We start from the raw sequence: 57,671 nt of genomic DNA, 5'->3' as shown, positions 1-57,671 counted from the left end.
CCCACTTAAAAGTGGGCCCGCAATGGATTATATTAATACTTTATAAATATTCATATCTGTACTTTCTCGTCTTTTCCTAAGTTCTGGCACAATTCTCCGAACGTGTTCACTATTATCGTGCTGTCTCAAAGCCTCTTCATCTTCCCATTCCTCGATTGTTGCGAAAATGGTCGGGTCGTTAATATCACCATGAAGCGTATACATGAAGCAGCCTTTTTCTTTTCTCGATTCGGTAATCACTTCACTCGCCAATTTAAGATATTCCTCAACATTTACGTCCGGTTTTAATTTAGATTTGCAGACAACTCTTATCATGTAATTAGCTCCCTTTTTTAAAAATTCTCACTAATTTTAGGCTTCTATTTGATTTTAGCATTTTTTAATAATAAAAGTTATCTACTTCTTTTGGGTTCAGTTGTAATTATTTTAGGTCAAAAATGATCATGACTGAAAACTAATCGCCTGTTTACCCATCTGAATCCATGACTCTGGGTTTGTGTTGCTTGCTGCGTTTGAGTTTCCAGTTGGGGCTCAGTTGCTGCCTGGACTTCATTTTCCTGAGATTCAACCGAGCTGGTTTCAGTTAAACCGGAAATTTTTTGATCCTCTTCGTTTGTTGCTTTCGTTTCAGTACTATTTTCTGTTGTATTTGATGTTAGGTCGTCTTTTTGTGCTTCCGCATAGCTAACACTTGCGAGTATCCCCAATATAAAAATTACGGCAAAAATTTTAATCTTCAAATTTGATTGACCCCCGATTTCTCTCTATTTCCTATTGGATGGCCTAATTATGATGGGAATTCCTTAATTTTTTCTTAATAAAATGATGCATAAGAACCGTCCCCATGCATCATTTCTTTCTTATTTTTATTAGTTGATTTTCTAATAATGTGTCCGTGTCTAGTAGGTTTAGAGTTTTTAATTCTTCAATAGAAACAGCAAATTCTTTAGATATTTTGTATAAGGTGTCTCCTTTTTGGACTTTGTAGGTTTCGTATCCATTAAAGGAATGAAAGAATGATATTTCTCCTTTCTCTTTTGCTTCATGTGCCCTATTTTTTGCGAGGATGCCGTTTTCCATTAATGTGTTGATGATTTGATGTGCCCTAAAGGTATAGGAGTGTGCTTCAACTGATTTTTGGGCCTGTCTTTGGATTTCAACCCGTTGTTCTGATTGATTCAGGTAGAATTTCACTTTCTGAATCGTTTCTTCCGGAGTAAGAGAGACTTCTAAATCTTTCCCTGGTACGAAATTTCGCCTGACTCCTGGCGTATCCATGGTCAGCAGAAAGCCGCCCGACCCTAATATTTCGTAGGTCCGCTGGGTCAATAAATCAGGATAATTTTGCAAACCTAAGATAATTTTCGAGGAACTGTATACTTTATTTGCCTCCTTATAGTTTAGAAAGCCGTGAATCCAGTCCTTCGGAATTTTTACGCCTAAATAATCATCCATCCTGTCCCAATTTGCTCCCCAAAAATCAATCCGAACATTCGCCTTAAGAAGCGGCTTAATTAAAATTTCTAACGACTGATGGCGAAAATGATCTGGATACTTTTCTAAAATATCTGGATACGCATTCGCAACGATTGCAATCTCTGCTTCAAACTCTGGATGGCAGCTAATTGGATGGTGAAGGCTCTCCTCAAAGCCAAAATCTAAATACTCCGAAGGAATACCTAATTGTTTATACGTGTTTACCTTGTCAGGGCTTAATGTAAAAACAAAGTCAGGCTGAATCGTTTTTACTAATGGAATGGACCAAACGTCGGTATAAGCGGGGTCTTCCACTGCCCAATAGATTAATGGAAGGTTATACTTTGCCATCTGTTCACGAATGGTGATTTGTTTATCCTTTGTATGTTCCTCTCCCCAACCAATGGTAATGGCGAAATCGGGCAGAAAACTTTCAATCATATTAGATAGACCTTCCCTATTGATTGGACCCGAAATAAGAATGTCATGTCCGTGGGCTGTAAACCCCTTTGTTAGATTATTACTCCAGATTTCCCCGCTTTCTATAAAAAGAATTCGCACCTTTTTCACCTATTTCTTTTTAATTTTTAAAAAATCATTCACGTTGATGATATCTGATTGGAGGCCATTTAATTTCTTGATTTCTTCCACACTAACGCCGAATTTTCTTGAGATGCTCCATAATGTATCCTTTGGCTGGATGGTATATATTTCATAGTTTTCCTTTAATGTATCCACATAGTGGATGAATTTCCCTGCGCCCGAACTTTCCGAGTCTTTTGGAAGAATGCCTGCCCCGATAAGTGTTTCGATGATACATTCAGCCCGATGCTTGTACGAGTATTTTTCAACCGCTTTCATTCCAGCAGCTTTAACTTTCTTTACTTCTTCAGGATGACTTAAATAGTATTTTACAAGATCAATGGTTTCTTTAGCTGAATTGCTGACTAACAAATCTTGGCCGGGAGTAAATAGCCTCCTAATCTCAGATGTATCATTTGTAAGCAAAAGACCGCCCGAACCAAGCACTTCATACGTCCGCTGGGTTACCTGGGTATCATGATTCTGGACACCTAGAATGATGTTTGCCGAACTGTACACCTTATTCGCTTCTGTATAGGGTAGAAACCCATGAATCCATTCATCGGGTATCTTCTTGCCAAGGATATGGTCCATTTGATCCCAATAACGTCCCCAAAAGTCAATTCTGATATTTTCTTCTAAAAATGGAGCAAGAAGATCCTTAAGCGCTTTAAAACGGTAGTGGTCCGGCCTTTTTTCATAGAGCATTGGATAACCATTTGCCACAACGGCAATGGACACTTGATACGTATCATCTGAATTGTCGGGATAATGAACATCTGAATGATAGCCGAAATCCAAGTGCTCTGACGGAATCTTTAAGTCCCTGTAAAACGCCACTCTTGGGGGACAAATGGTAAATACAAAATCTGGTTCAATCGTCTTAACGAGAGGAAGTGAAAAAGTCAGCGTATAGCCAGGGTCTTCTGTTGCCCAATACACATGAGGAATGTTTGTGGGAGTGACATGCTTTCTAATCCACAATTGTTTTTCCTCTGTATGCTCGGCGGTATGCCCCATTGTAAATATTAAATCGGGTTGAAAGGTTGAGAGCATGTCAGGAATACTTGCCTCAGTCAACGGACCGGAGACCATGACAGTATGCCCAGCATCACGAAAGCCGTTCGGCAGACCATAAATCCACATTGGATTACTTTCTAAAAACAATATTCGCATTCTCAAACCCTCCCTTTTAAAAATTTTAGTCCCATAGCATGTCACTTACTTTTACTAATTGATAGCCTTGTTTTTTGAGTTCCGGTATCACAAGCTCCATCGCCTCTGCTGTTGGTTTTCCATTTAAATGCGCTAAGACAATGTCATTACCCGTAAGATTTGAAAAAATTCGTTGATAAATAAACTCTGCCGTTGGTTCCTTCCAATCGAGAGTATCGATGCTCCAATAGATGGTATATGGAAGGTCCATTTCACCTGCTGCTTCCAGAAGGTTTTTATTCCAATAGCCAAATGGCGGCCGCAATAATGGGCACCCTTTAGTTCCAAGAACTTTTTCAAAACTAGCGGAAGTGGACTGTAATTCTGCTTGAATCTCATGTTTCGATTGTTTTGTTAAATCTGGGTGGCTATACGAATGATTGGCTATTTCATGTCCGTCTGAAATCATTCTTTTAGCGAGCTGCGGGTATTTTTCTATCCATGCACCCGTTAAAAACATCGTTGATTTTACATTGTATTTTTTTAAAACATTTAGGATGTTCTCAGTATTTTCGGCACTGTCACCTGCATCAAATGTTAAAGCAATCATGTTATCATCTTTTAAACCTTTCGATATAAAAACCGAAGGCATTTTGTGGGAGTTGGTATAATCCTTTTCAATCTTTAACGATTGGCCGGCATAAATAAAATCTGAAGTTAATTGGTTATCCTGTTTGAGCTTTTCTAGTGAAATGCCAAACTCCTTGGAAATCTTAGCTAATGTTTCTCCATGGCAGATTGTATATAGGTCATATTTTTCATAATCGAGATTCTTTCGTACTCTAATTTTTAGAGGCAGGCCGGTATCGATGATATCGGTGGTCAGGCTATTTAATTCCTTTAACCTAGCAATGGGCACTCCAAACTCTCTTGAAATAAGGGACAAGGTATCCCCATTTTGAACTTTATAGATTTCAAATTCGCCCTGTTGAAAAGTTGTCCTATTTTCCATTTTAAGAGTGTAAGTACTTTTCCCTTTGTTGAAGATTCCTTCTTTCTCCAAAACCTCTACCATAAATTTAGCTCTTTCTTTATAGGAATGTTTACGGACAGCTTCAAGGCCGGCTTGGCGAATTCTCTCTCTTTCTTCAGGGTGCTGAAGAAGATGGGTCACGATTTCGAGTGTTTCTTCAGGTGATGATGATGTCAGTAACTCCCTTCCTGACTTGAAAAGCCGATTAATTTCCGGTGTGTTATTCGTAATAAATAGGCCACCTGACCCTAGGACTTCATACGTTCGCTGCGTTAATTGTGTTTGCAGGTTTTGCAGCCCAATGGTGATATCAGAGGCACTATACACTGTATTTGCATTTGTGTAATCAATATAGCCACGGATCCATTCCTTAGGGATCTCCACTCCCAAATGGGGACCCATGCTTTCCCAATTGTTCCCGTAGAAATTAATTTGAATATTGTTTTCAAGTAATGGTGTAATCAAGCTTTTCATCGACTGATGCCGAAAATGACTTGGAAAATAGGATAGCTTTTTTGGGTATCCATTGGCTACGATTGAAACTGGCGCATAATAGTTTGGGTCGACATCCACGGGGTGATGTACTTTAGGATGGTAGCCGAAATCCAGATGTTCGGCAGGAATTCCTAGTCCCCGGTAGTAAGGAACCCGTTCCCGGCAAATAGTGAAAACAAAGTCCGGATGGGTTCTCCGAATATAAGGAATAGTAAAGATTTGTGTCGATGTCGGGTCTTCTGTAGCCCAGTACACATGAGGAATATTGCTATTTATGGTGCTTTCGTAAATTTTCTTCTGCTTTTCCACAGCGGTGTTTTCTGGCCCCCACCCCATCGTGATGATTAAGTTAGGCTGAAATTCGGAAATACGTTTGCCAATATCGAGATTGTTGATTGGACCGGAAATTTTCACTTCGTGCCCTGCATCTATAAAGCCATTCGGTAATCCGTGAATCCACATGGGATGACTTTCTAAGAATAAAACGCGCATTTTTTTCCTCCCACTCCCCTTTTGTTGCTGTTTGTCCATCATTTTTTTAAACAGATTTATAAATAAACAAACAAATCCAATATTTGTAGAATCTAAAAGCATAGTATGCATTTTTTTGAAAAATGCATAGAAAGATTGCCCAATACGGGAAGAAATGAAATATTTTTTCAGAAAAGCAAGTTGGTTAGGAAGCCACCAATCTATTCATATCATGACATTAATACATGCGTTTTTTATTATTTCAACATATATTAAATAATGATTAAATAAGCAAAGGAGACCACCATGGAGGATAATAAAAACTCGTTTCCCCTATATCATGGCAGCGAATCAATTCCTAAGATTTCTTTTATGGTAAATGTGGCATGGGGAAATAAATATTTAATAGACTTATTGGAATTGTTGAAGGAAAAAAATATTAGCCTTACTTTTTTTCTTGAGGGGAGATGGGTTGAAAATTTTCCTAAATTGGCACTCATGGTTAGAAATGCGAAACATGAGATTGGCAACCACGCCTATTCTCATCAGGATATGAGTACTATATCAACAGAAGAAATTCAAATGGAGATTACGAAAACCAATGAAATCATCAATAGAATACTAGGGGTTAGTCCTAAATATTTTACTCCGCCTTATGGGTCTTTTGATCAAAGAACGATTGACCATGCAGCGCAGCATAATATGACAACCATCATGTGGTCATTAGATACGATCGATTGGCGATTTGAAAATCCTAATGAGATTGTTGAGAACATAGCCCCTAACCTTAAGAATGGCGATATCATTTTAATGCACCCAACTAACTCCTCTTTAAAAGCACTTCCAGTTTTGATAGAAAAAGCTGCAGAAAAGAATCTCCAAATTGTTAATATTTCCGAGTTGCTGAAGACGAAGTGAATTTTTTTAAATTTGGTAGAAAGGAGCCTGATTTTAATTAGATGAAAGATAAGGAGAATAAAAAATACCAATTATATATAGTGAACCCTTCAGACACACTTTGGGGAATATCGAAAAAATTCGGTGTTACCATAGGACAGCTAATGAAATTAAATAATCTAACTTCCGAAGAAATATATTATGATCATGTCCTAAAAATCCAAGAGATTGTCGAAGACGATGTGCTTTTGAACAAAACGATGAATGAGGTAATCCCTGATCAAATTCCCGGCGGGAACCAGTCCAAAAGGTGGGCTAAAGCTATCTTGGAATCGGCTCAAAAGCACCAAGTTCCTTTTCAGATTCTTTACAGCATCATGGTCACGGAAAGCCGAGGAAATCCCAATCTAGTATCTAATCGGGGAGCAATTGGATTAATGCAATTGCAAATTGAAACTGCGAATTTCCTTGGGGTTAACCCCTGTATTCCTGAGGAGTCCATTGATGGCGCTGCACGTTATTTAAAATCCCTCTTTGCAGAGTTCCATGATTGGCCCTTTGCCATTGCAGCCTATAATTGTGGTCCTGATCGAGTAAAAAAATACAAAGGAGTCCCGCCAATAGAAGAAACACAGAATTATGTAAAAAGTGTCCTTTCGTATTGCAGCGCTATTAATTGGGATGATTATTAGAAAGCTTGTTAAATAAAATGAGGGGTGAATAGCCCCTCTAATCTATTAGGCTCCCAATTTTAGCATGACAAGCATGTAAACTGATGAAAGAATAGTTATGATGGCGATGACCATTTTTAATTGGTGAAGCGGTACCTTCGTGGCGAAGCGTGCGCCAGTTACAATCCCGACAATTGTCCCTATCAGACTAGCGATAATTAACGAGGATGTATTTATCATACTTGCATGGGCGAAATATCCAAAAATAGACGGAATGGCAATGACGACGGAGTTTAGGAGACTGACCCCTACTGCTACCCTGATGTTGATTCCGAGACTTGCCAGTAACGGCACTAGTAAAATAGGACCGCCCGCTCCTGTCAATGAGCAAATGGCAGATGTAAGGAAACCGAGCAAAACAACCATTAATGAATGATCGAGAATTTTCGAATGGTTATTGCCATTTAATGAATTTGTGTTTTCTTTATTTTTCTTTAATAAAATGGATAATCCCGCTAACAAGACAAAAACATAAAGAAGTAGTTTTGCCAGGAAATCCGGTATCATCACATTAATTTGCACACCCAAAAAAGCGCCGGGCAGACTGCCAATACTCAAGTAAAGTGCTAGTTTTAAATCCATATTTTTAGATTTCCAGTAGGAATAGGCACCGATGATGCCTGAGACTGAAAAGGATAAGAAACTAAGTGCAAGGGAATCATGCACGGGCATTTTTAAAACACCTACATAAATCAAAGGCAGGAGGAAACCAGAAATCCCCGACAACCCTAATAAAATTCCGATGATTAAATTGGAACCAATAACAAAACTCAATAGAAATAAATTAGTGAACATATTTACGACCTCAAATCCGCCAATATTCCATTTGGCGAAAAATTAATATTTGCCCTTATGGCAAGTTCCTTTAGAGCTGCTTGCTTTCATATTTTATTTTCCTTCATCTTGAGTAAGAACTTTTCTGTTTCCATTAATATTTTACCATTAAACAAAACAAAGGACGGTTCTCGTGCATCAAATCGATGCATGGGAACCGTCCCCGTGCCTCAATATACTCTTTTAGCACCTACTGCCCGGCCGGGGTCAAAAGTGGACCTATCTGTTTCAGATGGGGCTTTAGGCAATACCATCACAACAACTGCTGTTGCGAATGCCAACGGCGAATTTATTGCTAATGTGGATGTAACTGCCCTGAGGGATGGTGCCCTCATCATTTCGGCTGTGCAAACAAGTCCAACGGGAATCAAAAGCCCTGCTGGAAAAATGACTGTTGCCAAAGATACAAGTGCTCCCCTTGCACCAATTTTAAATAATAACAATTTTATTAATCAGGAAAACAAGAGCTCATTTTTGCTAAACGGAACTGGCGAACCAAATGCACAGGTGAACATCAAAGCCTTCGATGGTACAGGCAAGAGCGTTGAGTCAATCGGACAGGTGAATGAAACTGGCGGATACACCATTTATGCAGACCTGTCCAGCTTAAATGATGGCGATATCCGATTCGAAATCACCCAAGTCGACCAAGCCGGAAATAGGAGCCCATTTGCCGTCAAGACGCTGAACAAAGATACACTTGGTCCTGCTCGTATCCAATTTAGCCAGCCTCCAAGTATTTATAGCGGAAACGTCAACACCTATAAACTAAGTGGTACTGTTGAACCGCTGATCACACTGGACTTGACCATTTCTGATGTTTTAACCAGCATGGTTAAAACCACTGTAACAGATTCGCAAGGCAATTTTTCTTTGCCCATTGATGTTAGCGGCCTGAAGGATGGGGATATTACAGTAGGCGTTCTGGCCACTGACGCTGCCGGGAACAGGAGCCAGCTTCAGCCTTTGACCATAACAAAGGATACAACTGCACCGGAAGTGCCAGTAGCAACCGTGGCACCATATGTTAATCTGTTAAATCAGAATCAATTTTCTGTGAGTGGTTCTTCTGTGGAAGAAGGTGCTTCGGTTAAGATTACCGTTAGCGATGGGACCACCAATATAGCCAAAACCGCCATGATTTCAAACGGCAAATTTAATCTTAACTTTGATGTAGCCAGTTTGAAAGATGGAACCTTAACGCTGGAAATCATGCTGACAGACAAAGCAGGAAATGCAAGTATCGTTCAAACTTCAACGGTTATAAAAGATACCGTTGTTCCAAATCCAGTCGTATCCAAAAACGGCTTTGGGTTTGAAAATAAACGTCCGATCTATACGATGCTTGGCTCAGCAGAACCCTATTCTATCGTTTATGCAACCATTCGCAACACAAATGGTGCAGAGTTAATGAGCACGTCTGGGACAGCGGACGCGGAAGGTTTTTATACTTTAAAATTCTATCTTGACCAAACAGATATGACCGGCGCTGCGGCGGCTTCTGTATATCAAACGGACTTTGCAGGAAATATCAGCACCTTAGCCACGGTTCCACTATACAGCCATACCGCTGCAGCTGGCGAAAGCCTATTTATGATTGCGAAACGCTATAACACCACCGTTGACGCGTTAATGGCACTAAATCAGCTTACCAATAATGCCATACAGCCGAATCAGTTGTTACGATTACCTGTAACAGCGAGTGAAGTGGTCAATCTCGGCTATATGTATTTTGGCAATACCCAGGATTACGTTTCGATGGTGAACCAAACAGCCAGCTCCGTTAATACCGTGTCGCCGAGTTATTTTGATATCAATGCGAATGGTACCTTGAAATTGACCTATAGCTTGGACCCAGCCTTTATTTCAGCAATGCATTTGCAAGGAATCCGCGTGGTCCCATTTTTAAGCAATCATTGGGATCGAAACATCGGCCGGGCCATGCTCGCCAATAAAGAGCTGGCTGCCCAGCAGATTGCCGATGCCATTGCCCGCTATAACTTGGACGGTGTCAATGTGGATATCGAAAATGTCACGGAAGTGGACCGGGCCAACTATACGGAATTTGTTCGGTTACTGCGGGAAAAGATTCCAGCTTGGAAGGAAGTTTCAGTGGCAGTTGCGGCAAATCCAAATGGCTGGACAACAGGCTGGCACGGCTCGTATGACTATAACAGCTTAGCAAAATATGCCGACTACTTAATGATCATGAGTTACGACGAAAGCTACCCCGGTGGAGCAGCAGGTCCTGTAGCCAGCAACCCTTGGGTAGAAAGGTCGGTTCAATATGCCTTCAATCAAAATGTCGCAGCTGATAAAATTGTCCTCGGCATCGCCCAATACGGACGATATTGGATTCAGGGGCAAACCTATGGAGGCTTTGGAATTTCAAATTGGCAGGTAGAACAATTAATAAAACAATATAACGGAACGGTTATTTTTGATGAAGTAAGCAAAACGCCAAAAGCGATTGTTACCATCAGAGAAGGAGATCCTAAGCCGGTTGTTGGGGGAACTACTTTGACTGCCGGTACCTATACCATCTGGTACGAAAACGAGGAATCGATTCGTCAAAAATTACTGCTGATTAGTAAATATAATTTGCGCGGTGTTGGAAACTGGAGTATCGGACAGGAGAACAAAGAGGTTTGGAATAGTTATGCGACTACCCTTCCGACAACCGTGGCAGTAACTCAGGCTCCTCCACCTATAGAAGCGGCCGCTCCGCCTGCTCCAGCGTATATATCGTATACAGTTGTTGCGGGCGATAATTTATATTCACTTGCCCTTCGATACAATACAACTGTCAGCCAAATTAAAGAAATCAACAATTTGACTACCGACACTCTTTATATTGGCCAGACATTAACATTACCGAACACAACCGGCACGAATACAACACCCGCACCTACGCCGGCGCCTGCTGCAACCACCACTACTGTAACCTATACGGTAGCGGCGGGCGATTCTTTATCCGTCATTGCAAATCGGTATAATACGACGGTGGCAGCCATTAAAGAAGAAAACCAGTTAACAACTGATACGATTTACGTAGGACAAACCTTAAAAATCACGACAACAAACACTACACAAGTGAATGCAACAGTCATAACGTACAAAGTGGTATCCGGTGATTCCTTATCCGCCATTGCGATGCGGTATAACACCACTGTCATCGCTATTAAAGAACTAAACGGCTTAACAACAGATACCATTTATGTGGGACAAACTTTAAAAATCCCAGGATGAGACTTAGGGACGGTTCTTGTGCATCGCAGGCATGATGCACGAGAACCGTCCCCATGTTTCACTGCCTTCATGAGCTTTGCACAAAAAAAACCTATAGAGTGACTTTTTTCAAAATGTCCACTCTACAGGTTCCTTGTTACTACTTCAGGTCCTTGCTGTATTCCCTCATCTGCACGCCGTTTTTATCGTCGTAGGCAATTAATACTAAGCCTAATTCATGTTCAAGCTGCTTTATCTTTTCCTTCTCATTTTCTGTGATATCGGCTATTTGATACATTATCCCACTCCTTGTTTAAAAGAATCATGGGATTATTATCACCTGATCTATTGGGATTATACGATACAAACAGTTAACATAAAGTTATAATCAATTAGTATTTTCGCTATTCTTTACGTTTAACTCGATAATATTTACCAGCTCCTCAATAATATCGTTTAACCTCATCATGCTTGTGTCTTTATTAAGGATTTGAGAAGTTTTATAAAGCAAAATTTCCTCTTGATCACTCATAAAAAAAGCCTCCATTCGATGTTAGTTCCCTAACGCCATTCCCTACTTATATATGTAATTTACACCTATTATACATCAGACCACCTTTATATGTAAATTACATATATAAAATATTCCTGAAACACAGGGACGGTTCTTGTGTCTCATTTTCTGACACACGAGAACCGTCCCCGTGTTTCACCCCTGTTTCAAAAAGGAACCTGTGTCTAAGACTCAAGTTCCCTCTACGATCTTATTTGCAGCTTTTCTCGCTCTCAAAAATCGGACTAGGTTTAAAACAATTACTTTTGAAACAGCGTAGGTTGGGACAGCCAAGACCATTCCAAGTACTCCGGCCAGATTGCCTGCAGCCAATAGAATAATGATGATCGTGGCCGGGTGTGTATCCAATGACTTGCCTAGGATCATCGGGGATAGGAAGTTCCCTTCTATTTGCTGAGCGACAAGGATGACGACGATAACCAATAAAGCTTTCGTTGGTGACTCAAACAAAGCAACAAGAACAGCGGGGGCACCGCCAATAATTGGGCCTACATAAGGAATAATGTTGGTAAAGGCAACAATTATCGCCAAGATTAACGCATACGGCAAGTCAATAATTAAATAACCGATAAAAGACAAGGTTCCCACTGCCAGGGCGACCATAACCTGCCCCTGGATGTAGGCAGACAATGTCTCCCCTGTTTCTTTTAAAATCTTTAGGCCTTCATCTCTGTAACCTGCCGGAAAAAATTTTGAAACGGCTTTTGGAAAATTATGACCATCCTTAAACATGTAAAATAATAGAAATGGTACTGTAACAAGAATAATAGCTAGATTAGTGACCATTCCAAACAAACCCAATAGTGCGTTCGTCAGTGTTTTAGGCAATGTATTTGCATATTCCATTAACCGTTGCTGGACTGTATCAATAATTTCACTTTGGGTATCCCGAAAGCTTTTAAACTCTGAAGACTTAACCATATTTTTTAAAAACTCAGTAGTCTCATGAGCAAAGACCGGCAAATTATTGGCAAGGTCCGTCGCTTGTTTAGACACAATCGGAACCAAGCTGCTAATCGCCAACACAATTAGGCCAATAAACCCGACATATATGATAAGGATTGAGGCTATTCTTGGCAGCTTTTTACGTTCGAGAAAATTCACTAACGGATTTAAAAGGAAATAAAGAAATCCAGTGATCAAAATTGGAAAGAAAACCGTTGAGAAAAAGACTCCTATTGGCTTAAACATAAAGGTGATTTTTGTTGAAACGAAAATAATCGATAAAATAAGCAAAATTTGAATGAGCCAGAATTGTAATTTTGATTTTGACACGGTTTGTACCCCTTGCCTCTATATTTGGGTTAAAGTATATCAAAGTATTGGAATAATATACAGTATATTCATATTGATTTTAATAGTTTTTCTATGTTCTTTTTAAAAATTATTGCTGATATAGGATCGACGACTCTACTTATCGCAGGAACTGCTCATAAATTTACAAATATGAAACCCTTCTTAATGAGCATTGGCTGGCTTCCTGCTGCAACTGGGGCGCATAGTGACTCAATTTTTTAATATAATAGCAGGTTTCTGGAAAATGATGGATTAAAAATCGTAACGTTTCCTTATTTAATAGCTTATTTCCTTTATATTTCATTGTCATCGCATAGATATACTTCTAACCAAAATACATGTTCTTCCCATAATGAAATCATATCTCCCGCCCCTTCCTTAGTTGCCCCTCACAGTAAATGTTATTGCTGGGCCGATAAGAAATGAACCATAGGGTTTAGAAAAATTCATTATTCCACCACATAAACAGCCACAAAAAGGAAAAAATAGAAATATCAATATTTTTAAGGGAGAATATTTTCTTGAAAAAAGCAGATAAAACACTGATAATTTTCATGGCCATTTTACCCTGGCTTAGCATTTCGTTATTGGGCAGGAAAACACTTAAAAGGTTTCTGCCAGGCGGCATTTTTATGAGCTTATATCTGATTGCAGAAGGAAGATTTGCGGAAAAGAAAAAATGGTGGTGGTTCCCTTATTCAGTCAAACCCAATGTTTTAGCAGAATTACCGTTAATATTGGGACCTTTCTTGGTTGGCTCCCTATGGATTTTAAAATTCACCTATGGAAAGTTTAATCTATACCTTTTGGTTAATATCATTATTGACTCCATTTTTACTTTCATAGGGTTGAATTGGTTAAAGAAAATAGGATATGTCTCATTAGTAAGACTAAATAAATTCCAACTATCCCTCGTATTTCTAATAAAATCATTCGTACTGTATGGATTTCAAATTGTCTATGAAAAATGCTTCCCTCAAAATGAAACATAGGACCGGTCCGAGATCACTGTGAAATGCCCCCTGTCCCGGGTTATTAAAGACAAAATGACCTTTGAAAATGGCTAAAATGTCTTTAACAAGGCTTATTATAGACAAAATTATATAAATTTTTCAACCTGAACATATCCTGACCCTACATAATAAAAAGGCCTGACACCTATTTTGCGCCAGGCCTTCACTTTATTCTTATTTTTCAAAAATGGCATTGGATAATAGTCGGAACAAGTAATCTGTATGATCACGGAAGCCGGCTTCTAATCCAATCAACGTTACGTCTTTATCCTGCTCTTTCACAATAACAGCCTGGCCCTTTGCTTCCGCTTTTTTATTAATCCAATGGCCAGCCATAAAGAAATCATCTTCGCTTCCTAAACTAGCAATTACTTCATCATTCCCTGTACCAGTATACCAAACGGGACGGTAAACAAAACCAAGATCATCCTTGCCGTACCCGGCAGATACCCCAGTTCCCGAATAATTTACCTTTACGATTCCGTTACTGTTAGAGCCCGCGGCATTAATGGTATCATCAGTAAGTCCTAGGGTTTTGGTTGCGCTCGATGCCCCTGCACCGACCGCAATATACTTTCCACCTTTACTTACAAAATCAGAAACATTGTTTTTAAAAGAATCAAACTGGCTGGCTGCCTGGAAGCCAAATTCTTTATTGGCAGCAGATAATCTTTCAGGTAAGTAGATGAGACTTTCTGTTCCGCTATAGACAAATACATCAAATCCACTTAAACCATTTTCAGCAACTTCTACAGGCGTCACTTCTGTTACAGCAAAACCAAGTCGTTTAAGGGCCAGCTTTGTACCGCTGTGGGACTGTTGTTTTCCCATGCCGCCGTCCTTTAAGATTGCGACTTTTATGCTCGATAGTTTAGCGCCATTTGTTGGTACCTTTTCAGTGCTTCCCACTTGGATGCCAGATGCCTTGACCGCTGCAGCAATTTGATTAGCTGCTGCCTCTACATAAAAGTCACCTTTTTCATCACGCTTCACAGATACGCCTTGCTGAAGTAGTGTATTTACTAGATTAACAGCTTTTATAGAAGTATTCGGTATAACAAAAGGTCCTTTTCCGGTAACCGCACCTTGATCTGTAACCTGATTAACCTTAGTTGTAACTACATTCACATCATTTTCCGTTGAAATAGCATCAAAGCCCCAAAGCTCTGGTAAGCTCCATGCCGAAATATCATACATTGCTGGTGTATCGTTTAAGATATCCTCTCCATCCCATAGCATCGTGTTAGCTAAACCGGCCTTGGCCTGATCCATTTTTACAATATAGGTTCCTTTTGGATAGTTTTTTCCATCAGTAGTAAAATCTTTTGCTGCCTGAACCACTTCAATATCGTTTTTCAGCAAATGATTAACGGCTTTATCCGTTACAGTCGGATCCTGTTCATTAACCGGCAGGATATAAGCTTTTGGGAAGAAGCCGTCCTTATGGAACGGATGGTCAAAGTTGATACCACGTTTAAACATTTCAATTTGATCGGTAATCATCGCTTGCTTATTCTCCGTAGCAAATTTCAGTGCACCCATAATGGCATCATACTGCCAGCGAACACCATCCCAATCGTTGGTTGGTGCTTCTAATGTATGACCATAAGCACCATGGTACATCGCATACATCGGAGTAAAAATTGGCGGATAGTCATCCCAACCTGCAGCATCATCGCGCTGTGGAACATAAACACCTTCCATGCTCTGATAAAGTGTCCCTTTAAAACTAGCTTTATCACCCATGATGTTGGCTTCCATTGCTTCAGCCTGCTGATAGGCCCATTTGTTATACAAATCATATTCATAGTTTGGATTATGCGGTGGTGTACAAGGTTCGATTAAGCCTTGATGGTTTGGAGCATAATTTTTCACATAACCATGTGTGTCAAGGAATACCATCGGATTCCATTCTTTAATCAACTCAACCGTTTCCTGCGTTTCCGGCTGTGATTGCGTGATAAAATCACGGTTTAAATCAATTCCTTCACCGTTAAAACGGGTAGCATTAACACGACCATCCGGATTTTGGACAACATTAAAAATTAGTATATTGTTAGCTAAAATTTCTTTTGTCTCTTGATCATCCTGTGTCGCAAAGCGTTCAATTAACTGAAGAACTGCATCGCTTCCTACAAACTCTGTTCCATGTATTGAACCATTGATCATAATCGGAACTTTAAAATCCGGGTTGGCGGCAATCCAGTCTTGAGCCTTGCTTGGATTTTTAAACATTTGTTTCCGTAATGCTTGTATTTTACCAAATTTTCCTTGTGTGGTTGGGTCTGCAATGGTGACAACATAAAGAGGATTCCCGTCTGCTGATGTTCCACGGACTTCAACCTTCACACGGTTGGATTGTTTCTCAATATCTTTTAGCTTCGTGCCGATTTGCGAGAACTTAACAAAATCATAGTTCTCACTATTAAACTTGCTTCCATCTTGTTCTTCATATGTATTAACGTTTGTCCACTTTTGCCCCTCAGCATAACCAGCTGAAAATGGAACAGTAGACACTAGACTAATAATCAACAAGCTTGCTGCGGCTTTTTTCTTTTTTTTCTTTTTCATTGATTTACCCCCTAATTATGTATATTTACTATCTTTATTGCATTTTTATTCTATTATCAATAAATAAAAATAACATCCTACTATTTTCCTGAATTGTAAGTGGATGGAGTGGGATTTAGTATCTATTATTATGAAACAGGCGTTTCCGCTGCTTAGCACCGCTAATGTTTGAGCAAGGAGGGGGTAATTTCATAATTAACCACTAAGAAAAAAAGAAGCCTGAGTCTAAGACTCAAGCTCCATCTACTGTATTATTCGCCGCTTTTCTTGCTCTATGCGCCAATACAACTTATTTAATGATAAAAATAGTAAATCCTCGAGTGATCTAAAAACATACCAACAATACTTCTGACGGTTATATTTTCTCTGACACCTTTAATCCCTGGACGCAGGCAGCAAATTCCTCACAATTAAATCAGGCCTTGAACACTGGATTCCTGTCTCAAATATCAATCATTCAAACCAATCATTATTGTGAAAATAATCCATCCCCTTGTAATCATCGCCATGCATAATAGGTAAGTTAATATATAGAAGAGTATAAATAATCGTAGTTAAATAGATAGATAAAAAGATAGTTTCCATTCCAAACACCTCATTAGTCATTAAAAATTATAGATCAATCAGGATTAAAAAACAGTCAAAAAAAGCTTGGTCTAGGAACTCCTAAACCAAGACTTTTTTGAGTTTATTCATTTTATTGTGCAATAGCCAATGGAATTAATTGTTTAATGCGCTCTTCCGCTTTATATTCAAATGGTTTCGGAAGTGTTTTTACAAACTTAACAGTTGCCTGAAGATCTTCTGGGCCAACTTCTAAATCTGTTGCAAGATCTTTAATACCATATTTGACATTACCGTACATATAGTTGTTAACAACCACTGTATATTCTTTATTTTTGTCAATCCTTGAACCATCCGGCAAGAAGATATCTGCGACTTTACCTGTATTTCCATCCCATGTGTACTTAAAACCGGCAACATGAAAATCTAATCTGTATGTTTGTGTCCCATCTGTCTCAGTAAACGGAGTAATTTGGTTATTTAGAACCGTTTCCAAATCTGAACCGCTAAGCTTTACTTTATTTAACACATTGCCGAAAGGCTGGATTGAGAAAAGGTCGCCAAACGTTACTGTCCCCGCATCAAGATTTGCCCGGACACCGCCGCCATTCATTAAAGCAAAATCCGCATTCATTTCGGCCTTCATTCCATCCGCAATCATATTTCCAAGTGCAAAATCGCCTGTTACTGCACTAGGATAAGCTTTATCTAAAGTTGTTTTAGACTCCCCAACTTCTTCTGCTTTAATTGGAGCAATCTTTTCCTCATACTTCTGCATGATCGCAGATACCTCTGGGTCCGGTTGGTAATCTTTTTGGAGTACCGTTACAATCTCTGCTTTCTTGTCCACAATGTCCCCGCTTACTGGGTCAAGTTCAAGATCGACATCGGAAAAAGCAGAACCATATGAATAAGCCTGTACGATAAGCTTGTTATCTACTACTTTATTAACCCCGACATGGTTATGCGCAGCAAAAATAACGTCTACCTCATCATCGATATTTTCAGCAATTTTTGAAGCATCATAGGAATCTGAATTACCTGTTTGGGTTGTTGGATTATGCGCGAGCACCACAATCGCTTTGATACCTTGCTTCTCTAATTCAGCCGCATATTTGTTTATGGCTTCTGCTTCATCAGTGATTTGAAGATTTTCGTTTCCTTTAGAAACAATCATATTAGGTGTTTCTTGTGTCACAACACCGATAAATCCAATCTTTTTGCCGCCAATTTCTTTTATTGCATAAGGTTCGGTAATTAATTTTCCGGTTGAATTATCATACACGTTCGCTGCTACTACTGGGAAATCCATCCCTTTATAGCCAGGACTACCTTTTGGATGGTCGCCGCCATGGATCATGCGCTGTAATTCTGCGATTCCTTCATCAAATTCATGGTTCCCTAATGTACCAACATCAAATTGCATGGCATTCATCACTTCAACAGTTGGCTCATCTTGGAAAAGTGCGGAGATGAGCGGGCTACCGCCAATCATATCACCAGCATGAACTAAAAGAGTATTAGGGTTTGTTGCTTTACGAAGTTTCATCGCCGCTGCTGTGTACTTCATATTACCTGCTAGCTCTGTTCCAACTTTTGTACTTGTATCAAGCTGCCCATGTAAATCGTTTAAGCCTAGTAATTGTACTTTTATCGGACTTAGATTTAACTTGAAGATTCCAAAACCCTTGTCATCTGTTTTGTTTGTATAAGTGATATTGCTGCCTTGGTTAATATAGCCTTCTGCATTAGGAGATGTAGTAAACGTAACATTAACATCGCCATCGATTGGAGCAATCGACCAATTGTTATCAGCAGTAGGCATAATCTCTTTCATTTCAGAGATATAATCCATTAAGATTTGACGGTTCTCATCAGCAGAGTCGACTACTAGTTCACTTCCTTTTAGACCCGGGAAGTTACCGCCGCCACCAGCACGGTAGTTGTTTGTCACAACAATAAAGTCTTGATTTGGATCCACCGGTTGGCCGTTATAAGTCAAGTTAATAACACGGTTTGCATCTGGATTAATCAGTTTCCCAGTTGAATCGTACTTTGCAGGTTTTGTTATATCGATTTGATAGTGTACACCGTCAATGACATCAAAGTTATAACCAGGGAACGTCGGGTTTAATAGGGGCTGCTCGTCCGTTTTTGCCGGATCAATCTGATTGAATTTCCCGGCAGACATTTCAATCCATTCTTTAACCACTGAGCCTTTTACCTTTATCGCCTTTAACGTGTTGTCATAAAGGTATAAATCGCTAGCGCTTCGGATGGTCAAATCCCCTTTTTTAATTTCGGTATATTCTGCAGGCCCATTCCCGCCGGCCTTGAATGGGGCTCCCGCAGAAAGGATTGGCACATCTTTATATTCTGGTTTACTTTGAGCGATGTACTTTTCGGCATACCATTTTTGAGCATTCGTTACAACTTGAATAGAAGGATCATCCTGAACTAATGAAAAGTAACTGTGGATATCATCAGTTGTTTTACCGATTGGTGTATTTACATAGTTAACGGTTGCCTCGTGATCGGCTTTTAACAGATCGGAAATAGTTGGATCAGGCTTAACAGTGCTCTCTGTTTTCGTCTTACCGGTAGCAGAATCCTTTACATCCTTATAGGTCTCACGGGTGGAGGATTGCGAATTAACCACAGACCATTTGCCTTTTTCTTTCTTCAGCTGAAGATCGATTAGTCCTAAGGAACCGCCGCCGTAACCCGCTTGTACTGCAGGAACACCATTAATGGTACCCTTTGCGTTATCCACTCCTGGTAAAGGTTTTTTGTCAGCACCTAAAAACGAACTATCGAGAGCTGCTTCCGACTTAGCAGGGAACAACTTATGAGTATGAGAAAAAGTAATGGCGTCTATGCCAGGTACTTCACTTAATGAGTAAATCACATTTTCCGTACTTGCCTTATCACTGTTAAATCCAGAATGCGTCAAAGCGATGACGATATCAGCCCCTTGTTCTCTCATCTGTGGGACGAATTTTTTTGCCGTTTCAACAATATTTTTGGCAATGACATTACCGTCTAAATTGGATTGATCCCAGTCACTAATTTGTGGAGGAACGAATCCGATATAACCAATTTTAATCACATGCGTTTTACCCCTCTCATCGATTACCTTTTTATTGATAATGCGAAATGGAGTATATTTATTAATATCATTTTCTGGATTTTGATCATGATCATCCATATATACATTTGCATTTATAACGGGAAAGTTGGCATCATCATATACTTCATCTAGAAAGTCCAAGCCGTAATTGAATTCATGGTTTCCGAGTGTAGCCATATCGTAACCCATTTTGTTCATGGCTTTAATGGTAGGATGTAGTTCACCCTCTTTTATTGGTTCAATTTTTGCTTTGTAAGTTCCTAGAGGAGTACCTTGGATTAAGTCTCCATTGTCTACTAAAATACTATTTTTCACTTCTTGTCTTGCTTGTTTTACGAGTGTGGCAGTCTTGGATAAACCTACCTTCTCATAAGGGGCATCCTTAAAATAATCATAAGCTAATAGATTTGTATGAATATCAGTCGTTTCCATGAGACGCAAATTTACAAGGTCTTTATTGGATTGCTTTGCTAGAACGTTTACTGGTATGTTTTTATTTTGTAATTCTGCTGCATTCACTTGTGAGGAAAGCAGCGGCACTGCCATAATGGTCAAGGCTAAAGAAACTGAAAGTATTCTTTTCGGCCCAAATGTTTTTCTTTTTTTCATTCTAAATCACCTTTCTTGTGAAAGTAGTTTTTGAACAGATTTTACTAGACTTACAGTTAGTAGTTTAACAAGCTAATATTTATTTCTTGTATTTATTGTGTTAATTAAGTGTAAATCTGCGCTCTTTACAAAAATTTTACATAGGATTTATAGGGTTTTATTCATTTTTGGCAAATTCTATACATAAGAAACCTAAAAGGGGGAATTCGTTCATGAAACGTAAAAGAACCTATTTTATGATTGAAGATTTGGTGTTTGAAGTTGAGAAACCGGAAATTCCGGTAAAACATATAAAAAAAACACAGATTAAAATTGAAAATGAGGAATATAAAGAATTACGAAAAGAATTCAATGAAGATGTTTATCATATTGTAAAGACACCTGATGGGTGGGTAATTTCAGAAAAAGAGTAACATAAGTTATTTTTTTCCACACACAAAAAAACCTAGATAATTCATCATTATCTAGGTACTCTTTCTTAGAGAATATCTCGTTTTAAAGAATTTTTAAGCAGTTTAATTTCTCCATTTGGTTTAGGAAATTCACTAATGTTTTCATATTTTTCGTCCCTATTTGGATTGGTTGAATCTTCAAGCACATATTCCTTAAACGAACAGCTAAATAGTTTACGCGCGATTCTTCCTTTTTCTCCAATTAGGTTGAACCAGCTTTGCCTAACATAAAAAGGGTTCGTTAATATTCTATCAATAATAAAAGAAATGCTGTCCTTTTCTTCCTCTGATGTAAATTTTATTTTTGAAGAAAGGGCTAAGATAAAATAGTTTTTTGACTTATCTACTTCCAGTAATTGAAGATGGTACCTCTCACGCTGCTTTTCATTGAAGTCCTTTAGTACCATTTCGATACTTTTATCAATATCTATTTCAAATTTACCCGCATCTCTCCAGCACGATACTCGTGGATCAAATAAAGACAGTGTTAGTATATAATATGCTGCATAGTTTTTGTGATCAAATACTTCATTGCGTTTTTTTTCATCTTCCGGTACTACAATAAATTTTTTATAGTCTGCAAAAAAATGATCCATCATATCATACACCTTCTTTCAAACCTTAATAGAATGGTTGAAAACAGTTTTTCTCCTTATCTTTCTACATATCTTTTATATTTCTTTTTTAAAACTTAAATTCCTGCTTATTATTACATAAATCCACATTAAGCATGGTTTTTACTAAAAAAGTCCTATCACCTGATCAAAAAATGTCGTAATAAGGGTTACAAAATGATCCCGATAGCATTTGCCATCGGGACCCTCTACCTACTTATTAAATTACTTTTTCCTCCAAGCTCAATTCATCTTCCTTTTTACGAGAAAATAAATGGGCAAGGGCCTCTGGCAGGGCAATCATCGCTGGCAAAAAGACCGGAAGCAGGATAAAGCATAGGACGACAAGACCTGTGATGACGGCTATTGCCAATTCACCCAAGAGGATAATTCCGGATGGCATTAGTGTAGCAAAGGTGCCACCGAGTATAATGACTGCCGATATAATGACTCCACCTGTATGTCTGGAAGCCAAAACGATTGCCTCTTTTGGCGACAGCTGTTGATATTCCTTATAGCGCATCATTAAGAATATGCTATAGTCCACTCCCAAGGCTACAATGATGATGAAAGAGAAGAATGGAACAAAGGAAGAAATACCGGCATATCCCAGCCAATCTATGAAAATATAGTTAATGATAAACATTGCAGTATAATAGGCTCCTAAAAGGGACGCAGTGATGAAAACTGGTGTCCAGAACGAACGTATGACTAAGAACAAGACAAGTAATACTCCGATAATGACGATCGTGGTTGCTTTATTCAAGTCACGGCTCAAGATATCGTTCATATCATTCGTTGTGGCGCTTGGTCCTGACACCCCCGACTTGGCATGTGAAAGATTTGTGCCTTTTAGTCCATTCGAAACAGCTTTATTGATCTTATTGATTGTGTTTAAAGCATCTTTAGAATAAGGGTCATTCTCTAACACAATCGTCATCTTCGTAATTTTTCGATCATTGGACATGAACACGTCTAATGACTTTTTAAAGTTTTCATCCGTCAATGCTTCCTTCGGGATAAAGAAGGTTTTACTTGTATTAAACTGTGTTAAGAAACCATTCGTCTTTCCTAAACCGGCAGAAATTTGCTGTAAACCACCGTTTACTTCTGATAGCTTTTGTCCAAACGTACTGAATCCATTGAGACCTGCTACAAGCTGCTGCTGACCTGACTTCATCTGGCCAAGTCCATTGGTGACACTATTCATATTAGTTACGATTGTACCTATTCCCGACGAAGCTTTCCCTAGGCCATCTTCCAGCTTTTTCAAACCATCCGCCATCTGGGATAAGCCGCTGCTCATGCTGGCAAGATTATTATTTGCTGTAGCGAAACCAGCCGTTACTGCATTATAATTTTCATTTAATGTGTTGATTCCTTCAGGTGTAATTTGACTTAAAGACGATGATACCTGATCAATTGTTTGCTTTAGTGCTAGGTAATTGGTGTCATTACTCGAATTTGAATAACTGCTGCCTAAAGCATCCACCATGGTCTGCATTTGCGTGAGTGCGCTTTTTACACCAAGCAGTGCCTGTGCTGCACCTTGGTAGTGGGTTCCCAGCTCAGTGTAGCCAGCCTGCATTTTTCCATAATTATCTGCTAACACCGCTACTCCACTGCTCATCTTTGACAAATTCGTTTGGATGGCAGCAATGCTGCTCATAATCGTTTGGGAATTGCTTGATCCACCATCTATTCCGGATTGGATTTGCTTTAATCCATTTGTTAGGGCGGTCATACCTTCTTGAAGCTTTGCTGTACCATCCACCATTTGGTTAACCTGTGAAAAGTCCGCAGATCCCAATTTTTCTTGAGCAAGCTTCAAGCCATCATTTATTTGATCCACACCATCTTGAGTTTTTGAAATACCATCCGTTACAGACCCCATTTGACTGTCGACGTAAAAACCAGCAATTGGCTCACCTTGAGGTTGTGTTGCTGAAGAAACCTGCTTAACCCCATTAATACTCTTGATTCTCTCGGTCAAATCATCAAGGACGGCAAGTGACTCATTATTATCTAGTGTTTTATTATTTTCAATGACAACAGTAGCTGGCATTGCCTGGCCTTTGCCAAAATGTGCCGCCACAATATTAAATCCTTTGGAAGAAGGATATTTATTACCAAGTTCTCCAATGGTATCAAAGTTGAGCTTTTCCTGATGTAAATACACCATTGGCCCTATGATCAAAAGTAATACAACGACTGTTATAATAGGATGCTTTGTTCCAAAGGAGGATGTTTTCCCCCAGAACTTGTTTTCCTTATGGCCCAATACATTCTTTGAAGGCCAGAAGAGCTTCTTGCCTAAAACTTTCATAATGAATGGTGTTAAGGTCAAAATTTCAAGCAATAGTATGGTTACACCTATGACGACAACCACACCGGATTTATAAATTGGTGATTCGGCAAAAACGAGAGCAAGAAACGCGATAAATACCGTTAGAATACTATACGCAATCGTTTTACCCGCCGTTTTATAGGTGATTACGATGGAATCATCAATCGAGTTACCATGGGATAGTTCCTCCCTAAATCGATTGAAAAGAAGGATGTTGTAATCTGTGCCGATACCAAAAAGAATGAGTATAAGAAGCATTTGGGTCAGACTTGTTATCGGAAACCCTGCTTTATCAATTAATTGAGCGGCGATTCCCATCGAACTTAAATAGGAAAAGGCTACTGCTATTAAGGAAATAAAAGGTGTAACTACTGACCTGAATGCAAGGATAAGGACAACTAAAATAAAAATAACGGTCAATGCAGCACTCTTCTCGACTCCTGCTTGTGATGCCTTCAAATAATCATTATTGATAAAATCTTCACCGCTAAGATAATATTCAACAGGTACTTTACTAAGCTTGCTGTCTAGTTGTTTTTTGATATCATCAATTTCTCTTGCTTTCTTATCGAGCTTGAAGCTCACCATCAGTGTGGTACCATCTTTAGAAATTAAAGAGCTTTTTGCTTCAGGTATACTGAAAGGATCAATCATGTCTGCAATACCCAGCTCTGAGCTGTCATCGCTTATGGCCTTTACAGCATCACCAATTTTTTTCATGTCATCATTAGAAATTTTATGTTTATCGTAAAAAACGATAATGTTGTTTGTACCTTTAGTGGTCTCCATCTTTTTCAGGATCTGGTCTGCGATGGCTGAAGGACTGTCATTACTCGTTCCTTGCTGTCCTTTTTGTCGCAATATGGCATTGATATCCGGTTGAATGGCCGTAAGCAATATGGTCGCAATTAACCAAATGGCAAATATTGCCCAACGTCTTTTTATGATTGTTTTCACCTTGCAGCTCCCTCCCATGTTGTTTTTTAATGCTTAAGTTCCCTGTTGGTTTCTCTCGGAAAGTATAAAACATCAAAAAATCCTTTTTCACAATAGTCACTATAGCAAGGTGGAAAGATGGGTTCAAAGAGCAAAAAAGAACGAGCGTGTTAAAATAATACATTTAAAGTAATTTGTATTATTAATTCATCACCTGATTAAAGATTTCGAACAACTCGTCTTTCTGGTAATTATATTCTTTACTCATCCAATTCTGTAAAATGGTCATAAATGAAGTGGCATATAAGTCACAAATGACATCAGGATACTTCGACTGATTGATCTTTTTAGAAATGGGATCGTTTTCTGTTTTGGAATGTTCCCGTATAATATCACTTGCAATTTTCACCATGCTTTTGAATAAAATATGTCCATCAGACCCTAATAAAGTATTTTCAAATAACACGGAATTTTTTTCTACATAATCAACAAGTAGTTTAAATGGGTCAGCATTCGATTTTTTATTCAAATGAATAATCTCTTCAGATAAATGATAAATAAAATCTTTGAGTAAACTGTATTTATCTTCATAATAACGATAAAACGTGGTGCGATGAATTAAGGCATCATCACATATTTCCTGAATCGTGATGGACGAAAATCGTTTCGTTTGCAGAACATGAATAAAGCTTTGGATGATTTGGCGTCTCGTGCGTTCGGTTGTATAGTTCATAGTGCACATTCCTTATATTCATTTTTTGAGGATAATCGAAATATTAGCGAAATCTATTGTATGGTTATATTTCAATAGATAGCAAGACAAGAACAGTCCTACACCATGCGTAGGCTTAAAAAACTGTCAAAAAAGGCCCAAAGGTATTCCTTAGAGCCTGTTAAGTAATTTAATTTAGTTTTATAATACTTTCACCAAGAACCGAAGTTCCCCAAAGCAATTCTAAATGATCTTTGTCCCCTACTGGTCCAACGCCTTCAGGAGTACCCGTAAAGATTAAATCTCCTTCCCCTAATCCAAAATTTAGGGCAATGAAATCAATTATGGTCTGCAAATCAAAGATCATATTTTTTATGTTCCCTTGCTGTACAGTTTTCCCATTTATAAGAAGAGAAAAATCGGTCTTCATCATTTCTTCTATCCCTGGAAAGAAGATGAATTTGCTCACAATAGCTGAGTTCGGAAATCCTTTTGCCAATAGCCATGGCTGGCCTTTTTTCTTAAGTTCACTCTGAACATCCCGTAAGGTAAAGTCGATGCCAATGGCCATACTGTCGACTATTTCCTCTACTCTCATCCCTTTTTCATAGGATTTTCCTATCCTTATCACTATTTCTGTTTCAAAATGGATAGAACCTCGATTTCCAGGCAGTAAAATTTCCTGACCAACAGCTTCCGCCAAGGCATGAGTAGGTTTGGAAAAAATAATCGGAGAAGTCGGCACTTCATTTTGCAGTTCCTTAGCATGCTCAGCGTAGTTTCGACCGACGCAGTAGATATTAGAAATCTTATTCATGACAATCCCTCATTTTATAGTAATTATTAAAACTTACTCTTACATCAACTATACAACAAGGAATCGCTTAAAACATGCTCAACCGATATTTTTTTGACAAAAGTTCCAGTAGTTTAAGTCCAGCCACACTGTTCCCTTTTTCATCCAAAGCGGGACCGAAAATGCCAATACCAAATTTACCAGGTACAGACCCCATGATTCCCCCTGATACCCCACTTTTAGCCGGGATGCCTATTTTTATGGCGAATTCTCCGGAGGCATTATACATTCCACACGTAACCATAAATGTTTTGCAAATTCTCGCTACATCGTCAGGCATAATTCTTTTTCCGTTAAGTGGATCAACACCATCCATTGCAAAAATCATCCCAATTCTTGCTAAATCCAAACAATTCATTTCCACCGCACACTGTTTGGTGTATAAATCTAATAATGTTTCAACATCCTCAGTAATGATTTTATGCTGTTTTAAAAAATAACAAAGCGCCCGGTTTAAGTCTGCCGATTCAAACTCCGAGCGGGCTACCGTCTCACTATAGCCAATGGCAGGGTCGCCTGCCAATTCCCGGATAAAGCCTAATAACCGATTGAACCGCTCCTCTACTGAATCCCCTTTTATCATATGAGTTACGACAAGTGCCCCGGCATTGATCATCGGGTTTAACGGTTTGGCTGGAGCCATGGTTTCCAACTTTGCAATTGAATTAAACGGGTCACCGGTTGGTTCCATCCCAACCCGTTCAAACACGTAGTGAAAGCCATTTTCTATTAAAACCAATGCTAAGCTAATAACCTTTGAAACACTTTGCAAGGTAAACTTTTTATCAATATCTCCTGCAGAGATACATCTTCCGTCTGGATAGTTTATCGCAATCGACAACGCATGAGGATTTGCTTTACCCAGCTCGGGAATATAATCTGCGACTTTTCCATCTTTTGTACACCGTTTTGCTTCTTCCACTAATCTCTTTAATTCGTCACTTGATTGACATGGCATTATTCATCACCCGTAGTATATGCACCTTTAAATTTATTTTTTTGATAAGCCATTCCATTCTATTCGATACAAATCATGTCTCCGGTCACGTAATTGTCGCATCGAACCGGAACTCCGCGATCGTCTCAATTTCTCAAGGTCAACATCGCCAACCACGACGGTATCTACGTTCGCATCACATTCCCCGACAATCCCGTCCCTTGCGAACTCAAAATCGGCCGGCGAGAAAATGCCAGATTGTGCATATTGAATATCCATGTTTTCTACATGGGTTAGATTGCCCACAGTTCCGGCAATACAGGTATAAACTTGGTTTTCGATGGCACGGGCCTGGGCACAGTAGCGTACCCGAAGATAGCTTTGCCGATCTTCTGCACTAAAGGGGACAAAAATAATATTGGCGCCCTTTTCAACTGCAATTCGTGAGAGTTCAGGAAACTCGATGTCGTAGGATACCTGGATTGCAACTTTTCCACAATCTGTATCAAATACATTGATCTCATTTCCCTCAGCGATTCCCCACCACTTTTTCTCGTTAGGTGTCACATGAAGCTTCGATTGTTTTTCAATCGTGCCGTCCCGGCGGAAAAGAAAACCGACATTGTAAATATCTCCATCTTCTTCGATAAAATGAGTTCCGCCGACTATATTGATGTTATATCTTACAGCAAGCTGCGTAAACAGTTCTATATATTGATCTGTAAAGGTCGAAAGCCTCCTTACTGCCCGGTCTGGCCTTTTTTCTTCAAGAAAGGACATCAATTGGGTCGTGAATATTTCTGGAAACACCGCAAAATCGGAACCAAAATCAGCGGCAACGTCCACATAATATTGTACTTGTGTACTGAAATCCTCATAAGAGTCAATTTTCTTCATCATATATTGGACGACGCAAATTCTAACGGGGAATGATGTACGATAAATACGCTTTGATTTTGGCCGATAATCGACATTATTCCATTCCATCAAGGTGGCCATTGAATCAGATGCTTTGTCGTCTGGAAGGTAGCTTGTATTAATCCGTTTAATTTTAAAGCCTTGCAGAAGCTGAAAGGATAACACAGGATCATAAATGTTATGCTTCTCCACTTCCTCTACATATTGCCTTGCTGTCATTTCATCCTTGTATTTGTGATAGTTTGGGATTCGTCCGCCAATAATGATGCTTTCTAGATTTAAACGAACGGCAAGCTCCTTTCGAGCCTCATAAAGACGATGGCCTAATTTCATGCGCCGGTATTCGGGATCGACCATCACTTCAATCCCGTATAAATTAAGTCCACTTGGGTCGTGATTCGTGATATACCCATGGTCTGTAATGGTGTCCCAGGTGTGCTGGTCATCGTATTCGTCAAAATTGACGATAAGGCTTGAACAGGACCCTACGATTTTGCCCTCATATTCCACACAAATCTGCCCCTCAGGGAAAATTCGAATATGGCTAAGCAGTTGCTCCCGCTTCCATGGGTCCATGTTGGGGAAGCAAACTTTACCCAGCGCAATAATATCATCTATGTCTTCAATATGGATGTTGCGAATCTCAATTTTCTTCTCGTATTTTGACATATCTGTCTCTGACATGGTTTTCACAACCTTTTCTTATTGGAACGTATGTAGTTAATCTATTTAAATGCTTTTTTAACTTAAAAGGGTGCATATTAAATTTTTTCCTGAGTTGCGTATTTCATACAATAGTGTGACATTCCTTAACAAACGTTGAAAAGTTAAAAAAATAATGACTAAAGTCATATATCACTGTTGACGAAGGTGACTATATTCGAATTTCCGGTGACCTTATAATCAAGTTGTAAATAAGAAAAAGAAAAACAAAATGAAATTGAAAATAAACTCACCAGAAAAGGAGAATGAAAAAATGAACGGTTTAGCAATGTATGGAATATTTTTTGTGATTTTTGGATTGGTATTTTGGAGACGTACGAGGGCGATGGTTCGTCCGGTTCAAGGGTCGGGGATCAAAATATTGCTCCCGATGGTCTTTTTACTTCCGGGGTTTTCTGCACTTTTGCAATTTCAATTGCACTTAAAAGTTTGGGAAATTGGCGTTGCAGCTTTAATCGGAGTATTACTTGCAGTGCCGCTTATTTTTACAACCAACTATGAAATTCGTAATGATGGAAAGATTTATGCACAAAAAAATAAAACCTTTTTTATCGCACTGATTGCCGTTCTCGTAATTCGAATCGCATTAAGACAATTTATTTCAGGCATCGATCCAATCAGTCTAAGTATGCTTTTCTTTACTGTTGCTGTAAGCTATGTTGTTCCGTGGAGAATTATTTCCTTTGTTAAATTTAGAAAGGTAAAACAGGCACAAATGCTTGGCGAAGAGATCGTAACGATTAAAGCATAACTTTTTCTTAGCAAGCTGGGCACGACATTTTATCGATGAATGTCGTGCCTAGATTATTTTAATCATCTAGTCATTTTTTCAAAAAGCACCTATTTTTCTGCCATTAATTAATTTTGGGATAAGGTAGATGGGACATGGGAATAATGAAAGGTGTTCGTGAAAAAATCACTGGAAAGGAGAGATTTACATGCCACAAGGAGCTACGGAAACAAGCACCTTAAAGGTTGGTGACCAGGCACCTGATTTCACCTTGGAAGCACATGGCGGCCGCAGGGTTACTTTGAGTGAATTCCGCGGAACAAAAAATGTATTTCTTTGTTTTTACCCTCTAGATTGGACCCCAGTTTGAGGCGCGCAAATGCCTTCTTACGAGGATGATTTACCTCGTTTTGAAGAGTTCGATACCCAGGTCTTGGGTATTTCAGTAGATAGTGTCCACAGTCATGATGCATGGCAAAAATCAATTGGCGGCATTTCCTACCCGCTTTGTTCCGATTTTTATCCGCATGGAGAAGTTTCGGAAAAATATGGAGTCCTTCGTAAAAACAAAGGCGAGGCTGCATATGGGGCTTCCGAACGTGCCCTGTTTATCATTGATAAAGAAGGTATTGTACAGTGGATTGATGTCCATCCACTTGATCGGCAGCCTGATAATGAAGAGCTGTTTGATGTTCTGCGAAAACTTTAAATGATCTTAAGAGAGTAAAATAAGGAGGATGGGTATGGAACTCTCAAGAAAAGCCATCCCATATACACCTAGCAGTAAACCGCTTCATGAAATGACCATTATGATTGTTTCAACTTCTGGCGTCCATTTGAAGGAGCAGGAACCTTTTAACACGAATCCGTCAGAAGGAGATGCGACCTTCCGCATTATTCCAGGAGATGTTGATTCCAAGGATTTAATGGTCACCCATGCGGCCCCAAAGGAGCATTATAATACTGATGCTCCTAACGAGGATATTAACTGCGTTTTCCCTATCGACCGCCTACGGGAAATGGTTGATGAAGGAGACATCGGCGGAGTAGCAGAAAAACATCTAACCATGATGGGCTATTCCATGAGATTGAATAAAATTAATAATGAAACCATTCCCGCGCTGGTAAAAGAAGTCGTCCGTTCCAAAGCGGATGCAGTACTCTTAACTGCCGGCTGACCGCTCTGTCATCGCACTGTAGTTACAGTGCAGCGCGGCATTGAATCACAGGGAATTCCGACAACATTAATTACCTTGGACGTTGAACAATCCAGTTTGATGAGGCCGCCTCGTGCGATCCATCCAGTTGGATTCGAATTCGGCCATTCATTGGGAAAGCCTCATGATAAAGTAACACAAATGAAAGTATTACTGGCAGCACTGGCAGAGCTAAATGAAAGACAAGAGCCGGGGCACATTCATGATGCTCATTTTCCAACATATAATTGAATTAAAGAAGGGTCCGCAAAAGCAGGCCCTTTTTCAGTTTTTTCAAATTGTACTTTGGACTAACTCGTTTGATTCAAGCATTGCGATTAACCGGGATTCGGACACTTCCCCCCTTTTTTCAATCAGTTTTGTCCGAAGGTTGTTCAGGTTCGCACACTTCCTCCTCTTTTAACAGGACCTCCCCGCTCCGCTGAAAGTAATTACCCGGCGCGGAAATCTACAAGCAATTTAACAGGGACAATCAATAATAAACAGGTAATTTAGATTAGACAAATTAAAAAATTGCCGAGAAAAAGACTCTTTCTCGACAATAAAAGCCGCCACAAATGGCGGCTTTACATTTTAGTGTTGAACCTGCTTTTGCTGCTCCATTACCTTCTTGTGTGAAGGAAGGAGGAACGTAGCCAGTAAGTTTGCGATTGCGATAAAGAACACGAGAATAAACACAAGGTGCATACCATGAGCGAGAGCCTCTTGAATCAACGTCATGACGTTTGCAGGAAGTTTATTGACAGCGTCTGAGCTTAAGAGATTGTTAATATTGCCGCCTCCGCTCCATGCTCCGTTTGAATGTTCTTTTCCAAACTGAATGAGTGAGTTGTTAAAAATAGTTCCAAACACAGCAATTCCCACCGTTTGTCCGATTGACCGGGTAAATGAGTTAGAAGCGGTTGCCGCCCCACGCATTTGCCAGCCTACTGCAGCTTGAACAAGTACAGTTGTCGGGGTTGTCGCGTACCCCATACCAAGACCGATCACAATCATAATCCCTACAAAATACCAAAATGGGGAGTCAAGTTCCACTGCCAGTAACCATGTTCCGCCAAGGGCAATCAAAACAGCACCAATGACGGCAGTTAACTTTGAACCGATTTTGTACATATAACGTCCAGCAAAAGTGGCACCTAAAGGCCATGCAATCGACATTGGCATCAGCGTAAGCCCTGAGCTTGTCGCACTATGTCCAAGAATGGTTTGAATCCACATTGGCAAATAAACGTTCACTCCTATAAGTACAGCACTTGCCAGAAAACCGATAAAATTTGAAACAAGAATGACTGGAATCTTGAATAACGATGGCGGAAGCATCGGTTCCTTCACCTTGGTTTCAATATAGCCAAACAGCACAATAAAGATCACCGCAACAGCAAACAGTATATAAATTGTAGCTGAATTCCATGCATATTTTTGCCCTGGGCCCGCATTTAGTAATGCATATAAAAGAGTCGAAATCCCGATTGTAAACGTAACGGCTCCAAGATAATCAACTTTACGTTCCTTTTTCAATTCAACTGTTTCGTGGAAGAAGAAGGTGATTAAGATTATGGACACTAACCCAACCGGTAAATTAATGTAGAAAATCCACCGCCAGCTGATTTGGTCAACGAAGAAGCCGCCTACCAATGGACCGAGAAGTCCCGCAATTCCCCAAATTGAGCTAAACACTCCCTGCATTTTTGCACGCTGTTCACCTGGGTAAAGGTCACCGATAATCGTAAAGGTTAACGGCATGACCGCCCCTGCTCCAATTCCTTGAAAAGCACGGAACCAAATTAATTGATGCATCGTCTGAGCAGCGCCTGACAACATCGAGCCAGCTACAAACAAAATAACCCCTGTCATAAAAACTTTCTTTCGGCCGAATAAGTCAGCTAATTTTCCATAAATCGGTGTTGTTACAGAAGTGGTGAGAGTATAGATGGCAAACACCCAGCTGATTAATTTTAACCCGCTAAGGTCACTGACAATCCGCGGCATAGCGGTACTGACAACCGTGACATCAATGGCGACGAGTAAAATCGCAACCAGCATCGCAACAGTAACCATTTTACGATTCGTAGTTGTTTTTGGCATGTTTTTTATCTCCTTATATTTGCTTAAATCAGGGCAATCCCTATATTTATCAAGTAATTGACTAAATTATTTTAAGTTATCATTGTATTTTAGTCAACAACTTGACTAAAATTATAGATAGTCAATTATACGGAGGTTTATATGGAAAATTTAAAAACAAACATTACTTTAGACTTTATGAGAATATCTAATCTTTTAAGCAGATATGGAGCAAAAATGGTCGCCGATGTTGGATTGACCAGCATCCAGCAATGGGTGATTCTGAGAACGATCATTCAAAAGGGAAGTATTTCCATCGGTGATCTAAAAGAAGAAATGCTTGTCACGAAACAAAATATGACAGGGATGATCAACCGCCTGCAGCAATCCAATTTAGTAACACTCTATCAAGACCCTGAAGATAAAAGACGAACTCGTGTGAATATCACTGAGGAAGGACACCGAGTCTATGAGCAATTGAGTTCGTTACGAAATGATTTTAATGCCCAGACTTATCATATTTACAATGACCAAGAAATCGTGGTGTTAAGCGATTTGCTTGGCCGGCTCGTGGAGCATTTGAAAGAGGATTAATAGAGCCTGAATAAAAAAAGACCGCAGGTGCAGAAACACCATACAGTCTAAAAAATTTAAAACCTATATTATTTGAATAGAGCCGAACTCACCGTGAGGATGGTTTACTAATTTATATCTTCTGTATTCAGATTCTAGCTTTCTTAGTGTCATTCCATAAAGGTTTTGATCTTCTTTATTATATACGTTAAGGAAAATTAGTTTATTAATAAGTTTTTGTCGCTTTTTTTCGTCGTTATTTCTCATTAGAAACACTCCTTTGATTTTACAAAAAGCTTACAATAGCCGTTGGTTGATAAATTCATTATAAACTGATAATTCCTATCTGTAAAGTATGAATTAAAAATTTATTAAGAAGGAGCACAACCATTCTGGCGTTGAACCAAAAAAAGACCGGGTGTCACTTCATGAACCGGTCTTTTTATAAAGTGGATTAGTGAGAATCCTTCATCTCAATGGTGTTCTGAGTTTGTACCTTAAAGTACTCTCCTTTTTTCATGCTGATATGGCCTGATTCATAGGGCTTATTGTCAATGGTGAGATATACTTTTGCCGTTTGATAATATTGACCTAATGTATTAACAACGCTTTGAAGAAGCATTTCTTCATATGCTGCTCCAGCTGACATTTCATCCCTAAAGGCCTGATTCAAATCGATATACACAATTCCATCTTGGTTTAAATATAAGCTGTTAATCTCCGTATTTTTCGAAAAAACAACTCCCAATTGATTGTTTATTGGCTCCTTGTAGGCCTGCGCCAAAACTTTCCTCGTAATGTCATTGGTATAAAACTTTATTTGCTTGCTTTTAATATAAAGCTTTCCGTCATCAATATTCGGGTAAAAGAAGTTGATGTTCTGCACCAACGGCACATTATCCTCTATTTTAGTTAGTGTGGAGGATATTTCAGTACCGCCAGATACAAAAATAGATTTAACTAAACCAACGTTTTTAGCATAATAATCAATGGTTCTATCTTTTGTATTTTTTGTGGTAACTTCGATAGCTTTATAGTTCCCTGTTGGCGTTGTAATATCTACTGCCGTATTCGTGATTGTTCTCACTCTTCCATCCTTTATTGACCAAGTAGTCCCCTTTGTTAATGGGGTCATCAAAATGACTTCTTTTTCATCATTGTTAGCTTTAAACAGATTTTCTCTGTAGTAGGTTTCTCCTCTTGAGAAGACTTTAGTAAGCTTGCCATCCTTAAGTTCCAATACATTGACCAAAACGGTACCGCCATTATCGATTCTTTGTTGAGCTTTTTCTTCAGAAATATAATCATTGTAAACATCATAAGAGGCAAATTCGTTTCCTGTTCCTTCATATATATATCGAGTATTTTTCTTCATAGGATAATAATCATTAATGGTTTCTGAATTTGTCGTTGGTTCTTTATCACCATTATTATTGTCGGAAGTGCCATTATTGTTCTTATCATTATTGTTGGCGGTGCTATTGTTCTTGCTGTTGTTATTTTCGGCGTTGTTGTTTCCGATTTGAATACCGCAACCTGCAAGGTTTCCAATCAAAATGACGAAGGCAAAGAAGACAATCAGCTTTTTCATATCAATATCCCCTTTTCTATTTCTAGAAGAGCCATATTACAAATCCCCCTTTCTTTAAAGTATTCAATTTTGCTTTCAAATATAAGCCTTTTGGGATAAAGCAAAGGGACGGTTCTCGTGCATCAATAAAATGATGCATGAGAACCGTCCCCGCGTTTCAGCCACTGGTGTTGGTTACCTTCTCTTTTGATAAAGCTTGTTTAAATTGCTCGATTAGGATTGGAACGATTTCAAAGGCGTCGCCGACAATGCCATAATGACAGTTCTGGAAAATCGGGGCTTCTTTGTCTTTATTGATGGCAATGATTAACCCGGAGTTTTTCATTCCGACGATATGTTGAATCGCACCGGAAATTCCAATCGCAAAATAAATCTTTGGCGTTACCGTCACACCAGTTTGCCCGACTTGATGGGCGTGGTCAATCCAGCCTGCTTCTACTACATCGCGGCTCGCACCAACCGCGCCTCCTAGCGTTTCCGCCAATTGGTGGATTAACTGAAATCCTTCGTAACTACCTAACCCTTTTCCGCCCGCAACAATGATATCCGCTTCGTCGATTCTTACTTTCTTTACCGTTGCCTTAACAATCTCCAAGACTTTCGTGCGAATATCTTCTTCCTTTAAAGCTATGGTCTCTTCCACTATCTTACCTGTTCTCCCTGGCTGTGGAGGCAGCGCCTTCATGACTTTGGAGCGAACCGTCGCCATTTGCGGCCGGTATTTTTTACAAAGAATGGTTGCCATGATATTTCCGCCGAAAGCTGGCCTGCTCGCCAATAGCAACCCTGTTTCCTCTTCCACATCGAGTTCCGTCGTATCCGCCGTCAAACCTGTCGGCAGGTCGGTGGCTACCGCGCTTGCCAGGTCTTTTCCGGTCGACGTGGCCCCAAACAGGATAATTTCTGGTTTATGTTTATCGCTGCATTCTAGCAGTGCCTTCATATAAGATTCTGTCCGGTAATGTTTAAAGATGGGTTGGTCATAGACATACACGGTATCTGCCCCGTATTCAAATACTGTGTTTGTTAAATGCTTAACATTTTCTCCGATTAAAATACCCGCTAATTCTACTCCCCGTTTGTCTGCCAGCTTTCTTCCGGCACCCAAAAGTTCAAGGGATACGGATGCAACCGCTCCATCTTTTTGTTCTATGAATACCCAAACGCCTTTGTAATCTTGGAAATCCAATTACAGCCCCTCCTTTGTTTCAAAGAGTTCTTTCTTTTCAAAGAGGACAGAGAGCAATTGCTCTACTTGTGCCGTTGGGTTACCTTCAAATAACGTTCCCCCAGATGGTTTTTGCGGAGCCCATACTTTGGAGACAATTGTTGGCGATCCCTTTAAACCAAGCTGCTTAATATCTACATCCTCCAAGTCATCAACCGACCAGATATGCGGTTTATATCTAGCAGCCTTTAGCATGTTGGGAAGCGGAGAGTACGGCACTTCATTGATTGTTTTCTCAACAGAAAACAAGCACGGCAAGGTCGACTTCACGACTTCATAGCCATCCTCCAACTTGCGATGGACAATGGCATATCCTTCTTCTTGATTGATTTCCTCTACCTTGTTCACCGAAGTCAGCGGTGGAATATCAAGCCTTCTTGCTATTCCAGGTCCGACTTGCCCGGTATCTCCATCGATGGACATTTTTCCGCAAATAATCAGATCTACTGGCTTCGTTTTTGAAATTTTTTCAATCGCCTTTGTTACGGCATAACTCGTTGCCAATGTATCTGCCCCCGCAAACCGGCGGTCCGTGATTAAATAACCTTCATCAGCGCCTATTTCAATGCACGTTTTAATCGCGTTAACCGCGGGAGGCGGCCCCATCGTCACAACGGAAACGTGTCCTCCATACCTATTCTTTATACGAACCGCCTCTTCAACCGCATGGGCATCATACGGATTCAAGATTGCAGGCGCCGTCCTCCGGTCCATCGTGTTTGTTTTTGGATTCATCTTGATAATTTTGGTGTCAGGTACTTGCTTAATACAGGCTACAATGTGCAGCATTTAATCCCTCCTTTTATTGTAGAAGCAAATGGCGGTGCCATTACTTAACCTTCTATATGAAACTCTCGGTTCTAAAAAGCTTTTCGCCCGTTACCATTACTTTATTAACAGAGATGTCCTAACATTCGAATTTTCGGATAAATATCTTAATATTCCTCGCTAATTTTTGGATTCCAGGATGTCTTGCAAATTTCAAGGCTCTTAATATTCTTAAATCAAAAAAACGGCGGGAGAAATCCATCTCCTGCCAAGCTATCATTCTAAATATTTATTTGCTGTTTTCGTAAATATTGTAAAAAAGAGCCTATTAAACAAAACCCCTTCTTCAATTCTTTATAAAATAAAAGTATTTATCATTCATTTATTCTTATTCTTTTGGTTTGATTTTTTGGAATTATTATTTTTGTTATTGCTATTTTTAGATGTTGCATTGTTCTGCTTTTTGTTGTTGTTTGATTTTTTTGCCAACAATATCACCCTTTCGAAAGATTTGACTGGAGCGTAATATAGAATATTCATGTCCAGAAAAAAATCTCAACAGGGGCCAAAAAAAGGCGGTCAGCAAGCCTTTTTTGGTCAGCCCTAATATGGTACTAATAGACCGGTTCTGGGGCTTGCCTTACTAATTTAAATTAATCCTCCATATAAAGAAATAATTTGAGAATTACACTGACCCCTTCCCTTAATTCCCTCGATTATCAACCGAACCCTTGTCCCCCTTCATGAATATCATGTAATGAAGGAGAAGTAATTCATTGCGATATAGTTTGTGACGATGCAGGTAATTGCACTGTAATTTGCACACCTAACGACAACGGCTAATGTTTTGGTTTTTACGCTCTAAAGAAATTAATTTCAAAAACTGACTGATTGTAAACGAAGTATTTAAACAGCAACAATTAATATCCTATTAATCTATTAATTTTAAGGAGAGTGACTCTATGCAAATCACCATCGGCCATTTGAACCCTCCTGGTTCAGCTTACGATCAGGGGGCCAAGGTGTTCAAACAAATCTTAGAGGGAATGACAGATGGACAAATAAAAGTAAGAATAATTTCTGGCCTTAACCTAAGTGGCATTGAATTAATTCGTGCGGTGCAGACAGGAGAATACGATATCGGCATCACGTCTTCGAGCAGTTTAGGAAATCTTGTACCTATAGTGAATGCGTTCGATTTTCCTTATTTATTTCGAAGCCATGAACATGCTTACCGGGTATTGGATGGTGAAATCGGTGATTTTGTAAATGAAGAAATTGACCTCGTTGGGTTAAAAAATTTGGCCTGGTGGGAAAACGGATATCTCCATATTACGACGGCTGAGACACCCATTATTAAACCGGAGAATCTACGTGGGCTGAAAATCAGGACCATGGATAATCAAATACACCGCACACTATTTCGCGATTGGGGGGCTATCCCTGTTTCTGTCCCTTATCCTCAGCTTTATGAGGCTTTAAAGAATGGAACCGTGGATGGCCAGGAAAATTCTTTAGGAAACATTGTTCCCAATAGGTTCTACGAGGTTCAACGTGAATTAACGTTGACTGGACACATTTACAATCCTGCTTTATTTATAATGAACAAAGAAAAATATAACCACTTTTCTTTGGATATAAAGATAAAAATCTTGGATGCTGCAAGAATTGCTCGTGACTTTGAAAGGGACTTTTTAAGAAGAAATAATCCGATTTATTTGCAAATAGCCCATCAAAATGGAATGCATATTCTCACGGAGACAGATATTGATTTCCCGGCTTTTGTGCGTACTTCAAAAAAAGTTTATACTCAGCTGGGCGAACCATACAAATCAATTCTCAGAAAAATTCGGGCCTTGTAGGATTCTTGCAAGCCCTTTTTTAGTTTTATGTAACGCAGTTCTATTGACATGCGCTTGGGACTCTCACTTGATTTTAATCCAATTGGGCGGGACTGCTTTTGAAGTGTAGCGAACCGACCAGACCTGGCATCCCGAGTTTTCATAAGTCTGTAGAGTTACAGAATACATGTATAGCCGATTGATGCCTCGAAACATACTTATTATTAGTAACCCAGAAGCGCCAAGGATAGTCCTTAGCATCGCCAGAATTTTCAATGCCAATCCTTTTTCCAGCTGATATACTTTCCGGGCAGAACCCTTGGGCCACATATAAAGGGGGAATCGTTAGCGGACGGCCATAGTCCTCCATTGAAATTCCTAATGATTTTGTAAGTTTTCCGGGTCCGTTTGTCAGTTTGGACTGATCTTCAATGCCTCGCCTCTTTATCATAAGCCCGATGCCATAAATAGGTTCCAGTGCACGAATCAAAACTGCTTCAGGTTTTTCTTCACCTCCGCTGACTATATTGAAAAGGCAGTGTGTATGCATTAGATATGTATAGGCAAGGCCGGATCGTTGGAACATCACCTCTGTTCTTGGAGTACGTCTGTTGTTATAGCTATGCGCAGCCCTATCACCAGGACCCATGTAAGCTTCTGTTTCTACAATGTATCCTGCCGCAATACCTTCATTTGTTTCTTTTACTAGGATGCATCCGAGCAAAGCCTTTGCCAGTTCAAGAGAAGGCTGTTCATAAAATGTCTCGGGTAATGGGACGATCCCTTTATCAAATTCCTCCAATTTGTATGCCTCCTTAAAAGATTTTCCTTTTCCTTTCATTCCTTAAAATTATAGACTTAAAAAGCATTTCTTATTTGTATAATTATATGATTCAGTTTCAGGAAACCTTTTAATAACTAGTGTTTTTTTAGCATTTCAAAAAATTCGGCACCAGAAGCAGGCGCTTACGCGGAAAATGGAACGATCCTTATCTGATTCCCCAGCCTTAATTGGTACTATCAGAAACACTCTAATCATATTTTTATAAAAGGAACAATTAGAAAGGAGTGTATATTTGGGTGAAAAAAGTTAAGATTCGTTTACAGCCGATTGTAAGTAAAATCAATTTGCCCACTGTTTTGAAAACAGCTATGCTCCCGCGTGACTCAACAGAAAGCTTATTTATTGCAACACAGGTAGGAGAGATCTTTTACATAGGAAATGGTGCTATCAGTACTTTTTTAGATATTCGCTCAAGAATTATAAAACTAGGTGCTTCTAGAGGCGGCTATGATGAACGGGGTTTGCTGGGGCTAGCTTTTCATCCGCAATTTTATTATAACGGTCTGTTTTATCTCCACTATTCAGTAGCTGAAACACAAGGCCCAGGGGCTCTTTCTAAACATTTTAGTCCTAACCCATGTGATCCCGCAACCTTAAACCTAAAGTGGATCAATAGAGAAACTCAATATGATCATATTGATACAGTCGAAGAATGGATTGTACAATCAAATAGGCAACCTCAAAAACGACGGACATTACTTAACGTAAGAAGACCATTTTTCAATCATAATGGCGTCAATAGCTTAAACTTTTCACCTGAAACAGGAAAACTAGTTTTAACAACCGGAGATGGCGGAGCGGGCTATGATCCATTTAATTTAAGCCAGAATAATATGGAAATAGCCGGAAAAATCATAGAAATTGACATAGTTAAGAATACATTTATCGATAATCCACCTGTAGTCACACGTTTTGATGAACTTCCCGTATCTATTCAGGAAACACTTACGGTCATTGCGAAAGGGGTTCGCAATATACCTGGCATTCAATTTCAAAGGTTTTATAATCAATATATCAAATATGTTGGAAATGTCGGGCAGGACCTGGTAGAGTCGATTTTTACATTCGTTTATTATAAACCAATACCGGTTACTCAACTTGTTCAAACTGCTTTAAGAAACACCGAACCAGACCAAGAAGGATTTATTAACTTTGGCTGGCGAGGCTGGGAAGGTGCATTTCCTACTTCCATTATTACGAGCTGCTCTGGAAATCCGGACCTGGACGAGAAAACAATTGCTTATTACGATGAAGCAGTAAAAACTTCAGTAAGGCGTCTTCCACCTTTAACTAGTTATTATCATAAAGATCCCCGCCCCGATAAGTTTGGAGGGACTTCTTTGACGGGAGTCCAGCCCTATTTGGGAAATGCCATCCCCAATTTAACGGGAAGCGTCGTGTTTACCGACCTTGCCCGAAGGCCAGAATCTCAACCTCCGGTTAGAGGAGTTTTAGCTTATACTAGGGTAAGAATAGATGGTAAACTAAATGATTTTAGTGTTATTGAAACCGATTATAATTTTGGTCCTCAATCTGCCTACTACGTTAGTTTGGGAACGAATCTGGACCAAACCAGACTATATTTAGGGGTTAATGGCTCTATGAAAGTCACTGATTTTAACCAAGGTAGTGTTTTTGAAATCGTTACATGAAACAAAGAATAACCCAGCTGCTGCCGGGTTATTTTTTTGTTTAATCGTTGTCTATAATATAGATTTGGAAAAAATCTTCCATATTTAGTTCATAATGTTTTCTACCTAAATCCAAAAAGATATGATATACCAATATCATAGAAGTTCAAAAAATATACATAAACACGGGGGAATCAAACGACATGACGGTTCTACAAATTTTAAGTTTAATAGGAATCGATATTTTGTTATCGGGTGATAATGCAGTTGTTATCGCATTAGCTGCCAGCAAAGTACCACCTCAGTTGAGAAATCGTGCTATTTTCGGCGGGACATTAATGGCTATTGTGTTAAGGATTGTAGCAGCAACAGTGTTAATTCAATTTTTAGATTTACCGTTTGTGCAATTAGTGGGTGGTTTAATCTTGTTACGGATCAGTTACAATTTAATCGCACATAAAGAAGAAGATGACCCGAATATCAAACCATCAGATAAAGTTTGGGGTGCAATCAAAACGATTGCGATTGCCGATTTCGCCATGTCTATTGATAATGTGATCGCATTATCAAGCGTTGCGGAAGGAATTCTGCCGATCGCAATTGGCATTGCCATTTCTATCCCAATCATTATTTTTGGCAGCAAATTATTAACGAGCTTAATGGAGAGATATCCAATCATCGTTTATGCAGGTGCAGGATTATTAACCTATGCTGCGGGTAAAATGATGGTTGAAGATAAAGGATTAGAAAAGTTCCACATCTTAATTCCGGATTCTCTCCATTTAGTTGTGCCAATTGCGATGGCGATTATTTTGGTAGTAGCAGTGTTTTTAAAGAACAACTTGGCAAAAGAAGCAAAAGCCACTATATAATAATGAAAAGCACCGTTCAATTCGGTGCTTTTTCAATGCTTTGACTTGCCTAATATCATTCCATTTCATTATAATGGTAATATAGGAAAATATATAATTTCTTAAAAACCTTTTATTCAATGCCATTATCACTGCAATAATTCTTCTAAGAGCTCTTTTACATTCTCATTTACAATTATTATTTTCATTCTCCTCTACTTTTTTTTGAACAGCTAATATAATAGTCCGGGTGCCCTGGATCAGGATTTTAGTATTTCTCAAATATTTAATTTTTCCTCTTTATCATGAATTTCACAAATCAAACTTAGACTTTACTTACATTACCTATGAAACTTCATTATTTAGTACACCTTTTCATAATTACGAGAAGTTTCTTGTTGCCGTAATATATTTTTCCTTATTTGCTAGATTTATATCATTAAAATTAATTCTAAATTTTCTTTAAATTTTATTCATTATTTGCTTTCAATTTGTCTCATGGTTTATTATAATGATTACATAATAATTATTATAATTCTAGTTTAAAACTAGATATATAATTATAATACTTCTAAACTTATACAAAAGGAGAGATTAATAACATGGATGCTAAAAACAATGGAACTGGCCAAGGATGCCCTTTTCACGGCGGTGCTACAAGTGTCAAATCAAGTGGTACGTCAACTCGAGACTGGTGGCCAAATGCGTTAAATTTGAATATTCTCCATCAGCATGACAGAAAATCTAACCCAATGGGTGAAGAATTTGATTATGTAGAAGAATTTAATAAATTAGACTACGCTACTCTTAAGCAGGATCTTCAGACTCTAATGACAGACAGCCAAGATTGGTGGCCTGCTGACTATGGACATTATGGTCCATTCTTTATCCGTATGGCTTGGCACTCTGCAGGTTCTTATCGTACTGGTGACGGCCGTGGCGGCGGCGGAACTGGCAACCAGCGTTTCGCTCCACTTAACAGCTGGCCTGATAACGGTAACCTTGATAAAGCACGTCGCCTGCTATGGCCTATTAAGCAGAAGTATGGGAACAAGATCTCTTGGGGCGACTTAATGATTTTGGCAGGTAATGTAGCGATTGAATCAATGGGCGGTAAGACATTTGGTTTTGGAGGCGGCCGCGCAGACATTTGGCATCCAGAAGAAGATATCTATTGGGGAAATGAAAAGGAATGGCTAGGTGATAATCGTTACACAGGCGAACGTGATCTTGAGAATCCACTTGCTGCTGTTCAAATGGGACTTATCTATGTTAACCCAGAAGGTCCAAACGGCAAACCAGATCCGCTTGCATCGGCTCACGACATCCGTGAAACCTTTGCCCGTATGGGAATGAACGACGAAGAAACAGTAGCACTAATTGCTGGCGGACATACTTTTGGTAAGGCACATGGTGCAGGCGATGCTTCACATGTTGGTCCAGAACCAGAAGCTGCTCCTATTGAAGCACAAGGTTTAGGCTGGTTAAGTACATACGGCAGCGGTAAAGGCCGTGACACCATCACCAGCGGTCTTGAAGGTTCTTGGACTGCTAACCCAACACAGTGGGATAATGGTTACTTTGATCTATTATTTGGATATACATGGTGGCTTACAAAGAGTCCTGCAGGTGCCTATCAGTGGCTTGCTGTAGATCCTGCCGAGGAACACCTTGCTCCAGATGCAGAGGATTCATCAAAGCGTGTACCGACAGTGATGTTCACTTCAGATATGGCATTGCGTTATGATCCAATCTATGAAAAAATTTCTCGTCGTTTCCATGAGAATCCAGCAGAGTTTGCAGATGCATTTGCCCGTGCTTGGTTCAAACTAACACACCGTGACATGGGTCCTGCTTCAAGATATCTTGGCCCGGAAGTTCCAGAAGAAGAACTAATCTGGCAAGATCCTGTACCTGTTGGCAATTATGATTTAACAGATGCTGATATAGCTGAGATTAAAGCAAAAATCTTAGACTCAGGTCTTACAATCAGCAAGCTGGTAACAACTGCTTGGGCTTCTGCTAGTACCTACCGTGGATCAGACCATCGCGGCGGTGCTAATGGTGCACGCATCCGTCTTGCTCCACAGAAGGATTGGGAAGTGAATCAGCCGGAACAACTAGCACAAGTGCTACAAGTACTTGAAGGCATTCAAAAAGAGTTAGATAAGCCAGTCAGCTTGGCCGATTTGATTGTATTAGGCGGTAGTGCCGCAATCGAAAAAGCTGCACAAGATGCAGGCTTTGATGTAACAGTTCCTTTTGCTCCGGGACGCGGTGATGCCACACAAGAGCAAACAGATGTAGAAAGCTTTGCGGTACTAGAGCCGATTTCTGATGGTTTCCGCAACTATCAGAAGGGACATTTTACTGTAAGTCCAGAAGAGCTTCTAGTAGACAAGGCACAACTACTAAACCTTACTGCACCAGAAATGACTGTCCTTATTGGCGGCTTACGTGTTCTTGGTACTAACTATGGCGGGACAAACCACGGTGTATTCACTGATCGTGTAGGCCAACTCACGAATGACTTCTTTGTTAACTTGCTTGATATGGGAGTGCAGTGGAAGCCTGTAGGAGCCAACGTCTATGAAGGACGTGACCGTCAAACAGGTGAAGTAGTCCGTACAGCAACTAGAGTGGACCTAGTGTTTGGTTCCAACTCCGTTCTACGTGCTATTGCTGAAGTTTATGCTCAAGATGATAACAAGGCAAAGTTTGTGAATGACTTTGTCGCAGCCTGGGTCAAGGTCATGAATGCAGACCGCTACGATCTTAAGTCGGCTGAGCTTAAGAAAGGTCAATTAGCAGCGAAGTAAGTATAATAAAGAAACCGCCGTCAAACTGATGGCGGTTTTTGTGTGGAAAGAAAACAACAATACTAGACTAACGCAACCTTACAAGAAATTTCGGAATGCAGGCACTAAGATTTTACTGTGGCTGCGCTGCCTCGTATGATTAGTTTGGTGTGGATTGTTACTTTTTTGCATATTTCGCGTTTGGTTGCGATTCTTTCTAATAGGAGGTCGACGGCGGTTTCCCCCATTATTTCGGTGTATAGTTTTACTGTTGTTAGCGGCGGAACCATGTATTGCGCGGATGATACATCATTAAAACCAACGATGCTGAGATCATTAGGAATTTTGACTCCTAATTCATACGCTGCTTTATAACAGCCGACTGCAATTGAATCGTTTGCGACAAACACGGCAGTTGGTCTAACGTCCCCGCTTAACAATTCCTTTAATATCAAGTATCCATCCTTTGGATTGTAGCCGCCGATTTTGACGAAATCCTCTTTAAAAATACCCTTTTCCTTTAAATAGGACTCAAAAACATCCTGTCGCAAATCTTTGAACCGGTTCCCGTACATATCGGTTTCAACCCCACCAATAAATCCGATGTTTTGATGACCCAATTCAATTAAATAATTGAGTGCATTTTTCGTAGCGGAATTGAAATCAATGACGACAGAATCAAAATAATTCTCATCAGGGTTCGCATCGACAAACACGGACAGCCTATCTAAACTCTTAATTAACTCAATATCTGCCTTCTTAAACGTTCCAAGGCAGATGATGCCGTCTAGTTTCGAAACGCTTTTCTTTGTATCCTCTTTGCTAATTTTATATAACTCCATCCCCATATTCTCAAGCTTCTTTTCCAAAGCCACACGAATGGACAAATAGTATGTGTCAATCAATTCCTCTTCAAGCGAATAGGAGTAGTAAAGGCCGATGAGTCCCTTCTTTTTTGTTTTCTTCTTTTTCGGGGTAATGACGTAATTTAATTCCTCAGCCGCCTCAAAAATCCGCTTTCTCGTCTCCGGTGAAACATTCAATGTTTCATCATAATTTAACACTCTGGATACTGTCGCCATTGAAACCTGTGCTAAATCAGCTATATCTTTAATCGTTGCCATTGTGCATACCCACTTAACTTTTATTTATATACTTCTATTATTTCAAGCAATATACATCTGTTTTTGAAATAATATCCCTATCTATGCGGCTTCCTCAATGGTTTCTTTTTTGAAAAAGTTGAGCTTCGTTTCAGAAATGATAATGGCACAAAGAATCAGGACTGCCCCAATAATCATTTTCATAGTGATAACCTCACTTAACAGGATGATAGAGAATACCATACCCCATAAAGCTTCGGTTGATAAAATGATGGCCGCATTTGTTTCTGTCGTATATTTTTGCGCAAATGTCTGCATCAAAAACGCAATCGTAGTGGAGAAAACGCCCAAATACAACACATTGGAAACCCCTTCGACATTCATCGAAAAGCTTGTTTCTCCCTTGAAAAAGACGACAATAAATGCTAAAATCGTTGCGGTTGCCATCTGAATAATGGTTAATAGAACGGGATCCTCATCCTTTACAAACTTTGCTGTGTAGAAAATATGGAAAGCAAATCCAACCGCACACAACAAAGTAAGAAGGTCCCCGATATTTAATTCAGCCGTAAGCTTGAGAGAAATAACGCCAACCCCCGTAATCGCCAGGATTGCCCCAAAAAGCTCAAACTTATCCATTTTTCTCTTATAAATAAAAAAGGCAATAAATGGAACAATCACCACATTTACCGCAGTAAGAAAAGCATTTTTTGATGGTGTTGTATATTGCAATCCCACTGTTTGCAGGGCAAATGCCAAGTATAAAAAGATTCCAATAATGGAGCCTTTTATAATTGTAATCTTTTTAATCCTTTTTAATTTCTTAAAAAATACAAGACTTAATAAAAGTACACCTATCAAAAACCGAATAGCTAAAATCTGGTACGGTGTATAATGCTCCAGTGAAACCGCACTTGCCACAAATCCGCTTCCCCAAATAATCGCTACAATGGTAAGACTAATTTCCCCAATGTATTTACGCATTTAATCAACCTCTAATTTTTTCTCTACCAGTTCGAGAAAGACACTGGAAGTCCACGTAAAGGAGGTATCGACGAGTCCCTTCCCAGAGATCGGGTCAAAATTCTCTGCCATACCGCCTACTAACGTAAGATTTAAAAACTTGTCTCTGATTCTCTTTCCAATCTCACTGTAGCCAAAATTTAGTAAAGAATCAACTAAAAGATAAGTAACTGGCGCCCAAATCGGTCCAAGCCAATAGCCATTTTCTTTATAATACGGGCTTGATAGCATTTCGGTTGCGAAACCATATTGAGTTTCAAAGTTTCCCACAAGATCTGCAACAAGCTGATCCATCACCGCTTTATCCAAACGATAGCCAATTATAACAGGCAATCGTAATATCAAACTTGATCGGATTTCTATCTTTTCCGCATCTTTACCAACCCGTCCAAAGAAACCATTTTCGTCATGCAGCCGCTCCATCAGTAACCCAAATAGAGAATCTGCCTTTTTAGTAAATTGTTTGGCTTCTGAATCTTCTCCAAGCATCCCCGCAAAGCGAGATAAACTATCATATGATCTGATTAAAAAGCTTGCTAAATCTGGTGCTTCAACCGGCATTCCTTGATGGAACAAAGACGCATTATCCCAGCCAGAATCATTTCCATGCTTGTAATGAGCAATCCTATCTTCATAGGTTCTGTATAAATCATAATACTGCACAACTTTTTTTGAAGAGTCATAAATCTCCCGCAGTCGATTTTCATCTTTAAAATAGTCATTCTTATCCATCAGCTTTTCATAAACATACATAAAAATCGGCGGTTTAATGCAGTTATAAGATACAAATTTATCATTGACAAAATCAGGATATGTCCCTGATTCGTCCTGGGCATCAATAAAGATTTTTAACTGCGAGTAAGCCATCTCCGGATACTTTGCACCTAAGTGCAGAGCATTAAAACAGTTATCCCATGACCAAATATTGTACATCCAAAGCTTTGACATATACATTGCATAATCTTTAAGGATACCATGAGGGTGGACCATACTTGACCAAGTAATATAGGTAGCCCGATCAATCGAAGATTGGTAAACCTCATTACTCTTCGTAATGTTCGCTTTCCATTCTCGATATAGCGTTTCGACCTTTTCCTTGCCTGCTTCAAAGCTTGCGTATTGCTTTTGTTTATAAACGGTACGATAGCTTTCAATAACAAAATGGCCATTTTTCATACGAATGTCGATAAAATCATTTCCGATCACATTCCATGGCGCCTCAACCGAGAATTCTCCTGACAACTTGCTGATCATAAGCTTTAATTCCTTCGGATAGATGTGATATTCATACATCCCATCCTCATATTCATGTAAAGTATCGTACTTCACTTTACTAGCCTGCAAACGGACCTCAACTCCGCTTGTTTGAATATGAAGTTCATCCTCCTCTGGAATAATAATTTCCGCATACTTCTCTTCATTTCCTGTTAATTGGAAGCGTATAGCCGTTTCCGTTGCGAGAATATCCAACCCTTTTTCAACGTCGTCATGTAAAATATCCAGTTTAAACAGCTTTGACGGGGCGTCATCTCCACCGTGTACGTCTCGTATATAAATTTCCTCAGAATCCTTTTCCTGTGATACACAAAAATACGAACCAAATCTGGAAAAAGGAATTTCTCTAATATCAAGTTTCATGGATTTCTTTCTCCTTTTATATCATAAGCAGGGTTTCCCCTGCTCACTGTTAACGTGCCGTAAAGAATTTGCTTTCTTCCACCATGTTGCCCTTACCGATCTTTCTCATTTCAAATTGAAGGTGGAAATCCTCGACTCCAACCCGATATAGAGGAAGCTGTTCTTCGCCGCAGCTATTGCTTCCAACCCCACTTTGCTTATAATCAATCGTTAACACATTGTAAGATGACTTTTTGATATTGCCTCGATGCTTCGCTTCTTCCAGAGCACTTGTTTCATAATCATGGATGGTGAAATCATATTCCCCTTTAAAATTGAATAAGTACATGTCTTCACCCTTTGCTACTGCCAAGAAAGAAGTATCACAGCGTGAGCCATTTTCCTGTGGATACACATAATCAGTATGCATTTCTTCAACTGTCTTACTGTATAACCCTATCTGTTGACTGCGTTTTGTGTCTTGGTACGATTCAGAATCGCCTCGTCCATACCAAGTTACATGGTTATAATCCTGGTTAAGATTTATTGTGACTCCGATTCGCGGCAGCATTTCGGGAATTTCCTTCCCTCTTAGTACTTTTCTGCCTTTAAGGTCTATGTTTAGGGCACCATTTTTCGTGATGCGGTAGTTATAAGTCAGGTGGAAACCCCACGCTTGGTTTACGGTTGATAAATATTTGGTGATTTCAATATCTATATAATCTTCAGCCATTTCGTAATTAACTGTTCCCATCTGTTCTTTTGTATTCTTCAGGAAGTACTTGTTAATCCAGTCATCCTTTTTATACATATCGTTATCGATGATTGCTCTCCAAAGTGTTACCTCAGGGCCTTTATGGATCATTTTTTCCCCTTCTACTGTGAACGATTTCAGCGTACCAAATACCTTTGAAAAAACAGCCTTGATCTTATTGGATTCTATTGTAAGCCAAGCCGCTTCGTCCTCAATACTAAAATCAGAACCGTTAGAGACGGCTGCTTTTACTGTTTTCTTAACTTTAGTAGAAGAAAGCAAAAAGCTTTCCTTCGTAATCTCATGACCTTTTTCTGCATAGAGGGTATTTTCGGATTCCTGATAGCTTAGATAGATCCGAGCATCGTCATACTGAGCCGCTTTCGCTAAATCGACCGGTAAAACAAGCTCCACTTCTTCCTGTGCATCGATGCTTGGTAATTTGATTATTTTTTCTTCAATGAGAGTATCGAAAGATTTTACCGTAATGAGAAGATCGATTCCACACAGATTCCTAAAATCGTACAGGTTCTTCACGCGAATCTTGCCTTCTTGTAAATTGGCTTCCTCTGTTACAATCGGCTCAATCACCTTTTTATACTCAAGGAGTCCAGGTGATGGTGTTTTGTCAGGGAACACAAGCCCATCAATACAGAAGTTTCCGTTTGTCGGGAAGTCTCCGAAGTCGCCACCGTAAAGATAGATGGTTTCGCCATTTTCATTGGTGGTTTCAATACCGTGATCACACCATTCCCAAATGAAGCCGCCTTGTAATCTCGGATACTTTCGCATGACCTGTTGATATTCGGTTAAGCCGCCAGGGCCATTCCCCATTGCGTGGCCATATTCACATAGAATATGAGGCTTCTTGCCTTCAGCATCCCTTCCGATTTCTTCGAGCGGCTTCAATCGAGTGTACATCGTTGTGTATACGTCGCTGTAGGCTGCAACTCTGTCACCCTCGTAATGTACCAATCTAGTTGAATCAATGGTCTTGATCGCATTGTACATAGCAGTGAAGTTCCGTCCTGCACCTGATTCATTTCCCAGTGACCACATGATAACACTTGGGTGGTTGCGGTCTCTTTTCACCATGCGGACGGCGCGGTCAACATATTGTTTTTCCCATAGCTCATTATCGGAAATCCAATTGTAGTTGCCTGTATTTTCAAAGCCGTGGCACTCCAGATCGGCCTCATCAATCACATATAAACCGTACTCGTCACACAAATCATAGAACACATCATTATTGGGATAGTGGGCAGTCCGAACAGCATTAATATTGTGTTGCTTCATCAATTTGACATCCTTGAGCATATCCTCATAGCTTACCGTTCGTCCAGTCTTTGGATTGGCATCATGTCTGTTCACACCGTTAAAGAAAATGCGCTTTCCGTTGACGCGAATTTCGTTCTCAATGATTTCAATGGAACGAAAACCAATTCTGAGCGGTACAATCTCTGTTTCACCGGTTGGCAATTCATATTCGAACTCAAGTGTGTAAAGATTAGGCTCCTCGGCATTCCATAAAAGAGGATTTTCTACTAATCTGCTAAATTCAAAGATACCCTCAACTACATTAATCTCAAATTCATCCACTTTTTCATTTCTATATCGAAGAGTCCCTCTAAGATTTTTTACGCAATTGGTAAAAAATGCTCCGCAAATTTTCATTGTGAAATTTTTATAGTTTTCACCAGGCAATGTTTCTACAAACACATCCTGCAGCGTATCCTTATTGATCGTAAATAACTCAACGCTTCTAAAAATTCCGGAGAGCCACCACATATCCTGATCCTCTAAATAGGTCCCGTCAGAAAATTGATAGACTCTAACTGTTATGCGATTGCTTCCTTTTTTCACAAAATTCGTAATATCAAATTCAGAAGGCAATCTTGAAGCCTTACTGAAACCAGCATGCTGTCCATTTACATATAAATCAAACGCGGAATCCACACCATTAAATTTTATAATAAGCACTTCTTCATCTGAAAGTTCGTCGATCACGAGCTCTCGAAAATAGATCCCAGTTGGGTTTTCCTGCGGTACAAATGGGGGGTTGATCGCGAAAGGGTATAACACATCGGTATAATGCATGTGGCCATAGCCCTTCATTTGCCAACTGGACGGTACCTCAATATCTTCCAATTTCTCAATCGCAAACTCCTCTGTCTCGAAGCCCTTTGGTGAAAGCTCCGGTGCCTCTACATATAGAAACTTCCAAACTCCATCGAGCAATCGATATCCGATACTTTTTTCTCGATTAAAGGTAGTTGCATTCTCTCTATTATAATATCGATAAAAATTCGTGTGTGCGGGGAGTCTATTGATCCCAGTCAGATGGATATTTTCCCATCTTTTCATTTCACGTTGCATAATCTCTTCCTCCGTATGAATCTTAGTTGAAATCCGGGCATTTTTTACCTTTACGAAAACTACTTGATTGAACCACTAATTCCTTCCACAATGTACTTCTGTGCAAACAAGAAGACTAATACTGGCGGAACAATCATGATTAATGTAATAGACATAATCGGTAAAATTTGCAGATTATGAATTCCCTTAAACGCTGCAAGTCCCAGTGCCAACGTATATTTTGATTGGTCCTGAAGATAAATTAATGGACCAAGGTAGTCATTCCAAACCAATAAAATATTTAATACCGCGATTAAGATAAGTGGCGCCTTCATAATCGGGAGGAATATTTTAAAGAAGATTTGAAATTCATTTGCTCCATCAATTCTCGCTGCATTTTCAAGATCCTTGGGAATATTCATAAGGAACTGTCTTAGTAAAAAGATATAATAAGCAGACCCAAAAAACGCTGGGATAATTAAGGGCTTTAAGGTGTTAATCCAACCGAACATTTTAAATTCCATGTATAAAGGAATCATCGTAACATCCCATGGAATCATCATCGTTGCTAGCAATAAAATGAATAGGATATTTTTATATTTAAAATCATATCTTGCAAACCCATAAGCGACCAAGGAACATGAAATCAATTGTCCTAAAGTAGTCATCACAGTAACAATTACCGAGTTTATAAAATAAGTTCCAAAAGGCTGGCTTTTCCAGGCATCAATAAAGTTGCCCCACTGAAGAACATCTGGAAAAATCTTTGGCGGAAAGCTGAAAACTTCGGCTTCCGTTTTTAAAGCAGAAAGGATGACCCACACAAACGGTAATAAGAAATAAAGTGAAAATAACCCGAGAAGGATGTATACGATTGTTTTATGCTTCTTTGACATCTTCATTTTTTCTTCTTCCCTTCTTTTTTCACTTCATTCTCATAAAACACCCATGTGGACGATGATTTAAAAATTAACATTGTTAAAAGTAAAATAATGATGAACATGAACCATGCGTTTGCACTTGCATATCCTAAATGATGGTGCTTAAATGCGTTATTAAATACATACAGACCGTAGAAATATGTTGATTTTAACGGACCGCCGCCAGTCAGCAGGAGAACCAATGTTAATTGCTGTAAGGCCGCAATAACAGATGTAATAACGTTAAAAAGAATCGTTGGCGTTATACATGGGATTGTGATGCTAATGAACTGACGAAGCGGGCTCGCACCATCAATCGCTGCCGCTTCATATATTTCTGCTGGAATCCCCTTAATATCTGTATAGAAAATCAGCATCATGGTACCTACGCCCCAGGCACTTGCAATTACGATTGTGAGGATGGCCCACTTTGGATCGACAAGCCATTTTGGCCCTTCAACCCCAATTAAGGATAAAATATAGTTTAAAATTCCGTATTGAGAGTTGAAAATCCATCCCCAAATAATAGAAATCGCTACACCGGAAACAACAGCGGGCAAATAGAAAATTGTACGGAATAGTTTAATTCCTTTTACAGGCTGCGTAATAAGAAGTGCAAGAATTAAGGCTATAACCAAATTTAACGGAACGAAAATAGCGGCAAATTTCAAGGTTATACCTAAGGATTTATAAAATTGCTGATCGTTTGTAAACATATTTTTATAGTTGTCGATTCCAATAAATGTCGGGTCACTTGTAATGGGCCAATCATAAAAGCTCATGATTAAAGAAAACGCCAATGGTCCCAAGGTAAACACCAAAAACCCAATAATCCACGGTGAAATAAATAAATAGGGCACTTTCCTACTTACCAGCTGATAGCTATTCGCCTTCTTCGATTTACTAAACATAAGATGACCCCTTAAAGTTCAGATTAAAATGGAGGAAAGCACCCAACATTTTCATGTGAAGTGCTTTACCTCATAACGTACTTATGTTTTACTCCACAACACTGCTTAATGCTTCTTTTGGATCCATCATTGTACTAGGGTTAAAGATTTCCTCGAATGCAAGATTTAGATTTTCAGATACCTGACTCCAATCATCAACGATGAAGGAAGAAGGCGTGTAACCGTCACTCTTTTCCAGCATTGAGTAGAACACACTTCTAATTTCATCTTGCTCAAGCTGTTCACTTTTTACCACAGATTTTAGAACTGGAAGCTCGAAATCAATTCTCGCTTTATTCGCTTCTTCGCTAGTCCAGAATTTAATAAACTCAAATGCTTCTTTTTTGTGTTTGGAATCTTTCGAAACAGAAATACCTGAAGAGCTTAAAATACTTACACTTTTTCCATCTTTAAACTTCGGTAATTCAACCACACCGTAGTCGATGCCCGCATCTTTTAATGGGTTAATTCCCCATGCGCCATAAACAAACATGGCCACTTTACCAGATTTCATTTCTGTATCCCCTGAACCTTCAGTTGTAATGGCGGTGCTATTCTTCGCCATGTTCTGGAACATTTTAAATACTTCAACTGATTTCTTTGAATCCAGGTTTCCTTTTAATTTTCCATCCTTATCAACATAGGAAGCATTGTTGCCCCATAAGTACATTTCAAAATCATATGGATCCGGCTTGCCTGAAAAAGCAAATCCCGTTTCTTTCGTATCTTTGTTTGTCAGCTTTTTAGCTGTTTCTTGCAGATCTTCCCAGGTCCAACCCGCTTTTGGATATTCAACTCCAGCCTTATCAAAAAGGGCTTTGTTATAGTAAACTACATGAGTTGTGTATCCAACTGGCAATCCAAGGACTTTTCCATCTGCTGAATTGTAGTTCCAAAGAGTTTCATAGAAATTATCTTTGTACTCTGCACCCTCTTTTTCAATATAAGAATCTAGAGGTTCCAATGCATCTTTATATTGCGGGTAATTCCACATATACATAACGTCTGGTGCATCCTTCGCACCCATACCAGCCGTGATTTTTGTATCATAATCACTTCCGTAAGCTTCTAAAACAACTTTTATATTTTTATGAGTTTCATTAAACTTATCAATCAAACCTTGCTGTAATTTAACATCGTCGCCAACATCCCATGTGGCAAATCGAATTTTGACTTTTCCGTCTGCAGTTTTATCGCCGTCGTTTTTGCTAGACGTTGAACTGCAGCCTGCTAAAAGCAATGCTGATACAATGAATAAAGATAAAATTGATTTTACTAGCTTCATAGTGGTCCTCCTTTTATTCTGACATTTTGATTATAATCTCAGTTTTACTAAATGTAAACGGTTTTATTATCATTTTTACTAAATATTTTTACCGGATGAATTTGATTTCGTCATTAATAAAGGAAGTATTTACAAGTTTTACTAGGGTTTAGGAATAGATAATTTAATAAAGCCTATTTAAGTAAAAAGGATTTTTCACACTGGGGATTTTTAGTAAAAACGAAGACGTGCGTGGAGTGGTTTGACCTTAAGAAAGCTCCTTTAACAGGTAGGTAAGCTTAAAAAAGTAACCGCCGTCACACCGACGGCGGTTATTTTTTCTGAAATACTCATTAGTAGGGCACGTTGAATCGAATACCCCTACTTAAAAATCCTTAAAGCTTTTCCTATCTATTTAATTGTTTCACTTTTATAGGCTTTGTCGCCTCCTTACTTACTTTGATGATTTCCCCGATAATACTGATGGCAATTTCTTGTGTTGTTTCCGAGCTAATATCCAATCCGATTGGAGAATGGACCTGCTCTAATAGTTCTTCGCTGACCCCTTCATTTTTTAGTTTTTGAAGTATGGTGATGGTTTTACGCTTGCTGGCGACCATGCCAACATAGGCAATCGGATATTTTAGTGCCGTATTTAATACAATATCATCACCATCTTTTGTTACTATTACCACATAAGACTTTTCATTTGGGCTTGATTGGCGCAAAGCCTCTCCAATATCCTCATGTACAAAGATGTTGGTTGCATTAGGAAAGCGTTCCTTTGTCGCATAACCAACCCGGTCATCCACAACGCTATATGGAATTTCAAGGAAGTCAGCGAGCGTTGCCAGCGCATGCGCCAGATGACCGGCACCAGCCAAAACGAGTTCTGGCCTGCTTTTATACACTTCAATAAACACCCGCAACGTACCGCCGCAGCTCATTTGAATCCCATCTTTTGCATGTCTGTTCAATTTGTATTCAACGATTTTCGATTGACCCTTTTCGAGCGCCTTTACACTCTCCTCGATGATATAGTGTTCGGCCAATCCCCCGCCGACAGTGCCTTCAATCGTCCCATCACGGTATACAATCATTTTTCCAACATGCCTGGGAGTCGAGCCCTTTGATTCAATTATTATAGCGAGTGCAAAGGTTTCGTTTTGACGGTTCAGCATGGCCACTTTTTCCATCAGTAGCATGAATAAAGCTCCCCCCTTTTTTGAAAGGCTCTTTTCTAAAATATTGTTGATAATGAGTATTCGCAAATAAAAATTGCAACATCGCAAATAAAAGGGTTGAATTCGCAAATAACACTCGTAAAAACGCAAATAAAAGTGCTGGATTTAATTCGGTTGATATTGCTTCAAACTAAGAAAATAACGCAATAGATTTAAAGCTACTTTTTTTCTATAGATAGCAGTGGAGCGCTGATCGTCGATTGGCCGAATAATCTTATCGAAGGCTGCGACAACCTCGGCGATGTCTGAATCTGCTAAAGGTATGGTTTTTCCAAGCAGCTTCTTCTCAATATCAAGAGAACGGACCATCGTTGGTCCGACCGCTCCAAATGCAAAGCGGACATCCTCGACTCGAGAATCTTTGACCCGGATAAGTCCTGCAAACCCTACTTTAGCAATGGCATCTGCGTTGCGGTTGCCGACCTTCTCAAACACAACATGTGAACCTTCATCGAGCACGGACGGCAAGATAATTTCAGCCAAAATTTCATTGTGTTGACGCCCAACCCTTCGCACCCCTTGTATAAAATCGCTAATCGCAACGACCCGATCACCATTAACGGACCGCAGCAAAAGCTTGGCATTGTACACATATAAAAGTGGCAGTGTGTCACCGGCCGGAGAAGCGTTACAAATATTTCCTCCCAACGTCCCTCTGTTTCGAATCGCCGGTGCTGCAATGGTTTTTATTGCGCTCTTTAAGGGAAGCGGGATTAACGGTTCCTCAAGTAATTCACTATAAGTACAGCAGGCACCGATATGGAGGTCCTTTTGATTTTGATACACACGTTTTAGTTCGGATAGTTGGTCAATAAAAACAACTGGGTTTGGAATTTTCGGGGGGACTCCCCTTCTACTTTTGTGAAGGACCATAACATCGGTGCCTCCGGCAATGATAGTACAGGTTTCTTTATTCAATTGGCTCAACGTTTGGTCTAAACGATCGAAGCGATATGCGGTTATTTTTTCTGCCATAAGCCGTCCCCTTTTTTCGCTGCTAGGTTGATCGCATCCACAATCATATTGTAGCCGGTGCACCGGCACAGATTTCCGGAAATCCCTTCCCTAATTTCAGCCTCTGAAGGATGAGGGTTTTTGGATAATAATGCGGCACTGGCCATGACCATCCCAGGAATGCAGTAACCGCATTG

47 protein-coding genes and 1 pseudogene (1 of these 48 cut by a window edge) are annotated in these 57,671 nt (G+C 39.5%); 14 read left to right on the top strand and 34 right to left on the bottom strand.

Annotated features, from left to right (window positions below):
- Nucleotides 1-27: 27 nt before the first annotated feature.
- The 5 genes from ACFPA1_RS03470 to ACFPA1_RS03450 form a co-directional block, all read right to left on the bottom strand.
- A complete protein-coding gene (locus ACFPA1_RS03470) occupies nucleotides 28-315 on the bottom strand; it encodes a putative quinol monooxygenase (RefSeq protein ID WP_213140583.1) in 288 nt (95 codons plus the stop codon).
- A 116-nt stretch (nucleotides 316-431) separates the two neighbouring features.
- On the bottom strand, nucleotides 432-740 hold the full coding sequence (locus ACFPA1_RS03465; protein WP_378581292.1) for a hypothetical protein: 309 nt from the start codon (nucleotides 738-740) through the stop codon (nucleotides 432-434).
- A 109-nt stretch (nucleotides 741-849) separates the two neighbouring features.
- A complete protein-coding gene (locus tag ACFPA1_RS03460; protein ID WP_378581290.1) occupies nucleotides 850-1,917 on the bottom strand; it encodes a glycosyltransferase family protein in 1,068 nt (355 codons plus the stop codon).
- 129 nt (nucleotides 1,918-2,046) lie between these two features.
- Nucleotides 2,047-3,234 carry a glycosyltransferase family protein gene (locus ACFPA1_RS03455; protein WP_378581289.1) on the bottom strand — a complete coding sequence of 396 codons (1,188 nt, stop codon included), beginning with the start codon at nucleotides 3,232-3,234 and terminating at the stop codon, nucleotides 2,047-2,049.
- Nucleotides 3,235-3,259: 25 nt separating this feature from the next.
- Complete coding sequence (locus ACFPA1_RS03450) at nucleotides 3,260-5,233, bottom strand: polysaccharide deacetylase family protein (protein WP_378581288.1); 1,974 nt, start codon at nucleotides 5,231-5,233, stop codon at nucleotides 3,260-3,262.
- Nucleotides 5,234-5,518: 285 nt separating this feature from the next.
- On the opposite strand from ACFPA1_RS03450, the gene ACFPA1_RS03445 reads away from it, so the two are divergent.
- Together ACFPA1_RS03445 and ACFPA1_RS03440 are read left to right on the top strand one after the other, a co-directional pair.
- Nucleotides 5,519-6,130 (top strand): polysaccharide deacetylase family protein, encoded by a 612-nt coding sequence (locus tag ACFPA1_RS03445; RefSeq protein ID WP_378581287.1) that lies wholly within the window; start codon nucleotides 5,519-5,521, stop codon nucleotides 6,128-6,130.
- A gap of 41 nt (nucleotides 6,131-6,171) precedes the next feature.
- Nucleotides 6,172-6,801, top strand: coding sequence for a lytic transglycosylase (locus tag ACFPA1_RS03440; RefSeq protein ID WP_378581286.1), 630 nt, complete (start codon nucleotides 6,172-6,174; stop codon nucleotides 6,799-6,801).
- A 45-nt stretch (nucleotides 6,802-6,846) separates the two neighbouring features.
- On the opposite strand, the gene ACFPA1_RS03435 is transcribed toward ACFPA1_RS03440, so the two are convergent.
- Nucleotides 6,847-7,635 (bottom strand): sulfite exporter TauE/SafE family protein, encoded by a 789-nt coding sequence (locus tag ACFPA1_RS03435; protein WP_378581285.1) that lies wholly within the window; start codon nucleotides 7,633-7,635, stop codon nucleotides 6,847-6,849.
- Nucleotides 7,636-7,839: 204 nt separating this feature from the next.
- Here ACFPA1_RS03435 and ACFPA1_RS03430 point away from each other — a divergent pair, with 204 nt between their 5' ends.
- On the top strand, nucleotides 7,840-10,923 hold the full coding sequence (locus tag ACFPA1_RS03430; protein ID WP_378581284.1) for a LysM peptidoglycan-binding domain-containing protein: 3,084 nt from the start codon (nucleotides 7,840-7,842) through the stop codon (nucleotides 10,921-10,923).
- 139 nt (nucleotides 10,924-11,062) lie between these two features.
- Here ACFPA1_RS03430 and ACFPA1_RS03425 read toward each other — a convergent pair whose 3' ends face one another.
- The 3 genes from ACFPA1_RS03425 to ACFPA1_RS03415 all read right to left on the bottom strand — a co-directional run bounded on the left by ACFPA1_RS03425 (nucleotide 11,063) and on the right by ACFPA1_RS03415 (nucleotide 12,751).
- Complete coding sequence (locus ACFPA1_RS03425; protein ID WP_378581283.1) at nucleotides 11,063-11,200, bottom strand: hypothetical protein; 138 nt, start codon at nucleotides 11,198-11,200, stop codon at nucleotides 11,063-11,065.
- Nucleotides 11,201-11,290: 90 nt separating this feature from the next.
- Entirely contained in the window at nucleotides 11,291-11,434 is a 144-nt protein-coding gene (locus ACFPA1_RS03420; protein WP_213140591.1) for a hypothetical protein, read from the bottom strand.
- A 213-nt stretch (nucleotides 11,435-11,647) separates the two neighbouring features.
- Complete coding sequence (locus tag ACFPA1_RS03415) at nucleotides 11,648-12,751, bottom strand: AI-2E family transporter (protein ID WP_213140592.1); 1,104 nt, start codon at nucleotides 12,749-12,751, stop codon at nucleotides 11,648-11,650.
- A gap of 542 nt (nucleotides 12,752-13,293) precedes the next feature.
- Between ACFPA1_RS03415 and ACFPA1_RS03410 the strand changes: the two genes are divergently transcribed.
- Nucleotides 13,294-13,764, top strand: coding sequence for a hypothetical protein (locus ACFPA1_RS03410; protein WP_378581282.1), 471 nt, complete (start codon nucleotides 13,294-13,296; stop codon nucleotides 13,762-13,764).
- Nucleotides 13,765-13,959: 195 nt separating this feature from the next.
- On the opposite strand, the gene ACFPA1_RS03405 is transcribed toward ACFPA1_RS03410, so the two are convergent.
- The 3 genes and pseudogenes from ACFPA1_RS03405 to ACFPA1_RS03395 form a co-directional block, all read right to left on the bottom strand.
- A complete protein-coding gene (locus ACFPA1_RS03405) occupies nucleotides 13,960-16,356 on the bottom strand; it encodes a M14 family zinc carboxypeptidase (RefSeq protein ID WP_378581281.1) in 2,397 nt (798 codons plus the stop codon).
- A gap of 296 nt (nucleotides 16,357-16,652) precedes the next feature.
- Nucleotides 16,653-16,760: pseudogene (locus ACFPA1_RS03400) on the bottom strand (hypothetical protein); the annotation flags it as partial.
- A gap of 293 nt (nucleotides 16,761-17,053) precedes the next feature.
- On the bottom strand, nucleotides 17,054-20,659 hold the full coding sequence (locus tag ACFPA1_RS03395; protein ID WP_378581280.1) for a bifunctional 2',3'-cyclic-nucleotide 2'-phosphodiesterase/3'-nucleotidase: 3,606 nt from the start codon (nucleotides 20,657-20,659) through the stop codon (nucleotides 17,054-17,056).
- 212 nt (nucleotides 20,660-20,871) lie between these two features.
- Between ACFPA1_RS03395 and ACFPA1_RS03390 the strand changes: the two genes are divergently transcribed.
- Entirely contained in the window at nucleotides 20,872-21,072 is a 201-nt protein-coding gene (locus ACFPA1_RS03390; RefSeq protein ID WP_213140596.1) for a hypothetical protein, read from the top strand.
- A 65-nt stretch (nucleotides 21,073-21,137) separates the two neighbouring features.
- Here the strand turns inward: ACFPA1_RS03390 and ACFPA1_RS03385 are convergent, their stop codons facing one another.
- The 6 genes from ACFPA1_RS03385 to ACFPA1_RS03360 all read right to left on the bottom strand — a co-directional run bounded on the left by ACFPA1_RS03385 (nucleotide 21,138) and on the right by ACFPA1_RS03360 (nucleotide 29,115).
- Complete coding sequence (locus ACFPA1_RS03385) at nucleotides 21,138-21,710, bottom strand: hypothetical protein (protein ID WP_213140597.1); 573 nt, start codon at nucleotides 21,708-21,710, stop codon at nucleotides 21,138-21,140.
- Nucleotides 21,711-21,945: 235 nt separating this feature from the next.
- Nucleotides 21,946-25,029, bottom strand: a complete 3,084-nt coding sequence (locus ACFPA1_RS03380) for an MMPL family transporter (RefSeq protein WP_378581277.1) — start codon at nucleotides 25,027-25,029, stop codon at nucleotides 21,946-21,948.
- A 181-nt stretch (nucleotides 25,030-25,210) separates the two neighbouring features.
- Nucleotides 25,211-25,741, bottom strand: a complete 531-nt coding sequence (locus ACFPA1_RS03375) for a TetR/AcrR family transcriptional regulator (RefSeq protein WP_213140599.1) — start codon at nucleotides 25,739-25,741, stop codon at nucleotides 25,211-25,213.
- A 169-nt stretch (nucleotides 25,742-25,910) separates the two neighbouring features.
- On the bottom strand, nucleotides 25,911-26,537 hold the full coding sequence (locus ACFPA1_RS03370) for a fumarylacetoacetate hydrolase family protein (RefSeq protein WP_378581275.1): 627 nt from the start codon (nucleotides 26,535-26,537) through the stop codon (nucleotides 25,911-25,913).
- A gap of 67 nt (nucleotides 26,538-26,604) precedes the next feature.
- The gene (gene glsA, locus ACFPA1_RS03365) at nucleotides 26,605-27,534 is read right to left on the bottom strand and encodes a glutaminase A (protein WP_378581273.1); all 930 of its coding nucleotides are present in this window, start codon (nucleotides 27,532-27,534) and stop codon (nucleotides 26,605-26,607) included.
- Nucleotides 27,535-27,567: 33 nt separating this feature from the next.
- Nucleotides 27,568-29,115, bottom strand: coding sequence for a bifunctional GNAT family N-acetyltransferase/carbon-nitrogen hydrolase family protein (locus tag ACFPA1_RS03360; RefSeq protein ID WP_378581271.1), 1,548 nt, complete (start codon nucleotides 29,113-29,115; stop codon nucleotides 27,568-27,570).
- Nucleotides 29,116-29,407: 292 nt separating this feature from the next.
- On the opposite strand from ACFPA1_RS03360, the gene ACFPA1_RS03355 reads away from it, so the two are divergent.
- The 4 genes from ACFPA1_RS03355 to ACFPA1_RS03340 all read left to right on the top strand — a co-directional run bounded on the left by ACFPA1_RS03355 (nucleotide 29,408) and on the right by ACFPA1_RS03340 (nucleotide 31,332).
- Nucleotides 29,408-29,905 carry a CcdC family protein gene (locus ACFPA1_RS03355; protein ID WP_378581269.1) on the top strand — a complete coding sequence of 166 codons (498 nt, stop codon included), beginning with the start codon at nucleotides 29,408-29,410 and terminating at the stop codon, nucleotides 29,903-29,905.
- 187 nt (nucleotides 29,906-30,092) lie between these two features.
- Nucleotides 30,093-30,593: a redoxin domain-containing protein gene (locus ACFPA1_RS03350; RefSeq protein ID WP_241113659.1), complete on the top strand. Its 501-nt coding sequence runs from the start codon at nucleotides 30,093-30,095 to the stop codon at nucleotides 30,591-30,593.
- Nucleotides 30,594-30,627: 34 nt separating this feature from the next.
- Entirely contained in the window at nucleotides 30,628-31,062 is a 435-nt protein-coding gene (locus ACFPA1_RS03345) for a glycine/sarcosine/betaine reductase selenoprotein B family protein (RefSeq protein ID WP_378581267.1), read from the top strand.
- A gap of 27 nt (nucleotides 31,063-31,089) precedes the next feature.
- Nucleotides 31,090-31,332 carry a hypothetical protein gene (locus tag ACFPA1_RS03340; RefSeq protein WP_213116164.1) on the top strand — a complete coding sequence of 81 codons (243 nt, stop codon included), beginning with the start codon at nucleotides 31,090-31,092 and terminating at the stop codon, nucleotides 31,330-31,332.
- A 342-nt stretch (nucleotides 31,333-31,674) separates the two neighbouring features.
- On the opposite strand, the gene ACFPA1_RS03335 is transcribed toward ACFPA1_RS03340, so the two are convergent.
- Entirely contained in the window at nucleotides 31,675-33,186 is a 1,512-nt protein-coding gene (locus tag ACFPA1_RS03335) for an MDR family MFS transporter (RefSeq protein WP_378581265.1), read from the bottom strand.
- A gap of 141 nt (nucleotides 33,187-33,327) precedes the next feature.
- Between ACFPA1_RS03335 and ACFPA1_RS03330 the strand changes: the two genes are divergently transcribed.
- Nucleotides 33,328-33,759, top strand: coding sequence for a MarR family winged helix-turn-helix transcriptional regulator (locus tag ACFPA1_RS03330; protein WP_213140606.1), 432 nt, complete (start codon nucleotides 33,328-33,330; stop codon nucleotides 33,757-33,759).
- Nucleotides 33,760-33,822: 63 nt separating this feature from the next.
- Here ACFPA1_RS03330 and ACFPA1_RS03325 read toward each other — a convergent pair whose 3' ends face one another.
- The 4 genes from ACFPA1_RS03325 to ACFPA1_RS03310 form a co-directional block, all read right to left on the bottom strand.
- Nucleotides 33,823-34,005 carry a Fur-regulated basic protein FbpA gene (locus tag ACFPA1_RS03325; RefSeq protein WP_378581262.1) on the bottom strand — a complete coding sequence of 61 codons (183 nt, stop codon included), beginning with the start codon at nucleotides 34,003-34,005 and terminating at the stop codon, nucleotides 33,823-33,825.
- A gap of 187 nt (nucleotides 34,006-34,192) precedes the next feature.
- The gene (locus ACFPA1_RS03320; RefSeq protein WP_378581260.1) at nucleotides 34,193-35,329 is read right to left on the bottom strand and encodes a GerMN domain-containing protein; all 1,137 of its coding nucleotides are present in this window, start codon (nucleotides 35,327-35,329) and stop codon (nucleotides 34,193-34,195) included.
- Nucleotides 35,330-35,486: 157 nt separating this feature from the next.
- Nucleotides 35,487-36,518, bottom strand: a complete 1,032-nt coding sequence (locus ACFPA1_RS03315) for an electron transfer flavoprotein subunit alpha/FixB family protein (RefSeq protein WP_378581258.1) — start codon at nucleotides 36,516-36,518, stop codon at nucleotides 35,487-35,489.
- Nucleotides 36,519-37,346, bottom strand: a complete 828-nt coding sequence (locus tag ACFPA1_RS03310; RefSeq protein ID WP_213140610.1) for an electron transfer flavoprotein subunit beta/FixA family protein — start codon at nucleotides 37,344-37,346, stop codon at nucleotides 36,519-36,521.
- 941 nt (nucleotides 37,347-38,287) lie between these two features.
- Between ACFPA1_RS03310 and ACFPA1_RS03305 the strand changes: the two genes are divergently transcribed.
- Entirely contained in the window at nucleotides 38,288-39,187 is a 900-nt protein-coding gene (locus ACFPA1_RS03305) for a TRAP transporter substrate-binding protein (RefSeq protein ID WP_378581256.1), read from the top strand.
- 139 nt (nucleotides 39,188-39,326) lie between these two features.
- Here the strand turns inward: ACFPA1_RS03305 and ACFPA1_RS03300 are convergent, their stop codons facing one another.
- Entirely contained in the window at nucleotides 39,327-39,968 is a 642-nt protein-coding gene (locus ACFPA1_RS03300) for a DNA-3-methyladenine glycosylase (protein ID WP_378581254.1), read from the bottom strand.
- A gap of 278 nt (nucleotides 39,969-40,246) precedes the next feature.
- On the opposite strand from ACFPA1_RS03300, the gene ACFPA1_RS03295 reads away from it, so the two are divergent.
- The 3 genes from ACFPA1_RS03295 (at nucleotide 40,247) to katG (ending at nucleotide 45,311) form a co-directional block, all read left to right on the top strand.
- The gene (locus ACFPA1_RS03295; protein WP_378581251.1) at nucleotides 40,247-41,662 is read left to right on the top strand and encodes a PQQ-dependent sugar dehydrogenase; all 1,416 of its coding nucleotides are present in this window, start codon (nucleotides 40,247-40,249) and stop codon (nucleotides 41,660-41,662) included.
- Between the two features lie 182 nt (nucleotides 41,663-41,844).
- The gene (locus tag ACFPA1_RS03290) at nucleotides 41,845-42,513 is read left to right on the top strand and encodes a YjbE family putative metal transport protein (RefSeq protein ID WP_378581250.1); all 669 of its coding nucleotides are present in this window, start codon (nucleotides 41,845-41,847) and stop codon (nucleotides 42,511-42,513) included.
- 581 nt (nucleotides 42,514-43,094) lie between these two features.
- The gene (gene katG, locus ACFPA1_RS03285) at nucleotides 43,095-45,311 is read left to right on the top strand and encodes a catalase/peroxidase HPI (protein ID WP_378581249.1); all 2,217 of its coding nucleotides are present in this window, start codon (nucleotides 43,095-43,097) and stop codon (nucleotides 45,309-45,311) included.
- Between the two features lie 104 nt (nucleotides 45,312-45,415).
- On the opposite strand, the gene ACFPA1_RS03280 is transcribed toward katG, so the two are convergent.
- The 10 genes from ACFPA1_RS03280 to ACFPA1_RS03235 all read right to left on the bottom strand — a co-directional run.
- Entirely contained in the window at nucleotides 45,416-46,414 is a 999-nt protein-coding gene (locus ACFPA1_RS03280) for a LacI family DNA-binding transcriptional regulator (RefSeq protein ID WP_378581248.1), read from the bottom strand.
- Between the two features lie 81 nt (nucleotides 46,415-46,495).
- On the bottom strand, nucleotides 46,496-47,377 hold the full coding sequence (locus tag ACFPA1_RS03275; protein WP_378581247.1) for a DMT family transporter: 882 nt from the start codon (nucleotides 47,375-47,377) through the stop codon (nucleotides 46,496-46,498).
- Nucleotides 47,378-49,054 (bottom strand): amylo-alpha-1,6-glucosidase, encoded by a 1,677-nt coding sequence (locus tag ACFPA1_RS03270; protein WP_378581246.1) that lies wholly within the window; start codon nucleotides 49,052-49,054, stop codon nucleotides 47,378-47,380.
- Nucleotides 49,055-49,103: 49 nt separating this feature from the next.
- On the bottom strand, nucleotides 49,104-52,163 hold the full coding sequence (locus ACFPA1_RS03265; RefSeq protein WP_378581245.1) for a glycoside hydrolase family 2 TIM barrel-domain containing protein: 3,060 nt from the start codon (nucleotides 52,161-52,163) through the stop codon (nucleotides 49,104-49,106).
- A gap of 59 nt (nucleotides 52,164-52,222) precedes the next feature.
- A complete protein-coding gene (locus ACFPA1_RS03260) occupies nucleotides 52,223-53,044 on the bottom strand; it encodes a carbohydrate ABC transporter permease (RefSeq protein WP_213140620.1) in 822 nt (273 codons plus the stop codon).
- Entirely contained in the window at nucleotides 53,041-53,973 is a 933-nt protein-coding gene (locus ACFPA1_RS03255; RefSeq protein ID WP_213140621.1) for a carbohydrate ABC transporter permease, read from the bottom strand. Before ACFPA1_RS03255 ends, ACFPA1_RS03260 begins: the two co-directional genes overlap by 4 nt.
- Nucleotides 53,974-54,061: 88 nt before the next feature.
- Nucleotides 54,062-55,297, bottom strand: coding sequence for an ABC transporter substrate-binding protein (locus ACFPA1_RS03250; RefSeq protein WP_378581244.1), 1,236 nt, complete (start codon nucleotides 55,295-55,297; stop codon nucleotides 54,062-54,064).
- A gap of 386 nt (nucleotides 55,298-55,683) precedes the next feature.
- Nucleotides 55,684-56,481, bottom strand: a complete 798-nt coding sequence (locus tag ACFPA1_RS03245; RefSeq protein WP_378581242.1) for an XdhC family protein — start codon at nucleotides 56,479-56,481, stop codon at nucleotides 55,684-55,686.
- A gap of 144 nt (nucleotides 56,482-56,625) precedes the next feature.
- Nucleotides 56,626-57,495, bottom strand: coding sequence for an FAD binding domain-containing protein (locus ACFPA1_RS03240; RefSeq protein ID WP_378581240.1), 870 nt, complete (start codon nucleotides 57,493-57,495; stop codon nucleotides 56,626-56,628).
- Nucleotides 57,480-57,671 carry the 3' end of a (2Fe-2S)-binding protein gene (locus ACFPA1_RS03235; protein WP_378581238.1) on the bottom strand. It continues 285 nt past the right edge of the window, so the window shows 192 of its 477 coding nt (coding positions 286-477); the start codon falls outside the window, past its right edge; it ends in the stop codon at nucleotides 57,480-57,482. Before ACFPA1_RS03235 ends, ACFPA1_RS03240 begins: the two co-directional genes overlap by 16 nt.

Source organism: Neobacillus sp. GCM10023253, assembly GCF_042653105.1.
Classification (GTDB): Bacteria; Bacillota; Bacilli; order Bacillales; family Cytobacillaceae; genus Neobacillus; species Neobacillus citreus.
This window is presented reverse-complemented; position numbering and strand designations above follow the sequence as displayed.

What these genes read in the sequence shown, in the direction of transcription:
- ACFPA1_RS03280 (WP_378581248.1), bottom strand. Translation starts at nt 46,414, where the DNA reads ATGGCAACGATTAAAGATATAGCTGATTTAGCACAGGTTTCAATGGCG.
- glsA (WP_378581273.1), bottom strand. Translation starts at nt 27,534, where the DNA reads ATGCCATGTCAATCAAGTGACGAATTAAAGAGATTAGTGGAAGAAGCA.
- ACFPA1_RS03435 (WP_378581285.1), bottom strand. Translation starts at nt 7,635, where the DNA reads ATGTTCACTAATTTATTTCTATTGAGTTTTGTTATTGGTTCCAATTTA.
- katG (WP_378581249.1), top strand. Translation starts at nt 43,095, where the DNA reads ATGGATGCTAAAAACAATGGAACTGGCCAAGGATGCCCTTTTCACGGC.
- ACFPA1_RS03470 (WP_213140583.1), bottom strand. Translation starts at nt 315, where the DNA reads ATGATAAGAGTTGTCTGCAAATCTAAATTAAAACCGGACGTAAATGTT.
- ACFPA1_RS03270 (WP_378581246.1), bottom strand. Translation starts at nt 49,054, where the DNA reads ATGAAACTTGATATTAGAGAAATTCCTTTTTCCAGATTTGGTTCGTAT.
- ACFPA1_RS03245 (WP_378581242.1), bottom strand. Translation starts at nt 56,481, where the DNA reads ATGCTACTGATGGAAAAAGTGGCCATGCTGAACCGTCAAAACGAAACC.
- ACFPA1_RS03460 (WP_378581290.1), bottom strand. Translation starts at nt 1,917, where the DNA reads ATGATTGAAAGTTTTCTGCCCGATTTCGCCATTACCATTGGTTGGGGA.
- ACFPA1_RS03260 (WP_213140620.1), bottom strand. Translation starts at nt 53,044, where the DNA reads ATGAAGATGTCAAAGAAGCATAAAACAATCGTATACATCCTTCTCGGG.
- ACFPA1_RS03330 (WP_213140606.1), top strand. Translation starts at nt 33,328, where the DNA reads ATGGAAAATTTAAAAACAAACATTACTTTAGACTTTATGAGAATATCT.
- ACFPA1_RS03335 (WP_378581265.1), bottom strand. Translation starts at nt 33,186, where the DNA reads ATGCCAAAAACAACTACGAATCGTAAAATGGTTACTGTTGCGATGCTG.
- ACFPA1_RS03440 (WP_378581286.1), top strand. Translation starts at nt 6,172, where the DNA reads ATGAAAGATAAGGAGAATAAAAAATACCAATTATATATAGTGAACCCT.
- ACFPA1_RS03240 (WP_378581240.1), bottom strand. Translation starts at nt 57,495, where the DNA reads ATGGCAGAAAAAATAACCGCATATCGCTTCGATCGTTTAGACCAAACG.
- ACFPA1_RS03450 (WP_378581288.1), bottom strand. Translation starts at nt 5,233, where the DNA reads ATGCGCGTTTTATTCTTAGAAAGTCATCCCATGTGGATTCACGGATTA.
- ACFPA1_RS03355 (WP_378581269.1), top strand. Translation starts at nt 29,408, where the DNA reads ATGAACGGTTTAGCAATGTATGGAATATTTTTTGTGATTTTTGGATTG.
- ACFPA1_RS03385 (WP_213140597.1), bottom strand. Translation starts at nt 21,710, where the DNA reads ATGATGGATCATTTTTTTGCAGACTATAAAAAATTTATTGTAGTACCG.
- ACFPA1_RS03425 (WP_378581283.1), bottom strand. Translation starts at nt 11,200, where the DNA reads ATGTATCAAATAGCCGATATCACAGAAAATGAGAAGGAAAAGATAAAG.
- ACFPA1_RS03275 (WP_378581247.1), bottom strand. Translation starts at nt 47,377, where the DNA reads ATGCGTAAATACATTGGGGAAATTAGTCTTACCATTGTAGCGATTATT.
- ACFPA1_RS03395 (WP_378581280.1), bottom strand. Translation starts at nt 20,659, where the DNA reads ATGAAAAAAAGAAAAACATTTGGGCCGAAAAGAATACTTTCAGTTTCT.
- ACFPA1_RS03390 (WP_213140596.1), top strand. Translation starts at nt 20,872, where the DNA reads ATGAAACGTAAAAGAACCTATTTTATGATTGAAGATTTGGTGTTTGAA.
- ACFPA1_RS03320 (WP_378581260.1), bottom strand. Translation starts at nt 35,329, where the DNA reads ATGAAAAAGCTGATTGTCTTCTTTGCCTTCGTCATTTTGATTGGAAAC.
- ACFPA1_RS03420 (WP_213140591.1), bottom strand. Translation starts at nt 11,434, where the DNA reads ATGAGTGATCAAGAGGAAATTTTGCTTTATAAAACTTCTCAAATCCTT.
- ACFPA1_RS03305 (WP_378581256.1), top strand. Translation starts at nt 38,288, where the DNA reads ATGCAAATCACCATCGGCCATTTGAACCCTCCTGGTTCAGCTTACGAT.
- ACFPA1_RS03345 (WP_378581267.1), top strand. Translation starts at nt 30,628, where the DNA reads ATGGAACTCTCAAGAAAAGCCATCCCATATACACCTAGCAGTAAACCG.
- ACFPA1_RS03370 (WP_378581275.1), bottom strand. Translation starts at nt 26,537, where the DNA reads ATGAATAAGATTTCTAATATCTACTGCGTCGGTCGAAACTACGCTGAG.
- ACFPA1_RS03360 (WP_378581271.1), bottom strand. Translation starts at nt 29,115, where the DNA reads ATGTCAGAGACAGATATGTCAAAATACGAGAAGAAAATTGAGATTCGC.
- ACFPA1_RS03375 (WP_213140599.1), bottom strand. Translation starts at nt 25,741, where the DNA reads ATGAACTATACAACCGAACGCACGAGACGCCAAATCATCCAAAGCTTT.
- ACFPA1_RS03290 (WP_378581250.1), top strand. Translation starts at nt 41,845, where the DNA reads ATGACGGTTCTACAAATTTTAAGTTTAATAGGAATCGATATTTTGTTA.
- ACFPA1_RS03250 (WP_378581244.1), bottom strand. Translation starts at nt 55,297, where the DNA reads ATGAAGCTAGTAAAATCAATTTTATCTTTATTCATTGTATCAGCATTG.
- ACFPA1_RS03255 (WP_213140621.1), bottom strand. Translation starts at nt 53,973, where the DNA reads ATGTTTAGTAAATCGAAGAAGGCGAATAGCTATCAGCTGGTAAGTAGG.
- ACFPA1_RS03445 (WP_378581287.1), top strand. Translation starts at nt 5,519, where the DNA reads ATGGAGGATAATAAAAACTCGTTTCCCCTATATCATGGCAGCGAATCA.
- ACFPA1_RS03405 (WP_378581281.1), bottom strand. Translation starts at nt 16,356, where the DNA reads ATGAAAAAGAAAAAAAAGAAAAAAGCCGCAGCAAGCTTGTTGATTATT.
- ACFPA1_RS03325 (WP_378581262.1), bottom strand. Translation starts at nt 34,005, where the DNA reads ATGAGAAATAACGACGAAAAAAAGCGACAAAAACTTATTAATAAACTA.
- ACFPA1_RS03455 (WP_378581289.1), bottom strand. Translation starts at nt 3,234, where the DNA reads ATGCGAATATTGTTTTTAGAAAGTAATCCAATGTGGATTTATGGTCTG.
- ACFPA1_RS03310 (WP_213140610.1), bottom strand. Translation starts at nt 37,346, where the DNA reads ATGCTGCACATTGTAGCCTGTATTAAGCAAGTACCTGACACCAAAATT.
- ACFPA1_RS03265 (WP_378581245.1), bottom strand. Translation starts at nt 52,163, where the DNA reads ATGCAACGTGAAATGAAAAGATGGGAAAATATCCATCTGACTGGGATC.